Origin of the sequence: Kitasatospora sp. NPDC051702 (assembly GCF_040681575.1) — a bacterium.
Lineage (GTDB): Bacteria > Actinomycetota > Actinomycetes > Streptomycetales > Streptomycetaceae > Kitasatospora.
This window is the reverse complement of the sequence record NZ_JBFAZB010000001.1, coordinates 361,421-417,253: the sequence shown is the minus strand read 5'-3', so window position 1 is coordinate 417,253 and position 55,833 is coordinate 361,421. Positions and strand designations below refer to the sequence as shown.

At 73.2% G+C, this 55,833-nt stretch carries 52 protein-coding genes and 1 riboswitch (2 of these 53 only partly in view); of the genes, 21 read left to right on the top strand and 31 right to left on the bottom strand.

All coding sequences use genetic code 11. The features are described 5' to 3' along the window. The 5 genes from ggt to AB0N04_RS01740 form a co-directional block, all read right to left on the bottom strand. Window positions 1–371, bottom strand: partial view of a gamma-glutamyltransferase gene (ggt, locus tag AB0N04_RS01760; protein WP_360214024.1) — the start only. Its footprint begins 1,417 nt before the window's first position; the window shows 371 of its 1,788 coding nt (coding positions 1–371); it begins with the start codon at window positions 369–371; its stop codon lies off the left edge, out of view. 232 nt (window positions 372–603) lie between these two features. Beyond that, window positions 604–1,668, bottom strand: a complete 1,065-nt coding sequence (locus AB0N04_RS01755; RefSeq protein ID WP_360214044.1) for an ROK family glucokinase — start codon at window positions 1,666–1,668, stop codon at window positions 604–606. 41 nt (window positions 1,669–1,709) lie between these two features. Next, on the bottom strand, window positions 1,710–2,525 hold the full coding sequence (locus tag AB0N04_RS01750; protein ID WP_360214022.1) for an ATP-binding cassette domain-containing protein: 816 nt from the start codon (window positions 2,523–2,525) through the stop codon (window positions 1,710–1,712). Next, complete coding sequence (locus AB0N04_RS01745) at window positions 2,522–3,553, bottom strand: ABC transporter permease (protein WP_360214020.1); 1,032 nt, start codon at window positions 3,551–3,553, stop codon at window positions 2,522–2,524. The genes AB0N04_RS01750 and AB0N04_RS01745 overlap by 4 nt, the downstream gene beginning before the upstream one ends. Further along, window positions 3,550–4,569, bottom strand: coding sequence for a substrate-binding domain-containing protein (locus AB0N04_RS01740; protein ID WP_360214018.1), 1,020 nt, complete (start codon window positions 4,567–4,569; stop codon window positions 3,550–3,552). Before AB0N04_RS01740 ends, AB0N04_RS01745 begins: the two co-directional genes overlap by 4 nt. Window positions 4,570–4,879: 310 nt before the next feature. Between AB0N04_RS01740 and AB0N04_RS01735 the strand changes: the two genes are divergently transcribed. Continuing rightward, complete coding sequence (locus AB0N04_RS01735; RefSeq protein WP_360214016.1) at window positions 4,880–6,025, top strand: alpha/beta hydrolase-fold protein; 1,146 nt, start codon at window positions 4,880–4,882, stop codon at window positions 6,023–6,025. A gap of 195 nt (window positions 6,026–6,220) precedes the next feature. Here AB0N04_RS01735 and AB0N04_RS01730 read toward each other — a convergent pair whose 3' ends face one another. Beyond that, window positions 6,221–7,813 (bottom strand): helix-turn-helix domain-containing protein, encoded by a 1,593-nt coding sequence (locus tag AB0N04_RS01730; protein WP_360214014.1) that lies wholly within the window; start codon window positions 7,811–7,813, stop codon window positions 6,221–6,223. Window positions 7,814–8,238: 425 nt separating this feature from the next. On the opposite strand from AB0N04_RS01730, the gene AB0N04_RS01725 reads away from it, so the two are divergent. From AB0N04_RS01725 to AB0N04_RS01705, 5 genes are all read left to right on the top strand, one after another. Continuing rightward, window positions 8,239–9,126, top strand: a complete 888-nt coding sequence (locus tag AB0N04_RS01725; protein ID WP_360214012.1) for an FAD binding domain-containing protein — start codon at window positions 8,239–8,241, stop codon at window positions 9,124–9,126. Then, window positions 9,123–9,611 carry a (2Fe-2S)-binding protein gene (locus AB0N04_RS01720; protein ID WP_360214010.1) on the top strand — a complete coding sequence of 163 codons (489 nt, stop codon included), beginning with the start codon at window positions 9,123–9,125 and terminating at the stop codon, window positions 9,609–9,611. Before AB0N04_RS01725 ends, AB0N04_RS01720 begins: the two co-directional genes overlap by 4 nt. Beyond that, entirely contained in the window at window positions 9,608–11,974 is a 2,367-nt protein-coding gene (gene pucD / locus AB0N04_RS01715; protein ID WP_360214008.1) for a xanthine dehydrogenase subunit D, read from the top strand. Before AB0N04_RS01720 ends, pucD begins: the two co-directional genes overlap by 4 nt. Before the next feature lie 299 nt (window positions 11,975–12,273). After that, the gene (locus AB0N04_RS01710) at window positions 12,274–13,770 is read left to right on the top strand and encodes an NCS2 family permease (protein ID WP_360214042.1); all 1,497 of its coding nucleotides are present in this window, start codon (window positions 12,274–12,276) and stop codon (window positions 13,768–13,770) included. A 177-nt stretch (window positions 13,771–13,947) separates the two neighbouring features. After that, window positions 13,948–15,153, top strand: a complete 1,206-nt coding sequence (locus AB0N04_RS01705) for an XdhC/CoxI family protein (RefSeq protein ID WP_360214006.1) — start codon at window positions 13,948–13,950, stop codon at window positions 15,151–15,153. A gap of 157 nt (window positions 15,154–15,310) precedes the next feature. Here the strand turns inward: AB0N04_RS01705 and AB0N04_RS01700 are convergent, their stop codons facing one another. Beyond that, the gene (locus AB0N04_RS01700) at window positions 15,311–15,619 is read right to left on the bottom strand and encodes a hypothetical protein (RefSeq protein WP_360214004.1); all 309 of its coding nucleotides are present in this window, start codon (window positions 15,617–15,619) and stop codon (window positions 15,311–15,313) included. A gap of 159 nt (window positions 15,620–15,778) precedes the next feature. On the opposite strand from AB0N04_RS01700, the gene AB0N04_RS01695 reads away from it, so the two are divergent. Beyond that, window positions 15,779–16,072: a hypothetical protein gene (locus AB0N04_RS01695; protein ID WP_360214002.1), complete on the top strand. Its 294-nt coding sequence runs from the start codon at window positions 15,779–15,781 to the stop codon at window positions 16,070–16,072. 96 nt (window positions 16,073–16,168) lie between these two features. On the opposite strand, the gene AB0N04_RS01690 is transcribed toward AB0N04_RS01695, so the two are convergent. From AB0N04_RS01690 to AB0N04_RS01635, 12 genes are all read right to left on the bottom strand, one after another. Next, window positions 16,169–16,789, bottom strand: coding sequence for a LysE family translocator (locus tag AB0N04_RS01690; protein WP_360214000.1), 621 nt, complete (start codon window positions 16,787–16,789; stop codon window positions 16,169–16,171). A gap of 171 nt (window positions 16,790–16,960) precedes the next feature. Further along, window positions 16,961–18,718 (bottom strand): SDR family oxidoreductase, encoded by a 1,758-nt coding sequence (locus AB0N04_RS01685; protein ID WP_360213998.1) that lies wholly within the window; start codon window positions 18,716–18,718, stop codon window positions 16,961–16,963. Beyond that, window positions 18,715–19,680: a M24 family metallopeptidase gene (locus AB0N04_RS01680; RefSeq protein ID WP_360213996.1), complete on the bottom strand. Its 966-nt coding sequence runs from the start codon at window positions 19,678–19,680 to the stop codon at window positions 18,715–18,717. The genes AB0N04_RS01685 and AB0N04_RS01680 overlap by 4 nt, the downstream gene beginning before the upstream one ends. A 129-nt stretch (window positions 19,681–19,809) precedes the next feature. Next, the gene (locus AB0N04_RS01675; protein WP_360213994.1) at window positions 19,810–20,895 is read right to left on the bottom strand and encodes a PDR/VanB family oxidoreductase; all 1,086 of its coding nucleotides are present in this window, start codon (window positions 20,893–20,895) and stop codon (window positions 19,810–19,812) included. Window positions 20,896–21,100: 205 nt separating this feature from the next. After that, window positions 21,101–22,015, bottom strand: coding sequence for a metal-dependent hydrolase (locus AB0N04_RS01670; protein ID WP_360213992.1), 915 nt, complete (start codon window positions 22,013–22,015; stop codon window positions 21,101–21,103). Window positions 22,016–22,267: 252 nt separating this feature from the next. Next, window positions 22,268–23,047: an IclR family transcriptional regulator C-terminal domain-containing protein gene (locus tag AB0N04_RS01665; protein WP_360213991.1), complete on the bottom strand. Its 780-nt coding sequence runs from the start codon at window positions 23,045–23,047 to the stop codon at window positions 22,268–22,270. A gap of 405 nt (window positions 23,048–23,452) precedes the next feature. Next, window positions 23,453–24,913, bottom strand: coding sequence for a catalase (locus AB0N04_RS01660; protein WP_360213990.1), 1,461 nt, complete (start codon window positions 24,911–24,913; stop codon window positions 23,453–23,455). An 86-nt stretch (window positions 24,914–24,999) separates the two neighbouring features. Continuing rightward, window positions 25,000–26,259, bottom strand: coding sequence for an allantoicase (gene alc / locus AB0N04_RS01655; RefSeq protein ID WP_360213988.1), 1,260 nt, complete (start codon window positions 26,257–26,259; stop codon window positions 25,000–25,002). A 9-nt stretch (window positions 26,260–26,268) separates the two neighbouring features. Continuing rightward, complete coding sequence (gene allB / locus AB0N04_RS01650) at window positions 26,269–27,669, bottom strand: allantoinase AllB (protein WP_360213986.1); 1,401 nt, start codon at window positions 27,667–27,669, stop codon at window positions 26,269–26,271. A gap of 126 nt (window positions 27,670–27,795) precedes the next feature. Then, entirely contained in the window at window positions 27,796–28,938 is a 1,143-nt protein-coding gene (locus AB0N04_RS01645; RefSeq protein ID WP_360213984.1) for a glycerate kinase, read from the bottom strand. Between the two features lie 445 nt (window positions 28,939–29,383). After that, entirely contained in the window at window positions 29,384–30,271 is an 888-nt protein-coding gene (locus AB0N04_RS01640; RefSeq protein WP_360213982.1) for a 2-hydroxy-3-oxopropionate reductase, read from the bottom strand. 69 nt (window positions 30,272–30,340) lie between these two features. After that, window positions 30,341–31,186, bottom strand: a complete 846-nt coding sequence (locus AB0N04_RS01635; RefSeq protein ID WP_360213980.1) for a TIM barrel protein — start codon at window positions 31,184–31,186, stop codon at window positions 30,341–30,343. A gap of 214 nt (window positions 31,187–31,400) precedes the next feature. On the opposite strand from AB0N04_RS01635, the gene AB0N04_RS01630 reads away from it, so the two are divergent. The 7 genes from AB0N04_RS01630 to AB0N04_RS01600 all read left to right on the top strand — a co-directional run bounded on the left by AB0N04_RS01630 (window position 31,401) and on the right by AB0N04_RS01600 (window position 37,466). Then, window positions 31,401–31,646 (top strand): thiamine-binding protein, encoded by a 246-nt coding sequence (locus AB0N04_RS01630; RefSeq protein ID WP_360214040.1) that lies wholly within the window; start codon window positions 31,401–31,403, stop codon window positions 31,644–31,646. Beyond that, window positions 31,643–32,023 carry a helix-turn-helix domain-containing protein gene (locus AB0N04_RS01625; RefSeq protein ID WP_360213978.1) on the top strand — a complete coding sequence of 127 codons (381 nt, stop codon included), beginning with the start codon at window positions 31,643–31,645 and terminating at the stop codon, window positions 32,021–32,023. Before AB0N04_RS01630 ends, AB0N04_RS01625 begins: the two co-directional genes overlap by 4 nt. Before the next feature lie 240 nt (window positions 32,024–32,263). Continuing rightward, on the top strand, window positions 32,264–32,767 hold the full coding sequence (gene uraD, locus AB0N04_RS01620) for a 2-oxo-4-hydroxy-4-carboxy-5-ureidoimidazoline decarboxylase (RefSeq protein WP_360213976.1): 504 nt from the start codon (window positions 32,264–32,266) through the stop codon (window positions 32,765–32,767). 217 nt (window positions 32,768–32,984) lie between these two features. Beyond that, entirely contained in the window at window positions 32,985–33,320 is a 336-nt protein-coding gene (gene uraH, locus AB0N04_RS01615) for a hydroxyisourate hydrolase (protein ID WP_350602013.1), read from the top strand. 33 nt (window positions 33,321–33,353) lie between these two features. Further along, window positions 33,354–34,274: a factor-independent urate hydroxylase gene (pucL, locus tag AB0N04_RS01610; protein WP_360213974.1), complete on the top strand. Its 921-nt coding sequence runs from the start codon at window positions 33,354–33,356 to the stop codon at window positions 34,272–34,274. A gap of 280 nt (window positions 34,275–34,554) precedes the next feature. After that, window positions 34,555–36,012, top strand: a complete 1,458-nt coding sequence (locus tag AB0N04_RS01605) for a nucleobase:cation symporter-2 family protein (RefSeq protein ID WP_360213972.1) — start codon at window positions 34,555–34,557, stop codon at window positions 36,010–36,012. Window positions 36,013–36,080: 68 nt separating this feature from the next. Then, complete coding sequence (locus tag AB0N04_RS01600; RefSeq protein WP_360213970.1) at window positions 36,081–37,466, top strand: 8-oxoguanine deaminase; 1,386 nt, start codon at window positions 36,081–36,083, stop codon at window positions 37,464–37,466. 260 nt (window positions 37,467–37,726) lie between these two features. Here AB0N04_RS01600 and AB0N04_RS01595 read toward each other — a convergent pair whose 3' ends face one another. Continuing rightward, the gene (locus tag AB0N04_RS01595) at window positions 37,727–38,977 is read right to left on the bottom strand and encodes an MFS transporter (RefSeq protein ID WP_360213968.1); all 1,251 of its coding nucleotides are present in this window, start codon (window positions 38,975–38,977) and stop codon (window positions 37,727–37,729) included. 55 nt (window positions 38,978–39,032) lie between these two features. Here AB0N04_RS01595 and AB0N04_RS01590 point away from each other — a divergent pair, with 55 nt between their 5' ends. Next, complete coding sequence (locus tag AB0N04_RS01590; protein WP_360213966.1) at window positions 39,033–40,052, top strand: winged helix-turn-helix domain-containing protein; 1,020 nt, start codon at window positions 39,033–39,035, stop codon at window positions 40,050–40,052. 218 nt (window positions 40,053–40,270) lie between these two features. On the opposite strand, the gene AB0N04_RS01585 is transcribed toward AB0N04_RS01590, so the two are convergent. Beyond that, window positions 40,271–40,672: a gamma-glutamylcyclotransferase gene (locus AB0N04_RS01585; RefSeq protein WP_360213964.1), complete on the bottom strand. Its 402-nt coding sequence runs from the start codon at window positions 40,670–40,672 to the stop codon at window positions 40,271–40,273. A 145-nt stretch (window positions 40,673–40,817) separates the two neighbouring features. Beyond that, window positions 40,818–42,470, bottom strand: coding sequence for a malate synthase A (gene aceB / locus AB0N04_RS01580; protein ID WP_360213962.1), 1,653 nt, complete (start codon window positions 42,468–42,470; stop codon window positions 40,818–40,820). Between the two features lie 188 nt (window positions 42,471–42,658). On the opposite strand from aceB, the gene AB0N04_RS01575 reads away from it, so the two are divergent. After that, window positions 42,659–43,456 (top strand): IclR family transcriptional regulator, encoded by a 798-nt coding sequence (locus tag AB0N04_RS01575; RefSeq protein ID WP_360213960.1) that lies wholly within the window; start codon window positions 42,659–42,661, stop codon window positions 43,454–43,456. A 239-nt stretch (window positions 43,457–43,695) separates the two neighbouring features. Then, complete coding sequence (locus tag AB0N04_RS01570; RefSeq protein ID WP_360213958.1) at window positions 43,696–44,268, top strand: hypothetical protein; 573 nt, start codon at window positions 43,696–43,698, stop codon at window positions 44,266–44,268. A 131-nt stretch (window positions 44,269–44,399) separates the two neighbouring features. On the opposite strand, the gene AB0N04_RS01565 is transcribed toward AB0N04_RS01570, so the two are convergent. Continuing rightward, window positions 44,400–45,668, bottom strand: coding sequence for a glycoside hydrolase family 16 protein (locus tag AB0N04_RS01565; RefSeq protein ID WP_360213956.1), 1,269 nt, complete (start codon window positions 45,666–45,668; stop codon window positions 44,400–44,402). A gap of 8 nt (window positions 45,669–45,676) precedes the next feature. Next, a riboswitch (cyclic di-AMP (ydaO/yuaA leader) is annotated at window positions 45,677–45,835 on the bottom strand. A gap of 444 nt (window positions 45,836–46,279) precedes the next feature. Between AB0N04_RS01565 and AB0N04_RS01560 the strand changes: the two genes are divergently transcribed. Further along, a complete protein-coding gene (locus tag AB0N04_RS01560; protein ID WP_360213953.1) occupies window positions 46,280–46,609 on the top strand; it encodes a MoaF N-terminal domain-containing protein in 330 nt (109 codons plus the stop codon). A 142-nt stretch (window positions 46,610–46,751) separates the two neighbouring features. Here the strand turns inward: AB0N04_RS01560 and AB0N04_RS01555 are convergent, their stop codons facing one another. Beyond that, window positions 46,752–47,894 carry an alpha/beta hydrolase-fold protein gene (locus AB0N04_RS01555; protein ID WP_360213951.1) on the bottom strand — a complete coding sequence of 381 codons (1,143 nt, stop codon included), beginning with the start codon at window positions 47,892–47,894 and terminating at the stop codon, window positions 46,752–46,754. 391 nt (window positions 47,895–48,285) lie between these two features. On the opposite strand from AB0N04_RS01555, the gene AB0N04_RS01550 reads away from it, so the two are divergent. Further along, window positions 48,286–48,723, top strand: a complete 438-nt coding sequence (locus AB0N04_RS01550; protein WP_360213949.1) for a PPOX class F420-dependent oxidoreductase — start codon at window positions 48,286–48,288, stop codon at window positions 48,721–48,723. A gap of 70 nt (window positions 48,724–48,793) precedes the next feature. Here the strand turns inward: AB0N04_RS01550 and AB0N04_RS01545 are convergent, their stop codons facing one another. Further along, window positions 48,794–49,414 (bottom strand): TetR family transcriptional regulator, encoded by a 621-nt coding sequence (locus tag AB0N04_RS01545; protein WP_360213947.1) that lies wholly within the window; start codon window positions 49,412–49,414, stop codon window positions 48,794–48,796. A 138-nt stretch (window positions 49,415–49,552) separates the two neighbouring features. Between AB0N04_RS01545 and AB0N04_RS01540 the strand changes: the two genes are divergently transcribed. Then, window positions 49,553–50,317, top strand: coding sequence for an SDR family oxidoreductase (locus tag AB0N04_RS01540; RefSeq protein ID WP_360213945.1), 765 nt, complete (start codon window positions 49,553–49,555; stop codon window positions 50,315–50,317). A gap of 158 nt (window positions 50,318–50,475) precedes the next feature. Here AB0N04_RS01540 and AB0N04_RS01535 read toward each other — a convergent pair whose 3' ends face one another. From AB0N04_RS01535 to AB0N04_RS01515, 5 genes are all read right to left on the bottom strand, one after another. Beyond that, entirely contained in the window at window positions 50,476–51,063 is a 588-nt protein-coding gene (locus tag AB0N04_RS01535; RefSeq protein ID WP_360213943.1) for a GNAT family N-acetyltransferase, read from the bottom strand. A 100-nt stretch (window positions 51,064–51,163) separates the two neighbouring features. Continuing rightward, window positions 51,164–52,123 carry a phosphotriesterase gene (locus tag AB0N04_RS01530; RefSeq protein WP_360213941.1) on the bottom strand — a complete coding sequence of 320 codons (960 nt, stop codon included), beginning with the start codon at window positions 52,121–52,123 and terminating at the stop codon, window positions 51,164–51,166. Further along, entirely contained in the window at window positions 52,120–52,650 is a 531-nt protein-coding gene (locus tag AB0N04_RS01525; protein ID WP_360213939.1) for a carboxymuconolactone decarboxylase family protein, read from the bottom strand. Before AB0N04_RS01525 ends, AB0N04_RS01530 begins: the two co-directional genes overlap by 4 nt. A gap of 16 nt (window positions 52,651–52,666) precedes the next feature. Then, window positions 52,667–53,323: a DUF4865 family protein gene (locus AB0N04_RS01520; protein ID WP_360213937.1), complete on the bottom strand. Its 657-nt coding sequence runs from the start codon at window positions 53,321–53,323 to the stop codon at window positions 52,667–52,669. Between the two features lie 187 nt (window positions 53,324–53,510). Then, window positions 53,511–54,077, bottom strand: a complete 567-nt coding sequence (locus AB0N04_RS01515) for a TetR/AcrR family transcriptional regulator (RefSeq protein ID WP_360213935.1) — start codon at window positions 54,075–54,077, stop codon at window positions 53,511–53,513. Between the two features lie 375 nt (window positions 54,078–54,452). On the opposite strand from AB0N04_RS01515, the gene AB0N04_RS01510 reads away from it, so the two are divergent. Next, the gene (locus AB0N04_RS01510; RefSeq protein ID WP_360213933.1) at window positions 54,453–55,442 is read left to right on the top strand and encodes an aldo/keto reductase; all 990 of its coding nucleotides are present in this window, start codon (window positions 54,453–54,455) and stop codon (window positions 55,440–55,442) included. Between the two features lie 152 nt (window positions 55,443–55,594). Here the strand turns inward: AB0N04_RS01510 and AB0N04_RS01505 are convergent, their stop codons facing one another. Then, on the bottom strand, window positions 55,595–55,833 hold the end of the coding sequence (locus AB0N04_RS01505) for an LLM class flavin-dependent oxidoreductase (protein ID WP_360213931.1). The gene runs 835 nt beyond the window's last position; 239 of the gene's 1,074 nt are visible here — the last part of the coding sequence; its start codon lies beyond the right edge, outside the window — the gene reads right to left on this strand; the stop codon is at window positions 55,595–55,597.

Sequence of the window (55,833 nt, the reverse complement as noted above, 5' to 3'; positions counted from 1 at the left end):
CCGTCCTCCAGGAACAGCCCGGTGCCGGCGGTGCGGCCGGCCACCTCGCGGCCGTCGACGGTGTGCACCCGGCCGGTGGCGTGGTCGTAGTAGACGAAGTACCCGCCGCCGCCGATGCCGGAGGAGTAGGGCTCCGTCACCCCGAGCGCGGCGGCGACGGCCACCGCCGCGTCGACCGCGTTCCCGCCCTTGCGCAGCACCTCGATCCCGGCGGCGGTGGCGTCGGCGTCGACGCTCGCGACGGCGCCTCCCCAGCCGACCGCCTCCGGCACCTTCGGCGGCGGCGCGGCGGCCCCGGCCGGCCCGGTGGTGGACCAGACGAGCGCGGTGGCGAGCAGCAGTGACGGTGCGAGACGGGCCAGCGCCCTCATCCGAGTCCTCCTGAGTCGACGTCAACTCAGTTGTTCCACAGGCGACATGGATCCGACAACCACACCGCGACACTACCGGCGGGTAGCCTGCGCGTCGGGCGGGGCGAGGCAGAGAGGGGCGGAGAGGGGCGGAGAGGGAACAGATGACAGAGTTCAGATGACAGATTTCAGCGAACAGATAACGTCATCTGTTCGCTGAAATCTGTTCGCCGAAACCCGTCCGCCGGACCGGTCAGCCCGACGCGCTGCGCTCGACCCGGCGCCGCTTGATCGTGCGGAAGCGGCGGGCGACCTGGCGGGCGAGGTCGGCGGCGCCGACCAGACCCGCCTCGTTGCCGAGGGCGGCGTGCACGATGGCGGCCTCCGGGCGGAAGCCGCGCCCGGTGAGGGTGCGGCGGAAGGTGTCCCGGGCCGGGCCCAGCAGCAGGTCGCCGGCCTCGGAGACGCCGCCGCCGATGACGAAGCGGCCCGGGTCGAGCGCGGCGGCCAGGTTGGCGATGCCGACGCCCAGCCAGGTGCCGACCTCGTAGAGCAGTTCGGTGGCGGTCGGGTCCCCGGCCCGGGCGGCCTCGGTGACCAGCGGGCCGGTGATGCCCTCGACCGCGCCGCCGGCCCGGGCGAGCAGCGGCTGCACCACCGGGGACTCCTCGGCGACCAGCTCGCGGGCGTCGCGCACCAGCGCGTTGCCGGAGGAGTACTGCTCCCAGCAGCCGCGGTTGCCGCACGGGCAGCGGTGGCCGCCGGGCAGCACCTGCATGTGCCCGAACTCCCCCGCCAGGCCGTACTTTCCGCGGTCGACGTAGCCGTCGCGCACCACGGCGCCGCCGATGCCGGTGCCGAGGGTGAGCATCACCATGTGGTCCTCGCCGCGGCCGGCGCCGAAGCGCCACTCGGCCCAGGCGGCGGCGTTGGCGTCGTTCTCGACGATCACCGGGAAGCGCAGCCGCTCGCTGAGGGCCTGCTGGAGCGGTTCGCCGCGCCAGTTGAGGTGCGGGGCGAAGAGCACCGTGGAGCGCTCGGCGTCGACCCAGCCGGCCGCGCCGATGCCGACGGCGTGGACGTCGTGCCGGTCGGCGAGCTCCAGCACCAGGTCGACGATGACGTCCTCGACGACCTTGGGGCTCTTGCTCTTGTCCGGGGTGTCGGTGCGCAGCTTCTCCAGCACGTTGCCCTCGCCGTCCACCACTCCGGCGACCACCTTGGTGCCGCCGATGTCGACGCCGATGGTGGGCAGCCGCAGTATCCCGGCGGGCAGGGCACGGCGGCGGCGCTCGGCCCGCGGGCCGAGGCCGAGCAGGGTGGGCAGGACGGCCGGCCGGGTGCCGCCTTGGGGGCTGTTCACGGCTGCGGACGCTCCTCACGAGGGGTGGTGGGGTCGGGGCGGGCCAGCTCGTGCGAGAGTTCGGCGAGGTCGGAGCCGCCGGCCATCTCGGTGGTGAGCTGTTCGAGGCCGATCGCGGCACGCGGGTGGCTGCCGGCCATCCGGCCCCGCTTGAGCAGGGTGAAGTGGTCGCCGACCAGGTACGCGTGGTGCGGGTTGTGGGTGATCAGGACGACTCCGAGCCCGGCGTCGCGGGCTGCGGTGACGTACTTGAGGACCACCCCGGACTGCTTGACGCCGAGCGCGGCGGTCGGCTCGTCCAGGATGAGCACCCTGGCGCCGAAGTGCACGGCGCGGGCGATCGCCACGCACTGGCGCTGCCCGCCGGAGAGGGTGCCGATCGGGCGGTCGACGTCGTGCAGGTCGACGCCCATCCGGGCGAGCGCCTCGCGGGTGGTGGCGCGCATGCCCTCGGCGTCCAGGCGCAGCCCGCCCCAGCGGCGGTGGCCCTGCTCGGAGCCGAGGAAGAAGTTGCGCCAGACGGGCATCAGCGGGACGACGGCGAGGTCCTGGTAGACGGTGGCGATGCCGAGGTCCAGGGCCTGCCGCGGGGAGGTGAGCCGGACCTCCTCGCCGCCGACGGTGTAGGTGCCCTCGTCGTGCTGGTGCAGTCCGGCGATGATCTTGATCAGGGTGGACTTGCCGGCCCCGTTGTCGCCGAGCACGCAGCTGATCTCGCCGGCGTGCAGGGTGAGCGAGACGTCCTGGAGGGCGCGGACGGTGCCGTAGGTCTTGCCGACGCCCTCCAGCGCGAGGAGTTCTTCGCTGCTCATCGCGGCCCCCGTTCGGCCTGGCGCTTGACGTAGGCGTTCAGCAGGGCGGCGAGCAGCAGCATCGCGCCGAGGAAGAACTTGAACCAGTCCGGGTTCCACTGGGCGTAGATGATCCCCTTGCTGACCATGCCGAAGATCAGCGCGCCGAGCGCCGAGCCGACCACCGAGCCGTAGCCGCCGGTGATCAGGCAGCCGCCGATGACGGCCGCGACGATGTAGATCAGCTCGTTGCCGACGCCCTCACCGGACTGCACGGTGTCGAAGGAGAACAGCAGGTGCTGGCCGAGCACCCAGGCGCCGAAGCCGACGCCGAGGTAGAGCAGCGTCTTGGTCCGGGCGACCGGCACGCCCACCGCACGGGCGGCGGCCGCGTCACCGCCGACGGCGAAGATCCAGTTCCCGAAGCGGGTGCGCAGCAGGATCCAGGTGCCGACCGCGAGCAGGCCCAGCCACCACCAGACGGTGGCCTTGACGGTCAGTCCGCCGACGGTGACCTCGGAGGCGAACAGCCAGCGGCAGGAGGCGAAGCCCTGCATGTCGGAGATCGGCTTGGTGGAGACGGTGCCGGAGACCAGCTTGGTGACGCCCAGGTTGGCACCGGTCAGCATCAGGAAGGTGCCGAGGGTGACGATGAAGCTGGGCAGCCGGGTGCGGCCGAGCATCCAGCCGTTGAATCCGCCGACCGCCAGCGTGACGGCGAGCGAGACGGCCACCCCGACCCAGGTCACCGCGGTGAACTGGTAGGAGACCATCGAGGAGGTCAGCGCGGCGGTGGTGACCAGCACGCCGGCCGACAGGTCGAACTCGCCGCCGATCATCAGCAGCGAGACCGGGACGGCCATGATCCCGATGGTGGACGCCGCGTAGAGCACGGTGCCCAGCGAGGAGACCTGGAGGAAGGGCCCGGCCGCGGCGGCGAAGACCAGGAACACCGCGACGGCGGCGATCAGCGAGCCGAGTTCGGGGCGGGCGAGCAGGCGGCGCAGCGCGGCCGGGCGGTCCTGGGCGAGGACGTCGGTGGCGGTCACCGCGTCCCCCTCGCGACGTACTCGGCGAGCGCGTCGGCGTCGTCCCTGGTCAGGATCTGCGGTCCGGTCGCGACGGGCTTGCCGCCGCCGAGCATGTCGAGGTTGCTCCGGTAGAGCCAGAGCAGGTCGACGCCCTCGTAGCCCTGCAGGTAGGGCTGCTGGTCGACGGCGAAGCCGACGCTGCCGGACTTGAGGCCGGCGACGACCTGCTGCCCGAGGTCGAAGGTGTCCAGCTCGACGGGGCGACGGGCGTCCTGGATCGCCTGCAGCCCGGTGGCGGCCATCGGGCCGGAGAGGGTCAGGACGGTGTCGACGGACGGGTCGGCCTGGAGCTTGGCGGAGATCGCGGCGCGGGCGTCGGGCATGTTGACGCCGTCGACGTAGAGCACCTGGAAGGTGCCGCCGGCCTTGGCCTGGGCGCCGGCGCAGCGCTGCTCCTGGCCGACGTTGCCCTGCTCGTGGATGACGCAGAGCACGTTCTTGCGGCCGCGGCCGGCCAGCTCGGTGCCGGCGGCCTGGCCGGCGGTGGACTCGTCCTGGCCGATGTGGGTGAGAGCGCCGAACTTCGCGGAGAACTCCTGGCCGGAGTTGATGGTGATCACGGGGATGCCGGCGGCCCTGGCCTTGCCGAGGACGTCGGCCATCGCGTCGCCCTTGGCGAGGGTGACCAGCAGGCCGTCGACCTTCTGGTCGATGGCCGCCTGGACGAGCTGGACCTGGTTCTGGGTCTGCGCGTCGTTGGAGTACAGGAAGGTGATGTTGTCCTTGGCGGCGGCCTGCTCGGCGCCCTTGCGCACGCTGTCCCAGAAGGCGTCGCCGGCTCCGGCGTGGGTCACCATGGCGACCTTCCAGCGCGGGGTGGTGACGGCGCTGCCGGCGGCGGCCGCCGCCTTGGCGCGGGCCTCCTCGGCGCGTCTGCCTCCGGTACTGCTGCAACCGGCCGCGGTGACCGCGAGTGCCAGGACGGCGCACACGGGCCAGATGCGGCGGGACGGGCGAAAGCGGGTTGTGCTCATCCCCCTATCCTCTCTGGCCGCCCGCCGCGTGATCGCACCGCCTCGCCCGGCGGGGTGCACGGCACGGGAGGTAAGGTGCCTCGGGGGACCTTCCTGGAAGTTCGCTGGACATCTCGTCCGGACGACCGCCGTCCGGGTGGCGCCGACAACGCCGACCCACCGCAGGTTCAGCACGGAGACGTGATGTTCCTCTCAGGTTCCGCACAGATTCGGACGGCAACCGATCATCGGTTCACTGCCGTCCAATGCCATTGGAGTGCGTCCGGGCGAGTGGGGTCCGGACGGCCAGCGACCCGGATACGAGAACTCGATGCAACTGACAGGTACGCCATTCTTCGTCCTCACCGTCATCCTGGTGCCGGTGTCCATCGCGGTGGCGTTGCTCTTCTGGGGAAAGGTCCCCGGACCGAACCCGGTGCGGATCCTGTCCAGGCTCGTCATGATCATGTTCTGCCAGGTCACGGCCGTGCTGATGGTCTTCGTCATGGTCAACAACGCCAACCTCATCTACGGCAGCTGGGACGACCTCCTCGGCACCGGTGACCACGTCCGGGCCGTGCCCTCCGTCCCGCCGGCCGAGCCGGGCGCCCCCGCCGGCCAGAGCGGCGGCCAGAACAGCGGCGACGCCGCCAAGCAGCCGCCGAAGGTCGCCCAGAAGTTCGGCGGCGTCAACGACCCGGCGGTGCCCGGCGACGTCCAGAAGACCGAGCTCAAGGGCCAGGTGTCCGGCGTCGACGGCGAGGTGCTGGTCTGGCTGCCGCCGCAGTACAACGACCCGGCGTTCAAGGACAAGAAGTTCCCGGTCGTCGAGCTGATCCCCGGCTACCCCGGCTCCTCCTCCACCTGGTACGGCACCCTCAAGGTCTCCGAGCAGCTCAAGCCGCTGATGCAGCAGGGCAAGGTCGCCCCGTTCATCCTGGTCTCACCGCGCACCCTGCTGCTCGGCAACCACCAGGACGCCGGCTGCACCGACATCCCCGGCAAGGTCAACGCCGACGCCTGGCTCACCCGCGACGTGCCGCAGATGGTCCTGGACAACTTCCGCGCCGACCCGTCCGCCGACCGCTGGGCGATCGCCGGCTACTCGGCCGGCGCCCACTGCGCGGCCAAGCTGTCCCTGGCCCACCCCAACCGCTACCGCGCCGCCGTCTCGATGTCCGGCTACAACGACCCGGCCTCCGAGGGCGACTCGCTGGTGGGCAAGGACCCGAAGCTGCGCGAGGCGAACAACCCGGTCAACATCCTGAAGGCCGCCCAGACCCCGCCGAAGGTCTCCCTCTTCATCAGCGGCAAGAAGGGCGACGGCCTGGAGGACGCCCAGGCGATCCAGGCCGCGGCCAAGGAGCCGACCAAGGTCCAGATCCAGGAGACCCCGGGCCCGCACTCCACCGAGCTGTGGAAGGGCATGGTGCCCAGCGCCTTCGAGTGGCTGACCGGGGTCATCCCGGTGCAGTGACCGCCCCCTGAGCACCCGGCAGGGCCCGCCGCGAACACCGCGGCGGGCCCTGCGGCGTTCCCGGACCCGCCGGAGGCCACGGACCCGCCGGAGGCCGGACGGCGATCCGGATCCCAGGCACCGCGGACCCGCCGGACGTCACGGACCCGCCGGAGGGCACGGATGTCGTGGACGCCGCGCGGGCCCGGGGAGCCGTCAGGCCAGTTCGAGCGCCAGGTAGAAGTCCACCCGGTCCTCCAGCCGGGACAGGTCACGCCCGGTCAGCTCCTCGATCCGGCCGATCCGGTAGCGCAGGGTGTTCACGTGGACGTGCAGCTGGGCGGCGCAGCGCGTCCAGGAGCCGTCCGAACGCAGGAACGCCTCCAGGGTGCGGACCAGGTCCGCCTGGTGCTCGATGTCGTACGCGATGACCTTGTCCAGCAGCCGGCTGCGGAAGGCCCGGCGGACCTCGTCCGGAACGGCCGCCAGCAGCAGCACGTGCGAGGCCAGCTCCTCCGGGCCCGCCACGCAGACCCGGCCGACCCGGGCGGCGGCGATCCGGCGGGCGTGCCGGGCCTCCTCCAGGGCGCCGCGCAGGCCGCCGGCCTCGGCCGCGGGGGCCGAGACGCCGAGGGTGATCCGGCCCTCCGAACCGAGTCCGGCCTCCAGCGGGGCCAGCAGCTCGCGCAGGGTGTCGGCGGGCACCGCGGCGTCCAGGGCGGGCAGGACCACCACGGCGCCGGTGCCGGCCCCGGCGATCAGCGCGCGGTCGCTGGTGCCGCCGAGGGCCTCCTCCAGCACCGCGCGCACCATGCCCTCCGGCAGACCGGTGCCCTCGGCGCTGACCACCAGCCAGGAGCCGTCCTGGACCTGGGCCCTGGGCTCGGGGCTCTCGTAGCGGGCGGCCATCGCCGAGGAGGCGTACAGGGCGCGGCTGATCTCCGCCGGATCCGCGTCGCGCTGCAGCCGGTCCAGCAGTTCGTCGGCGAGCCGGCGGCGCAGCCGGCGGCCCTCGTCGCGGCGCTGGCGCTCGGCGGCGACCAGCCGGGCCAGGTTCTCGGCCAGCTGCTGGCGCTTGGTGGTCCACTCGGTGACGTCGCCGGCGACGGCGAGCATCCAGTCGGCCAGCGGCGCGTCCTGCTCGGCCGAGGCCGCAGCGGGCAGCAGCGAGTAGGAGCCGCCGGCCAGCCGGGCCCGGTGCGGGGGGCGGCGGCGCTGGCGCTGCGCGCCCAGGTGGGCGCGCACCAGCTGGTCGCGGTCCTCGGCGGACAGCCGGTCGGCGGGGCCGGCGATCACCGCGCCGGTGGGGGTGAGCACCCAGCAGTCGAGGTCGAGGTCGCCGCCGAGCAGGTCCAGCACGGCGTCCAGGCCGCCGCCGCCGGCCGCCGAGACCAGCAGGCGGTGCCGGTCGACGAGGGCCGCGAGGTCGGCGGCCCGGTCGGCCGACACCTGGCGGCCGATGAACTCGGTGACGGTGCCGAAGGCGATGTCGTCCGGTACCGCCAACAGGGGCATCCGGTGCCGTCGACAGGCCTCGACCAGGTCCTCGGGCACCGGGCCGACCTCGGCCTCGCCGGCCGCCAGGGCGACGGCGCCGCCGGCCACGATGGTGCGCACGAACCGCTCGGAGTCGGCCGGGCCGGTGCGCCAGAGCATGCCGGTGAGCACCAGCTCGCCGCCGTGCAGGTAGCGCCCGGGGTCGTGCAGGTCCGTGGTCATCACGCCGCTGACCTGCCGGTCCAGCTCGTCCTCCGCCGCGAGCAGGCGCAGTCGCGGGGCGCCGGGGGCGAGCAGGTCACGGACACGCATCCGCGGACTCCTAACGGGCTGGGGGGGTGAGGGTGGGGGCCCGGGCACGCTGCCGGGGGTCACAGTGTGCCCGAACATCCGTGCTCGGCGTTACGTACCACCGGGCCGCCGGATCACGGGCCCGTAGCTTGCGAATCACGACCGGATTACGGTCGTAGGTAGCACCCGGTGAACACCTGGGCTGCGGAATTGCGCTCCTTAGAGGAACGTACAGGATGCCGGGCTGGAGCACAGCCGGGGCTTCATGCCATCGGTGACTGCCAGTGGGCCCCGTCACAGCGGTTCACTGGGCGACACGCCGCCGGACACAACCCGGTGACCGGGGCCCGACGCGGAGGCGACGAAGCGGTTAGCGAGGTCCGAACACCGAGTTCCGGGCACTGTGCCCACCCGTTCGGCAGGCGACGACTTGAGGAGACACCCGCATGGAGTTCCTTCGGCCCGCTACCTGGGACGAGGCACTCGCGGCGAAGGCTGAGTACCCGACCGCGCTGCCCATCTCGGGCGGTACGGACGTCATGGTCGAGATGAACTTCGACGTGCACCGGCCATCCGCGATTCTCGACCTGAACCGCGTCACCGAGCTGACCGAATGGTCGAACGACGGCAGCGTCGTCAAGCTCGGCGCCTCGGTCCCCTACGCCCGGATCATCGACGAGCTGTCCGGGCCGCTGCCCGGGCTGGCGCTGGCGGCCCACACCGTCGGTTCGCCGCAGATCCGCAACCGCGGCGGCGTCGGCGGCAACCTCGGCGGCGCCTCCCCCGCCGGTGACGCGCACCCCGCGCTGCTGGCGGCCGGCCGCGACGTGTTCGTCGAGGCGGCCTCGGTGCGCGGGACCCGGATGATCCCGATCGACGAGTTCTACGTCGGGGTGAAGCGCAACAGCCTGGAGGCGGACGAGCTGATCCGGGCCGTGCACATCCCGGTCGCGGACGGCCCGCAGCAGTTCTCGAAGATCGGCACCCGCAACGCCATGGTGATCGCGGTCTGCGCCTTCGGCTTCGCCCTCCACCCCAAGAACGGCACGGTCGGCACCGGCATCGGTTCGGCCGCCCCCACGCCGCGCCGCGCCGTCGAGGCCGAGGAGTACCTGCAGGGCGTGCTCGCCGAGCGCGGCCTCTGGGAGTCCGGCGGCCTGCTGGGCACCGAGGTGATCCAGCGCTTCGGCGAGCTGGTGAAGGCCGCGGCCTCGCCGATCGACGACGTCCGCGGCACCGCCGAGTACCGGCGCCACTCCCTGGCCGTGATGGCCCGCCGCACCCTCACCTGGTGTTGGAACGACTACAGCAAGCAGATCAGGAGCGCGGCATGAGGGTCACTTTCACCGCCAACGGCAAGCCGGTCGAGGCGGACGACGTCTGGGAGGGCGAGAGCCTCCTGTACGTGCTGCGCGAGCGGGTCGGCCTGCCCGGCTCGAAGAACGCCTGCGAGCAGGGCGAGTGCGGCTCCTGCACCGTCTACCTGGACGGCGTGCCGGTCTGCTCCTGCCTGGTCGCGGCCGGCCAGGTGCAGGACCGCGAGGTGCGCACCGTCGAGGGCCTGGCCGAGGAGGACGGCGAGCTGGGCCTCGTCCAGCAGGCGTTCATCGACGCCGGCGCCGTGCAGTGCGGCTTCTGCACCCCCGGCCTGCTGGTGCAGACCGACGCACTGCTGGAGCGGGACGCCCAGCCGAGCGACAACGACATCCGCGAGGCGCTGTCGGGCAACCTCTGCCGCTGCACGGGCTACGAGAAGATCATGGACGCGGTGCGGCTGGCGTCCGCCCGCAAGTGCGCCGGGGAGGCGGAGTCCGCATGAGCACGCGCACCATCCAGGGACAGAAGAACCTCCAGAACATCGACCAGGCGTCCAAGGACGGCATCGGCGGCTCGCCGCTGCGCCCGGACGGCAACCTGAAGGTCAAGGGCGAGTTCGCGTACTCGTCCGACATGTGGCACGAGGACATGCTCTGGGGTATGGCGCTGCGCTCGCCGCACCCCCGCGCCAACATCCTCTCCGTCGACATCTCCGAGGCGCTCAAGGTGCCCGGCGTCTACGCGGTGCTCACCCACCGGGACATCCCCGGCTCGAAGTACTACGGCCTGGAGATCCAGGACCAGCCGGCGCTGGCCATCGACAAGGTCCGCTACCACGGCGAGGCGATCGCGCTGGTCGCGGCCGACCACCCTGAGACGGCCCGCCGCGCGGTGAAGAAGATCAAGGTCGAGTACGAGGTGCTCACCCCGATCGTCACCGAGGAGCAGTGCCTCGACCCCGAGACCCACGGCTACGTGCACGAGCCGCACGAGTACAAGTCGCACGGGTACGGCAACATCTGCCACGAGCAGAAGCTGGTCTCCGGCCTCGGCGTCACCGACGAGGTGCGCGCGCTCGCGGACGTCGTCGTCAGCGGCGACTACGAGGTCGGCATGCAGGACCAGGCCTTCCTCGGCCCCGAGTCCGGCCTCGCGGTGCCCGCCGAGGACGGCGGCATCGACCTGTACATCGCCACCCAGTGGCTGCACGTCGACCGCCAGCAGATGGCCCCGGTACTCGACCTGCCCGAGGAGAAGGTCCGGCTCACCCTGGCCGGCGTCGGCGGCGCCTTCGGCGGCCGCGAGGACCTGTCGATGCAGATCCACGCCTGCCTGCTGGCCCAGCACACCGGCAAGCCGGTGAAGATCGTCTACGCCCGCGACGAGTCCTTCTTCGGCCACGTGCACCGCCACCCGGCGAAGATGCACTACGAGCACGGCGCCACCCGCGACGGCAAGCTGGTCTACGCCGACTGCCGGATCGTGCTGGACGGCGGCGCGTACGCCTCCGCCTCGCCCGCCGTCGTCGGCAACGCGGCCTCGCTCGGACACGGCCCGTACGTGATCCCGAACGTCAAGATGCACGCCATCGCGCTGTACAGCAACAACCCCTCCTGCGGCGCCATGCGCGGCTTCGGCGCCGTCCAGGCCGCCTTCGGCTACGAGACGCAGATGGACAAGCTGGCCGCCGCGCTCGGCATGGACCCGGTCGAGCTCCGGCAGCTCAACGCGATGTCGGAGGGCGACCACATGCCCACCGGCCAGCAGATCGACTCGCCGGCCCCGGTCGCCGAACTGCTGCGCCGCGTCAAGGACATGCCGCTGCCGCCGCCGCTGGACACCGAGCACCTGGACGTGCGCCAGCTGCCCGGCGCGCTGTCCAACACCTCGCACGGCGAGGGCATCGTGCGCGGTGTCGGCTACTCGGTCGGCATCAAGAACGTCGGCTTCTCCGAGGGCTTCGACGACTACTCCACCGCCCGGGTGCGCCTGGAGGTCATCGGCGGCGAGCCGGTCGCCATGGTGCACACCGCGATGGCCGAGGTCGGCCAGGGCGGCGTCACCGTGCACGCGCAGATCGCCCGCACCGAGCTGGGCGTCGAGCTGGTCACCATCCACCCGGCCAACACCGAGGTCGGATCGGCCGGTTCGACCTCCGCCTCCCGCCAGACGTACATGACCGGCGGCGCGGTGAAGCTGGCCGCCGAGGCCGTCAAGCGGGCGCTGATCGAGAAGGGCCGCCGCCGCTACGGCTGGACCCACGACGACATCACGCTCAACGGCGGCAAGGTCGTCTCGGCGGGCTCCGGCGCGCTGGTCTCCATGGTCGACCTGCTCGGCGACGAGGCCATCGACCTCACCCGCGAGCACCACCACCGCCCCACCGTCCCCTTCGACAAGGAGACCGGCCAGGGCTTCGGCCACGTCCAGTACACCTTCTGCGCCAACCGCGCGGTGGTGGACGTGGACGTCGACCTCGGCCTGGTCAAGGTGGTCGAGCTCACCGCCGTCCAGGACGTCGGCAAGGCGCTCAACCCGCTCTCCGTCGTCGGCCAGATCCAGGGCGGCTGCACCCAGGCGCTCGGCCTCGCCGTGATGGAGGAGATCATTGTGCGGGACGGGAAGGTGCGCAACGCCTCCTTCACCGACTACCTGATCCCCACCATCCTCGACACCCCGCCGATCCCGGTGGAGATCCTCGAACTGCCCGACCCGCACGCCCCGTACGGGCTGCGCGGCGTCGGCGAGGCCCCGACCGTGTCGGCGACGCCGTCGATCGTGGCCGCCATCCGCAACGCCACCGGCCTCGCGCTCACCCGGATCCCCGTCCGGCCCGAGCACCTGACCACCGAACAGCCCGGCTGACCGCGGGACCACGACCTCCCCGGGGCGGCGACCGTCTTCCCCGCCGCCCCGGGGCAGCGCAACCCCACACGGCATCACCCACCACGCAGTACAGGCACCCCCATGCACCACCAGCCGACACGCGTAAGCCCCATCCCGCTGCCTCTCCCACGCCGGGGTTCTGCAGCGGTGCGCACCACCTACGCACCGCAGGCACCGCCACAGTGTGCGCCCAGTGAGTCGAACAGTCCCCCTGCGCCAACCTCGTTGACTGGCGATCAGGTCGGCTCGCCCACCCCAACCCCCTTTGACACTTGGGAGTGGACATGACCCGGATCCCCACGGAAGCCGGCACCACCGAAGAAAGACCCGCCGAGGACGACACCACAGCGCCGTCCCCGGAAGCACGCCCGAAGAACGCGCTGGACTCGTACTTCAAGATCTCGGCCCGGGGATCGACGCTCGCCAACGAGCTGCGGGGTGGCCTCACCACCTTCATGGCGATGGCGTACATCATCCTGCTCAACCCGATCCTGCTCGGCGGCGCCGACAAGACCGGCTTCAAGCTCGACCACGCGCAGCTGACCACCGCCACCGCGCTGGCCGCCGCCGTCACCACCATCCTGATGGGCGTGATCGGCAACGTGCCGCTCGCGCTCGCGGCCGGCCTCTCCGTCTCCGGCGCCGTCTCCGCGATCGTGGTCCCCAACACCACCTGGCCCCAGGCCATGGGCCTGTGCGTGGTCTACGGCCTCCTGATCGTCCTGCTGGTCGTCTCCGGCCTCCGGCAGAAGATCATGGACGCGATACCCCTGCCGCTCAAGCACGCCATCACCATCGGCATCGGCCTGTTCGTCGCCCTGATCGGCCTCGTGAAGTCCGGCTTCATCCACCACGGCCCGGACCCGTTCGGCCCGCCCGTCTCGCTCGGCCCCAAGGGCGAACTCGTCGGCTGGCCCGTCCTGGTCTTCGCGATCACCCTGCTGACCATCTTCGTGCTGCTCGCCCGCAAGGTGCGCGGCGCCATCCTGATCGGCATCGCCGGCGGCACCGTGGTGGCCTTCGTCGTCAACGCCACCGTCACGCTGCCCGAGCACACCTGGGCCAGCTCCGTCCCCGAGTGGCCCGGCAGCCCGATCGCGGCCCCCGACTTCGGACTCTTCGGCAAGGTCGACCTCTTCGGTGCCTTCGGCAGCCAGGGCATGGGCGCCATCAGCGCCTCGGTCGCGGTCTTCGCCCTCGTCCTGGCCGGCTTCTTCGACGCGATGGCGACCATCATCGGCGTCGGCACCGAGGCGGGCCTCGCGGACAAGCAGGGCCGGATGCCCGGCCTGTCCAAGGCGCTGTTCATCGACGGCGCCGGCGGCGCGGTCGGCGGTGTGGTCGGCGCGTCCGGACAGACCGTGTTCGTCGAGTCCGCCACCGGCGTCGGCGACGGCGCCCGCACCGGCCTCGCCTCCACCGTCACCGGCGCCATGTTCGCCCTGATGCTGTTCTTCTCCCCGCTCGCCGGCATCGTCCCGGTCGAGGTCGCCTCCGCCGCCCTCGTCGTGATCGGCTCGATGATGATGAGCCAGGCCCGGCACATCGACTGGTCGGACCGCGAGGTCGCCATCCCGGCCTTCCTCACCTGCGTCCTGATGCCGTTCACGTACAACATCACCGCGGGCGTCGCCGCCGGCGTCATCTCGTACGTGACCATCAAGGCCGGCACCGGCAAGTGGCGCGAGCCCAGTGCGCTGATGTGGATCCTCACCGTCGTGTTCCTGGTCTACTTCGCCCTCACCCCGGTCAAGTCCCTGCTGGGGGCCCACTAAGCGGCACCGCCGCCGTACGGGATCGTTTCCCGTACGGCGGCGTTCCGGCACCGGCCCCCGCCGCCCGTCCACGCCCTCCACGCCGTCCGCCCCGTCCGCCCCCACGAACCACGGCCCCCGACCCCGACCCCGCGGCCCGCCGGCCCGCCGGCCCCCGACCGACAAGGAGCCCCCGACATGCAGGACATCGCCGAGCAGCTGCAGGCCTGGCACGCGTCCGGGCGCTCCTTCGCCGTCGCCACCGTCGTCGGCGTCTCGGGCAGCGCGCCGCGCGACCCGGGCGCCGCACTGGCCGTGGACGCCGCCGGCGAGGCGGTCGGCAGCGTCTCCGGCGGCTGCGTCGAGGGTGCCGTCTACGAGCTGTGCCAGGCCGCCATCGAGTCCGGCGAGCCGGTGCTCGAACGCTTCGGCTACAGCGACGAGGACGCCTTCGCCGTCGGCCTGACCTGCGGCGGAATCCTCGACGTCTTCGTCCAGCCGGTCGTCCCCGGGGCCGACGCCGGACTCGACGCCGGCATCGCCTACATCGCCTCCGGCACCCCGGTGGCGCTCGCCCGGGTGATCGCCGGGCCCGGCGCACTGGCCGGCGCCACCGTCGCCGTCACCGCCGACACCCACCACGGCGCCCTCTCCCCCGCCCCCACCGTCGTCGGCGCGCTCGAGCGGGCGATCGTCACCGAGGCCCGCGCCATGCTCGACGCCGGACGCACCGGGCGCATCGTGCTCGGCCTGGACGGCCGCCCCTGCGACGAGCACGAGCAGGGCACCGTCACCTGCTTCGTCGAGTCCTACGTGCCCGCGCCGCGGATGCTCGTCTTCGGCGCCATCGACTTCGCCGCCGCCGTCGTGCGGATCGGCAAGTTCCTCGGCTACCACGTGACCGTCTGCGACGCCCGCCCCGTCTTCGCCACCCGGCGGCGCTTCCCCGACGCCGACGAGGTCGTCGTCGACTGGCCGCACCGCTACCTCGACTCCCAGCTCGACCGGATCGACGGGCGCACCGTGCTCTGCGTGCTCACCCACGACGCCAAGTTCGACATCCCGCTGCTGGAACGCGCCCTGCGGCTGCAGGTCGGCTACGTCGGCGCGATGGGCTCGCGCCGCACCCACCGGGACCGCGAGACGCGGCTGCGCGAGGTCGGCCTCACCGAGGCCGAGATCGGCCGGCTGCGCTCACCCATCGGGCTCGACCTCGGGGCCCGCACACCCGAGGAGACGGCCGTCTCCGTCGCCGCCGAGATCGTCGCCCACCGGCGCGGCGGCAGCTGCCTGCCGCTGAGCGCCGGGGACGGGCCGATCCACCACGAGGCCGCCGCGCAGGCCCCCGCCACCGACGCGCCCTCACCCGCCGCCCTCACCCGGGCCTCGTCGCACGCGGCCTGAGCGGACCGCGGTCGGGGTCTGGGTCTGGGTCTGTGTCTGTGTCACGGTCGGGGCCGCAGCCGGTGTAACGGCCGGGCCGCGGTCGGGATCGGGAGGCCGGCCCGGGGGCGGGTGCGGCGGTCGGCTGCGGACCCGGCGGCGGCGGTCGCCGGCCGGCTCAGCCCTCCGGGACGGGGGCGGTGACCACCGCGTGCGCCTCCAGGATCCGCGGCGGCACGGTCGGGATGCCCACCTCCTCGAGGATCGGCATCAGCACCTCGCTGAACCGGATGAACGCCCCGCGGGCCTCCCACACGTCCGTGACGTGCCAGCCGTCCTCCGTCGGCCCGGCCGCGTGCGAGAGGAGGCCCGGGACCGGCAGGTCCGAGGGCTGGTGGAGGCCCTTTCCGCCGGTCAGCCGGTAGATCGCGGCGTCGTACTGGGCCTGGGTGACACCGGGGATGTCGAAGAGCACGATGATCGCCATGTGTCGCTCCTGTGCGCTCGGGAATGGCGATTCCCATGCAGCCCCGGCGCCGTCACCGCGGCCAGTCCTGGGCGGCCGGCCGAGTGACGTTGCGTGCCCACCGCCGCGGCGGGACGCTGGAGTTGCGGACTCGCCCGAGCCCCGGGAAGGAGCGGCGTCATGCGCGCGCTGCTGGAGATCGAGATCGACACCGAGACGTCCAACAGGCTCATCGCCGACGGCTCGATCGGCGAGAAGTTCGAACGGCTCCTCGGGAACCTCAAGCCGGAGGCGGCCTACTTCTTCGCCCGCAACGGACGCCGCTGCCAGATCATCGTCGTGGACGTCCCCGACGAGGCGGCGCTGCCGTCCATCTGCGAACCGTTCTGGCTCGAGATGAACGCCGACATCGACGTGCACCTCTGCATGAACGCCCGGGAACTGCGCGAGGGGCTCTCCCGGCTCGGCCGCTGAGCGGGGCGTCCGGCGGGGTACGACGGGCGGGCGGCGACTGGCGGCGGGGGCGGGCAGCGAGGGACGGGCGGCGGCGGACGGGCAGCGGCGGGCGGCTCAGTCCGAGAGGGCCAGCTTCAGGCCGAAGCCCACCACCACGATCCCGGTGACCCGGTCCATCAGTCGGCGCGCGGCCGGGCGGCGCAGCCAGCCGCGCACCGCCTGCGCGAAGCCCACCAGGACCGTCGACCAGAGCAGGCCCTCCACGACGTGCACGCAGGTCAGCGCCACGCCGGCGGCGAAGTGCGGCGCCCCGGCCGGGATGAACTGCGGCAGCACCGCCACGTAGAAGACCCCCACCTTGGGGTTGAGCAGGTTGGTCAGCGCACCGCGCCGCCAGCCCTGGACGAACCCGCCGTCCGCGGGCCCCTCCTCGGCTTCCGGCTGCCCGCTCCTGCCGCGCAGCATCCCGACGCCCATCCAGACCAGGTACGCGGCCCCGCCCCAGCGCAGCGCCTCGTAGGCCAGCTGCGAGGCCGTCAGCAGCGCCGTCACCCCGGCCGAGGTGAGCGAGCCCCACACCAGGGTGCCGGTCTGGATCCCCAGCACGACCCCCCACGCCTGCCGCCGCCCGCCCAGCGCGGACGTCCGCAGGACCAGTGCCGTGTCGAGCCCGGGCGTGAGCGTGAGCAGGCCCACCACCAGCGCGAATGACCAAAGAGCCGTCGTCATCTCCATGGACCTCGATCCTGTCACACCCTCCGGGGCAGCCCACGGCCCCGCCCCCTCGCCGGGTCGTCCCGACGGTCGGTCCGGCGGTCGTGCCGTGCGGTCGTCCCGGACGGTCGTCCCGATGGTCGGTCCGGCGGTCGTGCCGGTGGGGGCGGGGTGCCGTGGCAGCGGGCCCGGTCAGGTGACGTCGAGGCGGGCGGCGAGGCGCAGCAGGGCCGGGCTGAGGCGGCTCAGGAAGCGGGCGGCCTTGGCCTCGGGGGTGACCGGGACGACCGGCCGGTTGGTGCGGACGGCGTCCAGGATCGCGGTGGCGACCTTCTCCGGGGGGAAGCCGCGGCGGGCGTAGAGCCGGGCGGCGCGGGCCTGCTTGGCGGCCTGTTCGGCGTCGGTGGTGGCCGAGAAGGTGGAGGTGCGGGTGATGTTGGTGTTGACGATGCCGGGGCAGATCGTCGAGACGCCGATGCCGTGCCCGGCGAGCTCGGCGCGCAGGCAGTCCGAGAGCATGAACACCGCGGCCTTGCTGGTCGCGTAGGCGGTGAGGGCCTTGGAGGGCAGGTAGGCGGCGGCCGAGGAGACGTTGACCAGGTGGCCGCCCCGGCCGCGGTCGGCCATCAGCGCGGCGAAGGCGCGGCAGCCGTGGATGACGCCCCAGAGGTTCACGTCCAGGACGCGCTGCCACTCCTTCTCGGTGGTCTGCAGGAACGTGCCGGAGTGGCCGATCCCGGCGTTGTTGACCACCACGTCGGGCACGCCGTGCTCGGCGGCCACCGCCTGCGCGAAGGCGTCCACGGCCGCGCCGTCGGCGACGTCCACCCGGTAGGCGTGCGCCGGCGGGCCGATCAGCGAGGCGAGTTCGGCGGTGCGCTCGGCGGCGTCGAGGTCGAGGTCGCAGACCACCACGCGGGCGCCGTCCTCGGCGAAGGCCAGCGCCGTCGCCCGGCCGATGCCGCTGCCGCCGCCCGTCACCACCACCAGCCGTCCGTCCCCCAGGGACCGTGCGGACCGCTGCGGGGCCTGCGCGCCGCCGCGCTCGATCCGGCCGGTGAACTCCCGGACCAGCCCGGCCACGGTGGCCCCCTGCTCCAGCAGCGCCGACCAGTGCCCGGCGTGCAGCGTCCGCCGGGTCAGGTTCGGCACCCAGCGCTCCAGGCCCTCGGAGAGGTAGGTGCCGACGTAGCGGTCCCGGGTGAGGGTGACCAACTGGACCGGCACCTGCGTCGGGCGCTCCCGCGGACTGCGCAGCGCGGGGCGGAAGTTGGCCCGGTACAGCTCGATGCCGCGCACCGCGTCGCGGCGCAGGCTGGGCTGCGGGTGGTCCGCCCGCGGGGTGACCCGCTCCAGGTCGCGCAGCACCCGCGGCCAGGCCCGGGCCAGGCCCAGGCGCCACACGCCCGGCGCGAGGAAGGGCAGGTGGAAGGCGGTGATGTACCAGGAGTGGACGCCCTGGTGGAGCAGTTGACCGAGATGGCGCGGAGTGGGCCGGCGCATCCGGTGGCGCAGCCAGTAGCCCATGTGGTCCAGGCAGGGGCCGGACATGGTCGTGTAGGAGGCGATCCGGTGCTCGGCGCCCGGCTCGGTGACGGCCTCCCAGGACTGCAGCGAGCCCCAGTCGTGGGCGACCACGTGCACCGGGCGGTCCGGGCTGACGGCGTCGGCGACCGCGAACAGGTCGTCGGCCAGCTGTGCCAGCCGGTAGCCGTCGCGGGTCGTCGGCACACCGGACTCGCCGGCGCCGCGCACGTCGTAGCGGACCACGTGGTGGTCGCGCGCGAGGTCGGCGGCGACGTCGTCCCAGACGGCGTGGGTGTCCGGATAGCCGTGCACCAGCAGGACGGTGGGGGCGTCCGGGTCGCCCTGCTCGAAGACGGCGAGCGCCAGACCGCCGGAGTGGACGGTGCGGCGGCGGACGGTCCCGTCGGGGGCGGGGGTGCTCATCGGGTGGCCTCCAGGGTGGCGGTCGAGGGGGTCGGCTCGTCGGTTCGCCCGGTCGTCGGCCCGGCGGGGGCGGGGGCGGGGGCGGAGGCGGAGGCGGGGGACGCCGCGGGCGCGGGGGCGGCCGCGGTGCCCGCGGCGTCCTGCCAGCGGCGGACGTGCGGCAGGTCGTCGTCGAGCCAGTGGGCGTCGTCCTCCGTCACCACCAGCAGCTCCTCGGACTTGATGCCCACGCCGCGGAAGCCGATGTGCGGCTCGACCGCCCACAGGCCCGGGGTGGGCGCGTGCCGGGACGACCGACCGTCCGCCCACAGCGGCGAGCGGCCGTGCAGCCGCTCGGTGACCAGTTCGCGGCCGAGGGTCTGCAGGGTCCGCACGCCGAAGCCGAGGACGTTGACCCCGGCCGGGCCGCGCGCGGTGGTGCGGGTGACCTGGTGGCCGATCACCCGGCCCGGGTACACCCGGTGGCGGTTGTCGTAGCCGTGCGCGGCGATCTGCGCGTCCACGGCCGCGTACACCTGGTCGAGCGGCTTGCGGGCGCGCACCTCGGCGAGGATCAGCTCCCGGTACACCTGGAGGTCCGCGGCGAGGCGGTCCCAGACCGGGTTCTCGCCGACCTTGCCCCCGTAGCCGATGTCGGCGGTGTAGCCGTCGACCACGGGCGCGCAGTCCAGCACGTACGGCATGCCCTCCTCCAGGCGGCGGTTGCCGGCGAAGAACTGCAGCGGGGTGCGGAAGTGCCGGAACGCCGTGCGGTCGCCGAACCAGGCGAAGGGGACGTGGAAGAAGTCCTGCACCCCGGCCGCGACCAGACGGCGGCGCAGCTCGGCGGTGGTCTGCCGTTCGGTGACGCCCGGTTCGATCCAGGCGGCGACCTGTTCGGCGCAGTGGTAGGCGAGCTGCTGGGTCTCCCGGAAGCGGGCGAGGTCGCGCTCGTCGTAGGGGAAGGTCGGGGGGTTCGCCATCCTTGGCTCCTTCGGCAGGTCGAGCACGAGGTCGGACACGCTGCGGGTGCGGCGCCCCGTACGCCAGGCTGCGCCGGGGCGTTGGGTGCGCCAGGGTGCGCCGGGGCGTTGGGTGCGCCAGGGCAAGCCCTACAGGTCGAGCACCAGGGTCTCGCCCTCGGCGGCCCGGGAGACGCAGGGCAACAGGGCGCCGGCGGCGCGCTGCTCGGGAGTGAGGCGGCGGTCCCGGTGCTCGGGCGTACCGGCCACCAGGCGGACCTCGCAGGTGCCGCAGAAGCCCTGGTGGCAGGAGTACGGGAGGTCCGGCCTGGCCTCGCGCAGCACGTCCAGGGCGGAGCGGTCCGCGGGGACGTCCAGCTCCGGGCCGTCGGCGCCCAGACGCAGCGTGAAGGGCGCGCCGTCGGTGACCGGGGCGGCACCGAAACGCTCGAAGTGCAGGGCCCTGGCCGGGGATCCGTCCAGGGCGCGCTGGACGGCGGTGAGCATCGGGGCCGGGCCGCAGCAGTACACGGCCGCGCCGCGCGGGGCGTGGGCGAGCAGTTCGGCGCCGCCGGGCACGCCGTGGTCGTCGTCGGTGCGCAGTACCACCCGCCGCGGGTCCAGGGCGCGCAGCTCGTCCGTGTAGGGCAGGGTGTCGGCGCTGCGGCCGGTGTGCACCAGGCGCCAGTCGAGGCCGAGCCGCTGCGCCTCCCGGGCCATCGGGAGCAACGGGGTGATACCGATGCCTCCTGCGAGCAGCAGGACGGCCGGTTCGGCGCAGAAGGCGAAGCCGTTGCGGGGCCGGCGGGCGGTCAGCCGGCTGCCGGGGTGCAGGGCCTCGTGGACCTCGACGGAACCGCCGCCGCCACCGGGGAGGCGGCGCACGGCGATCCGGTAGGCGGCGCGGTCGGCCGGGTCGCCGGTCAGCGAGTAGTGGCGCTCACGGCCGGAGGGCAGGGCGAGGCGCAGGTGGGCGCCGGGCTGCCAGGGTGGCAGCGCCCCGCCGGAGGGGTCGGCCAGGGTCAGCTCGACGACGTCGCCGGCGAGCTGTCGGCGGGCCCGGACGACCAGCTGGAGCGGTGGGGTGGGGCGGCTGAGCGGCCGGCGGGGGTTGCGGCGCAGCAGCGGGCTGCCGAGGGCCGGGGAGTAGCGGTCGCCGAAGGCGGTGAGCCGGCGCATGAAGCTGTCGGCGCGGGGGCGGCCGTAGAGGTCGGGGGGCGGGTCGAGCAGGTCCATCCGGCGGTCCTTGGCGTCAGGGCGGGGTGAGAACGGCAGGCGGGCGGGGGTCACGGCGGGCGGCGGGGTGAGCGGGGCGGGGTTGGGCGGACGGACTTCTGCGAACAGATCACAGAGTTCAGATTTCAGCGAACAGATAACAGATAACAGATAACAGATGACGTTCTCTGTTCGCTGAAATCTGTCAGCTGAAACCCGCCGCTCCTCAGCGACCCGCGGCGGCGCGGGCGGCCGGAGAGGTGGCGAGGTAGCCGAGGGCCTGGCTGGAGGACCCCTCCTGGGTCGGGTGGTAGCCGGGCCGCAGGTAGCGCAGACCGGAGCGGACCGACCGGAGCGGGTCGGGCAGCAGGCCGCGCTTGGCGATCCGCCCCGCCTCCCGCCAGGTGGGCTTGAGCCGGCCGTTCAGCGTCGGGTCGGCGGCGAGCAGGAAGCGGGCCCCGCGCACCCAGAGGTGGACCAGCAGCGGCCCGGAGACGGCCATGCCGCGGACCCTCCGCAGGTAGCCCGGGTCGAGGTGGACCATCAGGTCGAAGGCGACGCTGCGGTGCTCGACCTCCTCGGCGCCGTGCCAGCGCAGCAGGTCGAGCATCGTCGGGTCGGCCTCGGCGCGGTCCAGGCCCGGGGAGTTGAGCGCCCAGTTCCCGAGGAAGGCCGTGAAGTGCTCGATCGCCGCGATGAAGGCGACCCGCTCGATGATGTTCTCGCGCCGGCGGGCCGGGGAGAGCCCGGGCTTGTCGCCGAGGACGCGCTGGAACAGCCAGGAGATCTGCCGGACGTAGGGGCGCGGGTCGAGCCCCTGGCCGAGCAGGTGGTCGAGGACCTCCTGGTGGGCCTCGGCGTGGATGGCCTCCTGCCCGATGAACCCCAGGACCTCCTCCCGCAGTTGCTCGTCGCGGATCAGCGGCAGCGCCTCCTTGAACACCTTGACGAACCAGCGCTCGCCCTCGGGCAGCAGCAGGTGCAGGACGTTGATCACGTGGGTGGCCATCGGCTCGTCGGGGATCCAGTGCAGCGGCAGCCGGGACCAGTCGAAGCGGACGTCCCGGGGCTCCAGGACGAGGCTGTCGTGCACGCGGGCGGCGTCTGCGGCGAGGACGGGAACGGAGGTGGTTCGGGGCATGGCAGGCCCTCCTGACCTGGGGGCGGCGGCTCGGCTCAGGGAAACGTACTCGCGGGTAGTGACCGGGACAAGGGTTTCGGCGACTCTTATCGACATCGAGTCTAATAAGTGATGTGCACCGCCGGACGGCCCGCGAAACACGGCCGGGAAGGGCTGCTGCGGAACACCGCTCCGGCCACCCGGCCCCACGAACGCGCGGGGCCCCGCCGGATCACTCGGATCCGGCGGGGCCCACGGGGGCGACCGCGGCGCTCAGACCGCCATCGCCAGCATCAACGGCGCCGCCCTGGCCGCCAGCAGTTCCGCCGCGGCCCTCAGCCGGTGCACGTTGTCCACCGGCATCGAGGTCGCCAGGCAGCCCACCGTGCTGCCCGCCGTCACGGGCACGGCCGCGCAGACCGTGCCGAGCGCGTACTCCTGGATGTCCAGCACCGGCACGGTGGCCGGCTGCCGCTCCAGCCGGTGCATCAACTGGTCGGCGTCGGTGACCGTCCGGGAGGTGAGCCGGGCGACGGGGTGCCGGGAGAGGTGGTCGCGACGGCCGTCCACGTCGAGCTGACTGAGCAGGCACTTGCCGATCGCGCTGGCGTGCGCGGTGGCCCGGAAGTCCACCCACTCCTGCACCGCGGGCGCGTAGTCGGCCGCGGCGACGGCCTCGACGGTCAACTCCCCGTCGTGGTAACGGCTGAAGTAGACGGCCGCGCCCAACTCATCGCGCAGCTCAACGAGTTTGCGGTTCAGCCGGGCCTTCACCAGCTGCTCCCGGTTGTGCTGGCCGAGCAGGGCGAAGGTGCCGCCGAGCACCCAACCGCCGTCCTGGCACTGGAGATAGCCCTCGATCTCGAGGATCTCCGCCAGCTGCCGGACGGTCGGCAGGCCGAGCGAGGTCTCCCGGGCGAGGGCCACCAGGGTGGCCCCGTCGGGGTGGCGGTCGACGGCTTCCAGCAGTCTGAGGGCGTACTGCAGGGAGGTGAACGGGCTGCTCTGGCCCTGGTCCGGCGCGGCGTGGCGACCCGGGGCTGGTGTCGACATGTCGTCCCCTTCCGATGTCCCCCCACGGAGCGACCGCGGGCACCGTCCAGCCTATCGACCCGGGGGCTCCGGCAGGCGAGGTCCGTGAAACTCCGTGAACATTCCGTGGAGCCGTTCCCAGCGGATCCCCAGGAAACTCCCAGCCGCCGCCCAGTCGGCTCCCAGCTCACCCCCGGCCACCCCCGCCCCGCCGCCGTCCGCCGCCGTCCGCGCCCGACCGGCCGGGCGTACGCGAACGGGCCCCTCCCCCACTGCCCTGGGGGGAGGAGCCCGTCGTGCGGCCGCCGGGGTGCGGGCCCCGGCGACCGGTGAGGGTGCGTCAGTCAGTCAGTCAGTCGGCCGGCCCCGCGCGGGAACCGCCGTCCCACGCGGGTACCGCCGTCCCGCGCGGCCGCCGCCCGGGTGTCAGCCCTCGTCGCCCGCGCGCAGCTTGGCGACGGCCGCCTCCAGGCGGGCGCCGTACTCCTCGTCGGCGGCGTGGAAGTGGGCGAGGTTCTTCTCGACGACGTCGTCGCGGGTCACCTGGGCGAGGAAGCCCGCGATGTTGTTGATGAGGCGGGTCTTCTCGCCCGCGGACATCAGCCGGTACAGCTCGCCCGCCTGGAAGAAGTCGTCGTCCTTGGTGTGGGCGGGCGTGGTGTAGGTGCCGGTGTAGCCGTTCAGCTTGACCGGCGCGGCGAGCGCGTCGTCGGTCTGGGCCGGGCCGTCGTACGAGTTGGGCTCGTAGTTCTTGCCGCGGCCGGACTTGTTGACGGCGTGCAGGCCGTCGCGGCCGTAGTTGTTCGCCTCGGTGGCGCGCGGGGCGTTCACCGGCAGCTGGGTGTGGTTGACGCCGAGGCGGTAGCGCTGGGCGTCCGCGTAGGCGAACAGGCGGCCCTGGAGCATCTTGTCCGGGGAGGGGCCGATGCCGGGCACGAAGTTGTTCGGCGAGAACGCGGACTGCTCGACGTCGGCGAAGACGTTCTCCGGGTTCCGGTTGAGCACCAGGCGGCCGACCTTGACCAGCGGGTAGTCGGCGTGCGGCCACACCTTGGTGAGGTCGAACGGGTTGAAGCGGTAGTCGGCGGCCTCGGCGACCGGCATCAGCTGGACGTAGAGGGTCCAGGACGGGAACACGCCGCGCTCGATGGCCTGGTGCAGGTCGCGCTGGTGCGAGTCGGCGTCCGCGCCGAGCACCTCGGCGGACTGGTCGCCGTCCAGCGAGCGGATGCCCTGGTTGGTCTTGAAGTGGTACTTGACCCAGAAGGCCTCGCCCTGGGCGTTGACCCACTGGTAGGTGTGCGAGCCGTAGCCGTTCATGTGGCGGTAGGAGGCCGGGATGCCGCGGTCGCCGAAGAGCCAGGTGATCTGGTGGGTGGAGGCGGGCGAGTGGGCCCAGAAGTCCCAGACGTTGTCCGCCTCCTGCACGCCGGTGAACGGGTCGCGCTTCTGCGAGTGGATGAAGTCGGGGAACTTGATCGGGTCCTTGATGAAGAACACCGGGGTGTTGTTGCCGACCAGGTCGTAGTTGCCCTGCTCGGTGTAGAACTTCAGCGCGAAGCCGCGCGGGTCGCGCACCGCGTCGCTGGAGCCCAGGTTGCCGGCCACGGTGGAGAAGCGCAGGAAGACCTCGGTGCGCTTGCCGACCTCGGCGAGGAAGTCCGCGCGGGTGTACTGCGACACCTCGTCGGTGACCTCGAAGTAGCCGTAGGCGCCGGAGCCGCGGGCGTGCACGACGCGCTCCGGGATGCGCTCGCGGTTGAAGCGGGCCAGCTTCTCCAGCAGCTGCTGGTCCTGGATCAGCAGCGGGCCGTACTCGCCGGCCGAGGCCGAGTTCTGGTTGTCGGCGACCGGGGCGCCGGACTCCGTGGTCAGGTTCTTGGACATGGAGGGTCCTTCAGGTGTCGATAAAGGCGGTGCGGAGAGTGGTCTGACGGCCGCCGGGCGGGCGCCGGGGCCCGCCCGGGGCGCCGTCAGATGCCGAGCAGGCGCCAGAGCGCCGAGCGGCGGCGGGACGAGTGCTCGCCGTCGGGGCCGTCGGCGGGCTGGAGCGCCGCGACGGCGGCGGTGACCGCGGCCTGGTCGGCCAGCGGGCGGGCGGCGGCCAGCGCGGCGGCCTCCTCGGCGCTCAGGCCGGCCTCGGTGAGGGCCGCGGCGGCCTCGGCGGCCGGGACGGCGTCGAACCAGCGCAGCGCGAGGGCCGCACGGCCGGACTCGGTGAGGCGGCCGGTGAGACGGAGCCGGGCGAGGCCGCCGTCCGGGTAGACGTTGATGCGCACGTGGGTCACCGGGCGGCCGACGTCGAGCCGGAAGCGGTGCCGGGTGTCGGGCTGCAGGCGGGTGCGGGGCAGGATCTCGAACCACTCGCCGTCGGCCGGGTCCGCCCCGGTCGAGGCGTCGAAGCCGACGAGGTCGGCCCAGCCGGGGGCATTGGCGACGAAGTGGGTGGTGTCCACCTCGGCGGCCAGGACCTCACCGCCCCCGGCCAGGGCGATCTGCACCCAGTCGTTGGCCTTGTCGCGCCGACGCCGGGTCTCCCAGCCCTCGCCCATGACGGAGGCGCGACCGGGAGCGTTCAGGTTGTGCGGGGAGGAGAAGTAGCGGTCGGACGCCGCCTCGGCCACGCCGCCGTACTCCTGGGCGGCCAGGTCGAAGGTGAGGCCGTCCAGTTCGCGCGGGTCGGGCAGCACCTCGCCGTGCACCCGCAGCCGGGCCACGCCGCCGTCCGGGAAGATGTTGAGCCGGACGTGGGTGTAGCGGGCGGCGTCCTCGACGGCGAACTCGTGGGCGGTGTCGCCCTGGAGCGGGGTCCGCGGGACGAGGGTGGTCCACTCCGCGCCGGCCAGTTCCCCGGGCGAGGGGTGGCCGGGGACGGAGGCGGCCTCGACCGAGGCGCTCTCCGGGTAGTTGCCGGTGAAGTGCGCGGTGTCCACGACGAGGCCGCGGATCACACCGGCGGCGCCGAGCCGGACGATCGTCCAGTCGTGGTCCTGGTCGGTGGGGTGCGGCTGGTCGGCGCTGACGCCGCGGCGGCGCTTGGACTCCCAGCCGTCCATGATCTGGCCCTTGTGGCCGAAGGTGTGCGGGCGGAACTCGGCGGGCTTGGCGACCAGCAGGTTCTCGGCGTCGGCGAAGGTGTCCTCGTTGGTGGCGACGACGCCCGCACCCAGCAGCCGCGAGGCCAGGTCGACCAGCTCGGTGAAGGGAGCGCTCGGGGTGTCGGCAGGGGTCACGGAGTCTCCTCAGGACGGGCGATCGGTCGGGGTGGTGGCGGCGGCGGGCCGGGTGAGCTGGCGGCCGAAGGGCTCGGCGCCGGTGTCCACCACGCGGCCGCGCAGCCAGGTGGTGCGGACCACGCCGGTCAGCGTCCGGCCCGCGTACGGTGTCACCGGGTTGCGGTGGTGCAGTCCGGCGGCGTGGACGGCGAACTCGCCGTCGGGGTCGAAGGCGACCAGGTCGGCGTCGCGGCCCACCGCGATGGCGCCCTTGGTGGCGGTGAGGCCGGCCAGTTCGGCCGGTCCGCCGGACATCCAGCGGACCACGTCGACCAGGCCGTGGCCGCGGCGGCGGGCCTCGGTCCAGATCGCCGGCAGGCCGAGCTGCAGCGAGGCGATGCCTCCCCAGGCGGCCGCGAAGTCGCCGCTGCCGCCGTACTCGGGCAGCAGCTTGAGGTCGGGGGTGGAGGGCGAGTGGTCGGAGACGACGGCGATGAACTCGCCGTTCGCCAGGGCCTCCCAGAGCCGGTCCCGGTTGCCCTCGTCGCGGATCGGCGGGCAGCACTTGAAGGCGGTGTCGCCGTCCGGCACCTGTTCGGCGGCCAGGGTCAGGTAGTGCGGGCAGGTCTCGGCGGTGACGCGCACGCCGTCCTCGCGGGCCTGGCGCAGCAGCGGCAGCACGGCCGCGGAGGAGACGTGCAGGATGTGGACACGGGCGCCGGTGCGCCGGGCGGTGTCCAGCAGGTTGGCGACGGCGGCGGTCTCCGCGTCGGCCGGGCGGGAGGCGAGGAAGTCCCGGTAGTGGACGCCGGGTTGCTGCGGGGCGGCGGCCAGGACGGCCGGGTCCTCGGCGTGGATGATCGCCAGCGCCCCGATCCGGGCCTGCTCGGCCAGCGCGGCCTCCAGGTCGGCGGCCTCGACGTGCGGGAACTCGTCGACGCCGGAGGGCGCGAGGAAGCTCTTGAAGCCGAACACGCCCTCGCGGTGGAGGGGTTCGAGGTCCGGCACGTTGCCGGGCACGGCGCCGCCCCAGAAGCCGAGGTCGACCCAGGCCTGGCCCTCGGCGGTCTTCCGCTTGGCCACCAGTCCGTCCACCGTGGTGGTGGGCGGGATGGAGTTGAGCGGCATGTCGATGATCGTGGTGACGCCGCCGGCCGCGGCGGCCCGGGTGGCGGTGGCGAAGCCCTCCCACTCGGTGCGGCCGGGCTCGTTGACGTGCACGTGGGTGTCGACCAGGCCGGGCAGCAGGGCGGTGTCGCCGAGGTCGGTGAGGCCGCCCGCGACGTCGGGGCGGTCGCCCCCGAGGAGCGAGCCGTGGGTGGCGATCTGCTCGATCTTCCCGTCCCGGATCAGCACGTCGGCGGGGCGCTCGCCGTCGGGCAGGACCACCCGTCGGGAGCGGATCACCGCTGGCTGGCTGAAAGGCATGGGGGACCTCCGAAACCTGGGAGTTGGGGGGTGGGTGCCTGAGGGGGTCCGGGCCGGGGAACCGAGGGATTGCCGGGAGCCTAGGCCCGTCTTCAACAAAACGTCAATGGAGGAACGTACGAGTGGTCAGCCGGTCAGCAGGCGCCCGGCCAGCCGCTCCCCCGCCACCTCGGCGAGCTCGCCGGCCCTGGTCATGCTGTCCCCCGGCTGCTCGGCCAGGTCGGTGAGGGCGACGGCCTCGGCGAAGCCGGCGGCCCGCCACTCGGGCTCGGACAGTTCCAGCCGCCCTGCCACAGCGGCCACCCGAACCCCCGCCCGGGTGGCCGCCGCGGCGACGCCGGCGGGGGCCTTGCCGTGGAGCGTCTGCGCGTCCAGGCAGCCCTCGCCGGTCACGACGAGGCGTGCCCCACGCACGGCCTCGTCGAAACCCAGCAGTTCGAGCAGCAGCTCGATACCGGGTCGCATGGTGGCGCCGAGCAGGGCGAGGGCGGCGAAGCCCACCCCGCCCGCGGCCCCGGCGCCGGGGGCCTCGCGGACGTCGCGCCCGGTGGCCAGGGCGACCTCGTCGGCGAAGCGGGTCAGCCCCTCCTCGAGGACCACCAGGTCCTCGCCGTCGGCGCCCTTCTGCGGCCCGTAGACGGCGGTGGCGCCGCGCGGGCCGAGCAACGGGTTGTCCACGTCGCAGGCGACCACGATCTCGACGCCGGTCAGCGCGTCGGCCAGCGGCCCGAGGTCGATGTGCGCCAGCTTGCGCAGCGCGGCCCCGCCCGGCGGCAGTTCGGCGCCGTCCGCGTCCCGCAGGCCCACGCCGAGCGCCTGGACCATGCCCGCGCCGCCGTCGGTGCAGGCGCTGCCGCCGAGGCCGAGCACGATCCGCTTGGCGCCGAGCGCCACGGCCCGGCCGATCAGCTGGCCGACCCCGTAGGAGCCGGCCGCCAGCGGGGCGGTGCGGCCGCCGGGGAGCCTGGCGAGTCCGGAGGACTGGGCCAGCTCGACCACGGCGGTGTCGCCGCGGACGGCGAGCGCGGCGTCCACGGGCAGGCCGGTCGGACCGGCCACCTTGGCCGGGACGCGGGTGAAGCCGGCCGCGAGCGCGGCGGCCAGGGTGCCCTCGCCGCCGTCGGCGACGGGCAGTTCGCGCACCTCGACGCCGGGCGCGGCGCGCCGGATGCCGGCCGCGATCCGGGCGGCGACCTCGGCGCCCTCCAGGGTGCCCTTGAACTTGTCGGGAGCTACGACCACGTGGCCCTGGTGGGGGGTGACGGGCATGGTGTGGTCCTCACTTCCGTACGGGTGCGGCGAGGTTTCGCCGGCGTGTGCCAAGCATGTGCCCGGGTGCTGCGGGGGTGCGAGCCTCCGGGCGGAGAACGTGCGCCCGCGGTCAAGGGCGCTGCGCCCGCGGAGCCGCGGCACGCCGCCCGGCCGTCCGGACGCGGGGTGCGACCCCCTCCCCGCCGTTCCCCTCGTCCCGCTTCCGACGTACGAGGGGCTCCCCTCGGCGGGGAGGGGGCCAGGCGAAGCGCAACAGGCACGACCGAAGTGCCCCCGACAGGGAGTGTGCGCATCACCGGTTGGTTCGACCGGCGGGCGGGCGGATGAGCCCCGGTCCCGCACGCCGGTCGGGCATGGCCTCCTGGTGGCGCGGGCACGACCGGATGAGGTACACGCCACCAGGAGGAGTCGGTGGGGGGCTCGCGGGGAGCCCCCGGGGGTGTTACTTGACCTCGCGGCCCGAGAGGCGCTCGACGCCGCGCAGCAGCGCCGAGTGGTCGAGCGAGCCGTCGCCGTTGGCGCGGGCGGAGGCGACCAGCTGGGCCACCACGGCGCCGACCGGCAGCGCGGCGCCCACGGCGCGGGCGGCGTCGGTGACGATGCCCATGTCCTTGTGGTGCAGGTCGATGCGGAAGCCGGGGGCGAACTCGCGGTTGAGCATGTTCGCCTTCTTGCGGTTCAGCACGGTCGAGCCGGCCAGGCCGCCGCCGAGCACGTCCAGCGCGGCGGCGAGGTCGACGCCGGCGTTCTCGAGGAACACCACGGCCTCGGCGAGCACCTGGATGTTCACGGCGACGATCAGCTGGTTGGCGGCCTTGACGGTCTGGCCGGCGCCGGCCGGGCCGACGTGGACGACCGTGGTGCCCAGGGCGTCGAACAGGGGCTTCGCCTCGGCGAAGTCGGCGGCCTCGCCACCGACCATGATCGACAGGACGGCCTCGACGGCACCGGCCTCGCCGCCGGAGACCGGGGCGTCCAGGGTCCGGACGCCCTTCTCCTTGGCGGCCGCCTCGACCTTGATCGAGGTCTGCGGGGTGATCGAGGACATGTCGATCACCAGGGTGCCGGGCCTGGCGTTCTCCAGGACACCGCCCTCGCCCAGGATGACCTGCTCGACGTGCGGGTCGGCCGGGACCATGGTGATGACGACCTCGGCGTCCTTCACCGCGTCCGCGATGGAGGAGGCGCCGTGACCGCCGGCCGCGACCAGCGCGTCGATCTGGGGCTGGGTGAGGTTGTAGCCGGTGACGTGGTGGCCGGCCTTGACCAGGTTGGCGGCCATCGGGCTGCCCATGATGCCGAGGCCGATGAAGGCGATCTTGCGGCTCATCGCGTCGTTCCTTACGTCGTTCGTGGAGTGGGGAGGCGGGGGGCTTGCGGGGCGGCGGGCCCGGCGGCGCTACTCGGCGGCGCGGTGCTCGCGCGGCAGCCACCCGAAGCTGTCGGCGCTGACGCCGGTGGAGGGGCGGTACTCCAGGCCGATCCGGCCGGTGTACCCGGCGGCGGTGAGCCGCGTGAAGAGGTCCTCGAAGTCCAGGTCGCCGGTGCCGGGCTCGTTGCGGCCCGGGGTGTCGGCGATCTGCACGTGGCCGAAGCGGTCGGCGTAGGCGTCGATGACGGCCGGCAGGTCCTCGCCGTTCCTGGCCAGGTGGTACAGGTCGCAGAGGAACTTCGCGTTGCCCAGGCCGGTGGCGGCGTTGACCTTGTCGACCACCTCGACCGCCGCGGCGGCGGAGACCAGCGGGTAGTCGGGGGACTCGGCCTCGTTGAGCGCCTCGACGAGCAGGATCGCGCCGACCTCGTGGGCGGCCCTGGCGGCGATCACCAGGTTCTCCAGCGCGAGGGCGTCCTGCTCGGCGGGCTCGACGCCCTCGACGCGGTTGCCGTAGAGCGCGTTGAGCGCCTTGGTGCCGAGCGAGGCGGCGAGCGCCGCGGCCACCGGGACGTTGGCCCGGAAGCGGTCCTTCTCGGCCGGGACCGAGACGGTCCCGCGCACGCCGAGGGTCAGGTCGTCCAGGAAGTTGAGCCCGGTGAGCTGCACGCCCGCGTCGCCGAAGGCCTTGCGGAGCGCGTCCAGGTCGGCCTCGGCCGGGGTGGCGTCGGCCCCGAAGGGCCACCAGAGCTCGGCGGCGGTGAAGCCGGCCGCGGCGGCCGCGGCGGGGCGCTCCAGCAGCGGCAGTTCGCTGAACAGGATCGACAGGTTGACCGTGAAGCTGTGCCGGGAAGCGGCCGTCACGTCACTCACCTCTCACTCTCTTCCGAGATCCTCAACTTCCACGATCCGGAAGAGGGATTCTGCTTGGTGGAAGCATGTCCGGCCCGTCGAGCGGGTGTCAAGACCGCCGCAACATTTTGTTGAAGAAGCCCCGGGGCGGCTCACCCACCAGCACCGCGGCTGTTCGATCGACCAGCCCCTGCCCGCCCGCACCGCCGATCGCTACAGTGAGCACGTGCGATTGATGGTGGAGTTCACGACAGAACCGTTCGAACTGGACACGTTCCCCGAGCACGCCGCGGCGGCTCGCAAGGTCGTCGACGAGGCCGGCCTGGCCGTGTCGGTCGGCCCCTTCGGGACCGGCGCCGAGGGCGAGGCCCAGCAGGTCCTCGACGCGGTGACCAAGCTGCTCCGGGAGACCCTGGACGCCGGCGCGACCCGAATCTCCGTCCAGGTCAGCGTGTTGGGCCAGGAGGGCGGTGCGCCGTGACCGAGCACCTGGAACACCCGCTCGCGGCGGCGATAAAGCCACTGCTGGACGCGGTCGGCGCGACGCCCGTCCCGCTGGACGAGGCGAAGTCCGAGGACGTCGTCCTGGAGTGGGAGGGCGCCCCGGCCCTCGCCGTCCGGCTGCCGCACCTGAGCAGTGCGCTGGACCGGCTGCTGGCCGAGATGGGCCGCCAGTTCGACGGCCGCCCGCTGGCCGAGCTGGACCGCCTGGAGAAGCAGCGGGTCGTCGCCCTCCTGGAGGAGCGCGGCGCCTTCACCGTCCGGCACGGGGTCGAGACGGTCGCCTCGGCGCTCGGCGTCAGCCGCTTCACCGTGTACAACTACCTCAACCGCCAGGACGGCTCGAAGTCCTCCTGACCGCCGCCGGTCCGACGCTGTCGAATCGCCCGACCGGAGGCCCTCCGGACGGGTGAACCCCGCCGGTACGGCCAGTCTGGATCAGCCCCCGGCGGGGCACACTTGGCGAATCGCACACGAAACGGCCCGGCGACGGAGGCCGGTTCAAAACGTAACCACCAACCGTTCAACAAAGTGTTGACGGCCGGGTGGGGTGGATCTAGCTTGTGCGGGTGGCACCACTCTTCAGGAGGTCCACCTGTGACCAACCACCCCCACGCCCTTGACGCCCTGGCCGCGGCCGACGCCGCGGACCTGAAGGCGATCCTGCTGGAGATCTGCTCCAGCCCCGGCTGGGCCGACGCCGTCGCGCAGGCCGAGCCCTGGTCCGACCGCGAGAGCCTGCTCGCCGCCAACGCGGCGGCGATGGCCTCGCTCACGGTCTCCGACCTGCACGACGCGATGGCCGGCCACGCCCGGATCGGCAAGCCCAAGGCGGGCGACGCCACCTCCGAGCGGGAACAGGCCGGCATCCAGGGCGTGGACCGAGCGCTCCTCGACGAACTGCACGAGGCCAACGCGGCCTACGAGGCCAAGTTCGGCCACGTGTTCCTGATCTGCGCGACCGGCCGCACCGCGGCCACGATGCTCGCCGCCCTGCGCGAGCGCCACCCCAACGACCCCGCCGTCGAGGCGGAGATCGTCCGGGGCGAGCTGCGCAAGATCAACGACATCCGGCTCAACCGGCTGCTCGACGAGTCCTGACGGCACCGGGCGGGCCCGGCGGGCGCGGATCCGGCGATCCCGGTCCCACCTCCGACCGCACCCGACCGGACCCGCGCCCGGACCGACAGCCGGGCCCGCACCCGGGCCCGCACCCGGTCCCGCGCCCCGCGGAACACGCCCGACGGGGCACGCCTGACGTACCGTCAGGATTCACCGACGCAGCATCACCTCTGCCATCAGTAAGGTCACTTCACCCATGACTGGCATCTCCACCCACGTGCTCGACACCAGCCTCGGCCGCCCGGCCGAGGGTGTCCCCGTCGAGCTCGCACTGCACACCGAGGGTGGCTGGCAGGTGCTCGGCACCTCCGCCACGGACTCCGACGGCCGGGCCAAGGACCTGCCGGCCGTGGAGGCGGGCTCGGTCGTCCGGCTGCTCTTCGACACCGCCGCGTACTACGCGCGCAAGTCCGAGGAGACGCCGTTCTTCCCCGAGGTCTCGATCGTCTTCACGGTCGCGCCCGCGCAGCACCACTACCACGTGCCGCTGCTGCTCAACCCGTTCGGATACTCGGTCTACCGCGGAAGCTAGTAGACCGACCTGGAAGCATTTAGGAGCCACGTCATGGCCCACGTGCTCGGTCAGAACCAGTACGGCAAGGCGGAGAACCGCATCGTGCGGATCTACCGCGACTCCACCCGGCACGAGATCAAGGACCTGAACGTCTCGGTCTCCCTCCAGGGTGAGTTCGAGGACGTCCACCTCACCGGCTCGAACGCCAACTGCCTCCCCACCGACACCACCAAGAACACCGTGTACGCCTTCGCCAAGGAGTACGGGATCGAGTCGGCCGAGGCCTTCGGCATCCTCCTGGCGCGCCACTTCGTCGACGACACCGAGCGCGGCGTCGTGCACAGCGCCCGGATCCGGATCGAGGAGTACGCCTGGGACCGGATCAAGACGCCGGACAACTCGGCCCGCTTCATCGGCTCGGAGGAGGTCGGCCACTCCTTCGTCCGCAACGGCCAGGAGACCCGCACCACCGAGGTCGTCTACGACGGCGAGTCCGTCCAGGTCATCTCCGGCCTGAAGGACCTCATCGTCATGAACTCCACCAACTCGGAGTTCTGGGGCTACATCAAGGACAAGTACACCACCCTGCAGGAGGCGTACGACCGCATCCTCGCCACCCAGGTCACCGCCCGCTGGAAGTACGGGTACAGCGGCCGTGACGGCGAGGCCCAGCCCAACTGGAACCGCTCCTACACCCACGTGCGGCGCCACATGCTGGAGGCGTTCGCCGAGACCTACTCCTACTCGCTGCAGCAGACCCTGCACTCGATGGGCACCCGGGTCCTGAACAACCGCGCCGAGGTGGACGAGGTCCGCCTCGAACTGCCGAACAAGCACCACTTCCTCGTCGACCTGGAGCCGTTCGGCCTCAAGAACGACAACGAGGTCTACTACGCCGCGGACCGCATGTACGGCCTCATCGAGGGCACCGTGCACCGCGAGGGCGTCGTACCGGTCATCCCGGTCGTCTGACCTCCCCCACCCCATGGACACCGCCCGGAATCGCCGCACCCTCCGGCCCCCTACGGCCGGTCGAGTCCGGGCGGACGGCAGTACCCGCACCACCGGCACCACCAGTTTCTCCACCCCCACCCACCGGAGTTCGTGTTCGCCTCGCGGCGGCCGGCCCGGGGCACCGGAGAGGCCGGCCGAGGGACCCTTGCACCGCCGTCCCGCCCTCGGCCACCGCAGTACCGGCCAGTCTCCAGCGCCACGGGCGCGCCGGGAGTCACGAGCACAAGAGGGGCTCGACATGGCACCCAGCACCAGCAGCAAAGACGGCGGTTCCACCCCAGCGAGAACGCCCGGCCCGGGCGACGCGTCGGCCCACGCCGGCACGTCACCCGGGTCCGGCACCCACCCCGTGGACGAGGTGCTGCCCCCGGTGAAGCTCGTCTCCACCGGACTGCAGCACGTCGCCGCGATGTACGCGGGAGTCGTCGCACCCCCGCTCATCGTCGGCGCCGGCGTCGGGCTCTCCCCCGGCGAACTCGCCCTGCTCATATCGGCCAGCCTGTTCACCGCCGGACTGGCCACCCTGCTCCAGACCCTCGGCGTCTGGAAGATCGGGGCGCGACTGCCGTTCGTGAACGGCGTCTCCTTCGCGGGGGTCGCACCCATGATCGCCATCGCCCAGGAACACGGACCGAAGGACGCCCTCCCGGTGATCTTCGGAGCGGTGATCGTCGCGGGGCTCCTGTGCTTCCTCGCGGCGCCGTACTTCTGCAAGCTCATCCGGTTCTTCCCACCGGTCGTCCAGGGCACCGTGATCACCCTCATCGGGGTGTCCCTGCTCCCGGTGGCGGTCAACTGGGCGCGCGGCGGATCGCCGAGCGCCCCCGGGTACGGCTCCATGCGGGCCATCGGCCTCGCCGCGATCACCCTCGTCGCGGTGGTGCTCTTCAACCGGCTGCTGCGCGGGTTCTGGCAGCAGCTGTCCCTCCTGCTCGGCCTGGCGCTCGGCACCCTGATCGCCCTCCCGCTGGGCCTGGCGGACTTCGGCGCGGTCCGGGACGCGAAGGTCTTCGCGCTCCCCTCCCCGTTCCACTTCGGCGCACCCCAGTTCGACGCCGCCGCGATCGCCTCGCTCTGCATCGTCATGGTGGTCTCCATGACCGAGTCCACCGCCGACATGCTCGCCCTCGGCAAGATCGTCGACCGCGAGGCCGACGAACCCACCCTCGCCGCCGGCCTGCGCGCCGACGGGCTGGCCACCGCGCTCAGCCCGGTCTTCAACGGCTTCGCCGCCAGCGCCTTCGCCCAGAACATCGGGCTGGTGGCGCTGACGAAGATCCGCAGCCGCTTCGTGGTCGCGGCCGGCGGAGGCATCCTGATCCTGCTCGGGCTCTTCCCCGTGCTCGGATCGGTCGTCTCGCTGGTACCGCAGCCCGTCCTGGGCGGCGCCGGGATCGTGCTCTTCGGCACCGTCGCGGCGAGCGGTATCCGCACCCTCGCGGAGGCGGGAATGGAGTCCAGCTCGAACACCATCCTGGTGTCGGTCTCGCTCGGCGTCGGCATCATCCCGATCGCGGTGCCGACGTTCTACGACTCCTTCCCCGAGGCCGTCCGGACCCTGATGCACTCCGGGATCTCGGCCGGCTGCGTGATGGCCGTCCTGCTCAACCTGCTCTTCCACCACGTCGGGGCCGCCCGCCGGACCGGGTCCGGCCAGGCCCCCGGCGCGACGGTGCCGACGGCGACACCGTCCTGACCGGCCCGGGAGGGGCGCACGCCGCTCGACCTGCGCCCCTCCTGGCCCTCCCCCATAGGAGTAACACCATGGCAGTCCAGCCCCCGCCCGCCGACCAGCGGATCGTCATCGAGAACGTCGCGATCGCGACCGTCGACGCCAACGACACCGAGTACGCCCGCGGCCACGTGGTCATCCTCGGCAACCGGATCGAGTCGGTCGGCGACGGCCCCGCCCCCCAGTGGCTGGACAACGTGGTGCGCCGGATCAACGGCGAGGGCCACCTGATCACCCCCGGCCTGGTCAACACCCACCACCACTTCTACCAGTGGATCACCCGCGGCCTCGCCCAGGACGACATCCTCTTCGACTGGCTCGTCGCCCTCTACCCGACCTGGGCCCGGATCGACGAGAAGCTCGTCCACGCCGCCAGCCAGGGCTCCGCCGCCGCGCTCCTGAAGTCCGGCTGCACCACCGCCTCCGACCACCACTACGTGTTCCCCAAGGACGGCGGCGACGTCCTCGGCGCCTCCATCGAGGCCGTCCAGGAGCTCGGCCTGCGCTTCACCGCGCTGCGCGGCTCGATGGACCGCAGCAAGAAGGACGGCGGCCTGCCGCCGGACCACGCGGTCGAGAAGCTCGACGACATCCTGGCCGCCTCCGAGGCCGCCGTGGACCGCTACCACGACTCCTCCTTCGGCTCGATGCTGCACGTCGCCATCGCGCCCTGCTCGCCCTTCTCCGTCTCCACCGACCTGCTGCGGATGTCCGCCGAACTCGCCCGCCGCAAGGGCGTCCGGCTGCACACCCACGGCTCGGAGACCGCCGAGGAGGAGCAGTTCTGCAAGGAGCTGTTCGGCATGGGCCCGACCGACTACTTCGAGTCCGTCGGCTGGCTCGGCGAGGACGTCTGGATGGCGCACTGCGTCCACATGAACGACTCCGACATCGCCAAGTTCGCCGAGACCGGCACCGGCGTCGCCCACTGCCCGTCCTCCAACGCCCGCCTCGCCGCCGGCATCGCCCGCGTCCCCGACATGCTCAAGGCCGGTGTCCCGGTCGGCCTCGGCGTGGACGGCACCGCCTCCAACGAGTCCGGCGAGCTCGGCACCGAACTGCGCAACGCCCTGCTGATCAACCGCCTGCACGGCTACCCGACCGCCCTCACCGGCCGCCAGGCGCTGCGCCTGGGCACCATGGGCGGCGCCCGGGTGCTCGGCCGCCAGAACGAGATCGGCTCGATCGAGGCCGGCAAGCTCGCCGACCTCGCGCTGTGGAAGGTCGACGGGGTCATGCACTCCTCCATCGCCGACCCGGTCGCCGCGCTCACCCTCGGCGCCCTGCCGCCGCTGGCCGTCCTCTTCGTCAACGGCAACGCCGTCGTCGAGAAGGGCGAGCTCACCACCGTCAACGAGGACCGGATCGCCCGCGCCTGCGCCCGCGCCGCCAAGGAGCTCGCCGCCCGACCCGTGTGACACCCCACGAACTCCGGGCCGCCCAGGGACGGTGCGTGACCCGGACTCCGCGGACCGGCCCCTCGGGCCGGCGAGCGGACCGCGGCCCCGGACCCACGGCGAGGGTTCGGGGCCGCGGCGTGTCTCCGACCCGCTCCCACCCCCGTGAGGAGCGGGTCGGACGATCTGTGGGGGCCCGGGGGGCGCCCTCGCGTGCGGGGGCCGGTTCCCCTCCGGGTGCCCACTCCCCCGGGGGCCGCTTCCCCGAGGTCGCTTCCCGGTCAGTGGACGGCGGCCGGCCGCGCCGCGCGCCGGGTGACCACCGGGAGCGCGCTGCCCGCGAGGACGAACAGCCCCGCCAGGACCACCCAGCCCGCCACGCCGTGGTCGACCACGGTCAGGGCCACCACCAGCGGGCCGATCACGTGGGCTGCCGCCTGGCCGCTCATGAACACGCCCTGGTACTCGCCGTGGGCGCGCGGATCGGCCAGGTCCAGGCTCAGGGTCCAGCCGCCCGCGGAGGTGAGGAGCTCACCGAGGCTGTGCACCAGCGCCCCGGCCAGGACCACCCCCGCCGCCAGAGCGGCCGAACCGTGCCGGGCCGCCGCGTAGCACAGGCAGCCGACCGCCAGCAGCAGGGCGCCCCGGGCGCAGGCCCGGGCCGCCGAGCGGACGTCGCCCACACCACGGCTCGCCCGGACCTGGAACACCACCACCAGCAGGCAGTTGACCACGTCGACGGCCGCGACCACCGCCGCCGGCGCGTCCGTCGCGAGCACGATCCACAACGGGATCGCCACGGTGAGCACCGGCAGTTGGAGCTCCAGCACCGCGTGCAGCGCGGTGACGAGCAGGTAGCGGCGGTCGCGCAGCGCCGTCCGCCGCCGCGCCACCGGAGCCTTCAAGGACTGACTCTGACGATCCGTCAGCTGCTCGTCGGGCAGACCCGCCAGCAAGGCCGTCGCCCCCAGGAAGGTCACGGCGTCCAGGGCCATCACGGTGACGTACCCGGCGTAGCTGTCGGCCTGCAGCGCCAGCGCCGCACCACTGGAACCGATCACCAGTCCCGCGTTCATCACCGAGCGCAGCAGCGCCCGCGAGCGCACCTGGCTCTCGGCGGGCAGTGTCCGGGCGATCAGCGCGCTGCGTACCGCCGCCGCACCGCGCTCCAGCACCGTCGCCACGCAGGCCAGCGCCACGAAGGCGGCGAAGGAGTGCACGAAGGCGTAGCCGAGGACGGCGAGCGCCTCCAGCGGCCCGACCACCAGCAACAGCCGACGGCTGCCGACCCGGTCGGCCAGCCGGCCCATCGGCACCCCGGCGCACACCCCGCAGACGCCGGCCACGCTCAGCCCCAGCGCCACCCGACCGGGGGTCAGGCCCACCGAACGGGTCAGGAACAGCACGGCGACCGTGACGAACAGGCCGTTGCCGATGGTGTTCACCAGGCTCATCAGGGCGAGCCTGCGCAGCAGTGGATCGGCCGGCAGCAGCCGGCGGACGGCGGAGCGGCGCACCGCGGTGGAGGTCATGGCAGTAGGACAGCGGGCTTCCCAGCGCGGCGGAACTCTTTTACCGTTACGGTCAATGTTCGAGTTCCACTTGGGCGTCGACGACCTCGCCGCCACCTGGTTCGGCTACTCCGCCCTGCAGGAGGCGGTGTTGAGCCTGCGCGCCCGCCGCTCGCCCGGCCGCTACCCCGAGCAGCAGCCATGGATCGCCGGCTGGCAGGACCGCTACGAGACGCTGGACACCGCGCTGTTGGAGGCGATGATCGCTCCGGTCGGCTTCGTACCGGACTTCCTCACACCGCGTCCGCTCGGCCCCCGCCCCGACTTCGCCGCCGAGTTGGCGCGTCTGGCGGCCACCCCCGCGGAGGTGGTGCGGGCCGACGTGCTGGAGGCGTACCGCGGCGGCGGGAACCCCAGCCCGCTGCCGCCGGCGCTGGCCGCACTGATCGACGACCCGGTGGAGCTGGCCGGACGGACGGCCGAGGCCCTGGACGCCTATTGGACGCGGTGCCTCGCCCCGGCCTGGTGGCCGCGCGCCCGGTCGGTCCTCGAGGCGGACATCGCCTACCGGGGGCGAATGCTCTCGGAGCGCGGGGCGGAGGGGCTGTTCGCCGACCTCGACACCAGGCTGACCTGGCACGCCGGGGTACTGCGGCTCGTCGACCCGCACCCGGCGGTGAAGGCGGTGGGCACCACGGTCGACGTCGCCGGCCGGGGGCTGGTGCTGATACCGACGCTGTTCGGGCTGGGCGCGCAGACCGACGTCACCCAGGCGGGGCCACCGCTGGTCTGCTACCCGGCGCGCGGCAAGGCGACCATGGCGGAGGGGCTGGGCACCCGGCGGCCGGCCCGGGCGGACGCGGCGCTGGCGGGGCTGATCGGGGCGCCGCGGGCCCGGCTGCTGGCGATGCTGGCGACCCCGGCTAGCACCACGGAGCTGGCGCAGCGGCTCGGGGTCACCCCGGGCGCGGTCAGCCGCCACCTCGGCGCGCTCGCCTCGGCGGGTCTGCTGGACCGCACCCGGCACGGCCACCGCGTCCTGTACCGGCGCAACGGGCTGGGCGACGCGTTGGTGGAGGGCGGGGGCAGCGGGTGACGGGGGCGGCGGCGGTCGCTGCGGGGCGGGGCGGCGGCGGCGGCTGCGGGGCGGGTGACAGCGTTCGGCGAACAGATTTCAGCTGACAACTTTCATCATCTGTTATCTGTCGGCTGTCATCTGTCTGCTGTTATCCGTCGACTGTCACCTGTTCGCCGCCGGCTGCCCACCCCGCGCCCGGCACGCCCCGGACACCCGGACACCTCGGACGCCTCGCCTCAGGCCGTGCGGCCCAGCGTGGCGAGGTAGGCGCGCCAGCCGCCGTGGCGGGTGATCTCGCGGTGGACGCCCCGCTCCAGCTCCCCGCGGGCGAGCAGCATGGACAGGCACGCGGAGCCGTCCTCCAACTTGATCACGCCGAGCTCCAGCTCGCGCGGCTCGCCGGGGAGGATGACGTCGCGCAGGTGGTCCAGGGAGATGTCGTACAGCTCGCCCACGATCGCGCTGTCGACGCCGGAGTCGGCCAGCAGGCCGGGGCAGACGTCCTTCTCCCCGTCGACGTCGATGGCGAAGAACCGGTAGCCGGGGGCGGTGCGGGCCGGGCCGACCAGCGCGTCGGCGACCTTGGCGTGGAAGGGGCCGCCGACCATGGCCTGGCCGTTGAAGAAGATGCGTGCCACGGGTGAACTCCTCACCGGGAAGGGCCGTCCCGTACGACGACGAGAGGACAGGTGGATTCGTCGCCGTACGGAACGGAGCAATGGGCCGGCGGGACTGCTACAGCCTGGCAGGCGGCAGCGGTGGCGTCGGCGGATAGATTGAGGCTCAGCCCAGCAGGGGGAGCGCGGGGAGGGTCAGGAAGTCCGCGAACTCCTCGGCCAGGGCGACCTGTTCGAAGAGCTGGGCGGCCTCGCGCCAGCGGCCGCCGGCGTAGGCGTCCTCGCCCAGTTCGGCCCGGAGCTCGGCCAGCTCGGTGGCGACCAGGGTGCGGACCAGCTCTGCGGTGGCCTTCTCGCCGGTGTCGGTCAGGACGACGCCGTTGTGGATCCACTGCCAGATCTGCGAGCGGGAGATCTCGGCGGTGGCCGCGTCCTCCATCATGTTGAAGATGCCGACCGCGCCGAGGCCGCGCAGCCAGGCCTCGATGTAGCGGACGCCGACCTGGACGGCGTTGTGCAGGCCGGCACGGGTGCAGGTGCCGCCGGCGCCGGCGATGTCGAGCAGCTGGGCGGCGGTGACGGGCTCGGCCGGGCCGGGGTCGTCCTTCTGGTTGGGACGCTCGCCGAGCACCGCGTCGAAGCAGGCGCGGGCGACCGGCACCAGGTCGGGGTGGGCGACCCAGGAGCCGTCGAACCCGTTGCCGGCCTCGCGGTCCTTGTCCGCCTTGACCTTCTCCAGGGCGGCGGCGTTGACCTCGGGGTCCTTGCGGCTGGGGATGAACGCGGCCATGCCGCCGATCGCGTGGGCGCCGCGGCGGTGGCAGGTCTGCACCAGCAGCCGGGTGTAGGCCGCCATGAACGGCGAGGCCATGGTGACGGTGTTGCGGTCCGGCAGGATGTAGTGCTCGCCGGCGTCGCGGAAGTTCTTGACGATCGAGAACAGGTAGTCCCAGCGTCCGGCGTTGAGGCCGGCGGCGTGGTCGCGCAGTTCGTGGAGGATCTCGTCCATCTCGAACGCGGCGGTGATGGTCTCGATCAGGACGGTGGCCCGGATGGTGCCGTGCGGGATGCCGAGCCGCTCCTGGGCATGGGTGAAGACGTCGTTCCAGAGCCGGGCCTCGAGGTGGCTCTCGGTCTTCGGCAGGTAGAAGTACGGGCCGGAGTTCGGGTCCTCGGCGCCCTTGGCGATCAGCCGCGCGGCGTTGTGGAAGAAGTACAGGCCGAAGTCGAGGAAGGCGCCGGCCACCGGGGTGCCGTCAACGAGGAGGTGCGTCTCGTCGAGGTGCCAGCCGCGCGGGCGGACCACGACGGTGGCGAGTTCGGCGGCGGGCTTGAGCGCGTAGGACTTGCCGGCCGGGGTGGTGAAGTCGATCCGGCCCTCGAAGGCGTCGATCAGGTTGATCTGGCCGCTGACCACGTTCTCCCAGGTCGGGGAGGTGGCGTCCTCGAAGTCGGCGAGCCAGATCCGCGCCCCGGAGTTGAGGGCGTTGATGACCATCTTGCGGTCGGTGGGACCGGTGATCTCGACCCGGCGGTCCTGGAGGGCGCGGGGCGCCTCGGCGACCTTCCAGTCGCCGGCCCGGACGTCGGCGGTCTCGGGGAGGAAGTCCAGCGTGCCGGCCTGCGCGATCTCCGCCCGGCGCGCCTTCCGTCGGGCCAGGAGTTCCTGTCGGCGCGCCTCGAACGTGCGGTGGAGGCCCACGACGAAGGCGACGGCCTCCGGGGTGAGCACCTCCTCCGCCCGGTGGACGCGCGGACCGGCGACAGTGACGACCGGAGCGGCGGGAGAGGCGCCGACGGGTCCCTGATCTGTAGCCATGGGCAGGACACTCCTAAGCGGTTGAGCCTGGCGAAGGGAGCTCCGGTGGGAACTTCCTTGATCGGAACCCACCTGTCGGCGGGTTCGATTCTGTAAGGTGGAGACTAGTTTCCGCGATACAGAATTTCAACGGTTTGTTGATGTGATCGCCGGGACTCTACTCCTCCCCGACAGCGAAGGGAACGCCGGTGGTTGCGACCCCCGACACAGCATCGACGACGGGCACCGACCGCGCGAGCGGCGGCGTGCAGTCCGTCGAGCGCGCCTTCCAGCTCCTGGAGGCGCTGGCCGACTCCGGTGGTGTCGCCACGCTCAGCGAGCTCTCCACCAGCTCCGGCCTGCCGATGCCGACCATCCACCGCCTGGTTCGTACCCTCGTCCAGCAGGGCTATGTGCGCCAGGACACCGCGCGCCGCTACACCCTCGGCCCCCGGCTGATCCGCCTCGGCGAGACGGCCGGCCGCCTGCTCGGCAGCTGGGCCCGTCCCTACCTGGCCGAACTCATGGAGGCCACCGGCGAGACCGCCAACCTGGCGGTGCTGGAGGGCGGCGAGGTGGTCTACGTCGGGCAGGTGCAGTCGCGGCGCTCGATGCGGATGTTCACCGAGGTCGGCCGGCGGGTGCAGCCGCACTGCACCGGCGTCGGCAAGGCGTTGCTCGCCCAGCTGCCCGAGGAGGAGGCGCGCGCGGTGCTCGGCCCCAACCCGCTGCCCGCGCACACCGAGTACACCGTCACCGACCCGCAGGAGCTGCTGGAGCAGCTCGCCGAGGCGCGCGAGCGCGGCTACGTGGTCGACGACCAGGAGCAGGAGATCGGCGTGCGCTGCATCGCGCTCGCCGTACCGGGCGCGCCCACGCCCACCGCGCTCTCCGTCTCCGGCCCCGAGGCCCGGATCCGCGCGCTGGAGGAGCAGGCCGGCGCCTCCGCGCTCGTCCCGGTGATGCACCACATCGCGGCCCGGCTGGGGCAGGTCCTGGCTCCCTGAACGGGCTCAGCCCCTCTCCCGGTGCGCCGGAGGCCGGCCTGACCCCGGATGCGCCGCAGGCCGGACGGCCCCCGGTGCGCCGGAGGTCCGACGAGCCGACTTCCGGTGCACCGGTGCGCCCGTCCAGGCGAACGGCTGGCGGGTTGTCCGGGCCCCCGGCGGCCGCCCCGCCACCCTGGGTGCGGGCGCGGCGCGCGACGGCGCGGGCCGCCGGAGCGCAAGGGCACGGGTGAGTCGCGATGGAACGCAGGAGCACGGGGCGTCGGGGATCCGGCGGGGTCGGTGGGGCCGGGCTGGTCGCCGTGGTGGCGGCGGGTTGCGCGGTGGCGGTGCTGGCCGCCGGGCCGTCCTGGGCGCTGCGCCGCCCCGAGCCGCGGCCGGTGGTGGACGTCGGCGCGGCCCTGGTCAAGCCCTCGAACTCCGACCTGGAGGTGGTCCGGATCGACCCGGACCCCGCTCCGCCCGGTGGCAGCACGACGATCCACGCATTCGTCGGGAACGGCGGCCCCGACACCACCGCCTCGCCGTTCACCGTCGTGGTCACCCTGCCGGAGGGGGTCACCCCCGAGGAGCCGTTCTTCCCCGAGGACTGCGAGGTGTTCCAGAACGGCCACCGGGTGCGCTGCGTCTTCCCCGCGGGGCTGAAGTCGGGGCGCAGCGCGACCGCGCTCGTCCCGGTCCGCCTCTCCCCCGACCTCCCGCTCGGCACCCTCCAGGGCGGCTGGGTCGCGGTGCGCGGCGCGGACGACAAGGACGAGACCAACAACCGGAAGCCGTTCGAGATCAGGGTGGTCGAGACGACCAACGACTGAGCCGGTACGCCCGAGCGCCCGGGGCCGAGTGGTCGGCCCCGGGCGCTCGGGCGTCAGCAGCCGGGAACGGGCTGCCGGCGGTGATCACGTGAGCCGTCGGGCCCGAGCGGCTGGACCCGACGGCTCACGCGTCAGCGGTAGACCCGGACGTAGTCCGCGGCCATGCTGAGCGGCGTGGTCCCCTGCGGCGCCGGGTGGTACTGCCCCGCGCACACCGAGAGGTTGAGGATCAGGTACGCCGACCAGTTGGCGCCGACGCCCTTGCCGTCCGAGAAGACCTTGACGCCGTTGACGTACCAGTCGACCGAGTTGGCGCCGTAGTAGGTGCCGATCGTCACCCACTGGTCCTTCGCGACGGCACCGGCGTCGGTGTAGTACTTGGCGTTGCCGGGGTTGACGTGGTTGGTCAGCTCCAGCAGGTTCGGGTTGTCGGGGTGGTACTCGAAGGAGTCGATCTCCCCGTTGCCGTTCTTCCAGGTCCACAGGGCCGGCCAGGCACCGGAACCGGACGGCAGCTTGACCCGGGTCTCGGCGTAGTCGCCGGTCTTGACCCGGAAGCCCTCGCTGGAGCCCTCGGTGGTCAGGAAGCCCGCGTTCCAGGCCTGCTTGCCGTTCTCCAGGGTGGTGCCGCTCGGCGCGGCCGTGAAGGTGGCGACCCCGTTGGCGACGCTGACGTTGTTCTTGTTCAGCAGGTCGAGCTTGTTGTCGTCCGGGTTGTGGTTCCCGTACCTGTAGGCGGTGCTCTTGTCACCGACCCAGCGCGAGCCCCAGGTGATCGAGCTGTTGAACTCGTCGGACCAGGTCAGCGCCTTGCCCGCGACCGGGGAGGCCGGGGTGCCCGCCGAGGGGCTCGCCGTGGCACCGGGGGTGCCGGTGGGGGACGGCGTCGGGGTGGCGGTGGGGGTCGCGGTGGGAGCCGGGGTCGGGGTCGCCGTGCCGGAGACCACCAGCTGCTGCGAGGGCAGGTTGTGCCAGGCGCCGCCGAGGTCCTGCCAGAAGCCGAACTGGCTGTACGTCCCGGCCGGCAGCGCGCGGGCACCGCTGGTGAAGGACAGCCCGCTCGGGCAGATCTGCACGTTGGAGAGGTTGCCGGGGAAGTCCAGGTTGGTGCCGCGCGCGTCGCGCACGCCCACACCCACCGTCTTCGCGGTGACGCAGGCCGAGGAGTGGACGGTCAGCGAGGCGGTGGCGGCCTTGTTGGCGACCATCGTCGCGGGGGCCAGCCGGTCCTGGGTGACGGTCGGGGTGGTGGCGGCGTGGGCGGCGACGGTCGCCGGGAGGCCCAGCAGACCGGCACCGCTGACGGCGACCGCCCCGGTGGCGGCGAGGGCGGCGAAGCGGCCCCGGTGGGCCGGGCGGGCGTGGCGCGGCGTGCGGCGCCGGAGGGCAGGCTGGTGCATGGGGTGTCCTCTGCGACGCCTGCGAGGTGAGCTGTCGGGTTCGGGCTGCAGTTGCCCGGCCGCCGGTGGGAGCGGCTTCACCCCTAGCCGCGACCCGCACGCGGGAGAGCGTGCGGGCCGGGCGCTGACCTTGGTTCCCCCGCTCCCGTCCACTGTGGTCCTCGGTTGCCCGCCGGCGGGTGGACGGGACTCGGCGTCCCGGCGGCGGGGTCCGCGTGGCGGACGGCCGTTGCAGGCTAGGCAGACCGTCCGTGAACGGACAACTCTGCCGGGCGGGTTGTCACGCAGCTCACAGTGGTGTCGATCAACGACGCTGCGTGGCGGTCGAGTTGATCATCCCCTCGGCCGAGCCGGGCGTCCACCCGGCTCCCGGCCTGCGCCGCCGGCGCCCGGCGACCGGAGGACGGCTCGCCGGTGCCGCCGAGGGACGTCCGGCGGGCGCCCGCCCGGTGCGCCCTCCGGCGCGGCCGACTCCCCCGGCCGCGCCCGGCACAACTGCACCCGCCGGGCTCGCCCGGTCGGATAAATTGGAGGTCCGACATCTTCCGCAGTGCACAAGACCCCACGGACCACCCGTGCGCACCCCACCGGGAACGAGGTACCGCCCCACCATGACCGCGCCCCTGCCCGCCTTCGCCGGCCGCACCTACCTCTTCCGGGCCGACAACGGCGCGGCCTTCCGCAACGCCTACTCGGCCGACGGCACGCGGCTGCGCTGGGAGGGCCTCGGCGAGTCCGCGGGCCAGTGGGAGGACGTGCGGCTGCACGTCGCCGAGGTGGCGCCGGAGATCTACTTCGTCAGCTGGACGGAGCAGAGCGGGATCACCGTCAGCCACGTGATGGACCTCGGCAGGCTGACGGTCCGCGCCTTCTGGACATTCGAGGGCGAGGGCGGCCGGGTGGGCGAGCTGCACACCGGGACCCTGGAGCGGGTGGCCTGACCGATCGGTCCGGGCGGTCCGGCCGGGGGCCGCTGCGGTCCGGGGCCGTTGCGGTCCGGAGCCGTTACGGTCAGGGGTCGGTCGGGCCTGGGCCGGGCTCGGGCCTGGGCCGGGCTCGGGCCTGGGCCGGTCGGACCGGGGCTCAGACGGTCTGGTTGGGCACCTTGAGGTGCTGGGACAGCCACTCGAGCGAGGAGGGCAGCAGCGCGCTCCACGTCTCGAAGTTGTGGCCGCCGTTCTCCAGCATGCTGTAGGACACCTTCATCGGGTCCTTCACCGCGTCGACGAAGGCCTCGGTCTCGCGCCGGTAGTCGCCGTCGCCCTTCTTGGTGCCGGCGAGGAGCACGGACACCTTCGGCTGCGGCAGGTTCTTCAGCCGCCACAACAGGTTCGCCTCGTTTCGGCGCTGGCTGCTGCCGCCGAACAGGTCCCCCGTGGTCGGGTCGTCCGCCGCGTCGTAGTAGGCGGAGAGCGCGACGGCCGTCGGGAAGACGTCGGGGTGGCGCATGGCCAGCTTGAGCGCGCAGTAGCCACCGGTGGAGTTGCCCATGAAGGCCCAGGCCTGCGGGTCCGCGGAGACCCGGTAGCTCGCCTGGATCGCCGAGGGGACGTCCTTGGTGAAGTAGGTGTCGGACTGCGCGCCGCCCGGGATGTCCTCGCACTCGGTGTCCTGCGGCAGGGCGGGCGAGGGGCGCACCAGGACCATGACGGTCGGCTGCATCCGGCCCTCCTGGAGCAGCTTGAGCGCCGCGCCGGGGTAGTTGAAGCGCGTGATCAGGTTCTCGGCGATCCCCGGGAACCCGGTGCTCACGATCACCGCCGGGAACTGCTTCTGCGCGTACTCCGGCTGGAAGTACTGCGGCGGCAGGTAGACGTAGCCCTCGGTGGAGAGGCGACTGACCGCGCCGTCGATCCGCACCTTGCGGATCTCCCCCGACTGGGCGGGCTCGCGGCCCATCGCGCCGCCGCCCTTGACGGAGGCGTGGCCGATCGTCTCCACGAGCAGGCGCCCGGAGGCGTCCGCCTTGTTGTGGATGACCACCGGTCCGGTGTCGCCGGTGCCCAGCAGGTCGTCCCAACTGCTGTAGAAAGCGAAGTAGTTGTTGGCCACCAGGCCGAGCGCGGCGAGCACCGCGAGCTGGGTCGCGAGCAGTGCGCCGATCCTCCCCAGGACCGCCTGCCAGGTCGCTCTCGCGAGTCTGGGCCAGAGCCAGACCGTGCCGGCCATCATCACGACGGCGATCAATACGGTCAGCGCCAACACCTTGTGGCTCGTCAGACCCATGTCCTGCTTGCTCCCACGCCTCGAACTCCAGTCCCCTCCGCTGGGGACATCCGAGGAGGTCACCCCGGTTCCCCCCGCCGGGGCGCGAGGATCAACCCTAGCGTCCGGCTGGGAGAAGGCTGACGACGGCTGGGAGGTCACGGGGAGTCTGCTGGTCGTTTCCGGGTAACGGATAACAGGTGACAGAGTTTGAAATCTGTTATCTGTTATCTGTCGTCTGAAATCTGTCAGCTGTCAGCTGTTGTCACCACGCGGGCGGACCGGGCCGGCGGGATGGCGGACGACGGCCACGGCCCGGCGCCGACCGTCGCCGCCCTACCGACACGCCGGCCACGCACCCCCTACCCTGAGCGTGCATCAGGTCGAGACGGACCGACACGGAAGGCGACCCATGGGCGGCTGGACGGACGACATCCGGGCACGGGTGCGGGAGCCCCGGATCTGGTACGTGGCGACCACCGGGGCGGACGGGGCCCCGCACGTCACGCCGATGTGGGTGGACCTGGCGGGCGACCGGGTGTTCTTCAACACCACCGTCGGGCGGGTCAAGGAGCTCAACCTCCGCCACGACCCCCGGCTCTGCCTCTCCCACGCCGATCCGGACGACCCGTACGACCGCGTCCAGATCCACGGCCGGGCCGTGGAGTTCGTGACCGGCGAGGAGGCGGACCGCCAGCTGGACCGCCTGGCCCGGAAGTACCTCGGCTCGGACCGCTACGAGTGGGGCGTGCCGGGCGAACGGCGCGTCACCGTGTTCGTCGAGCCCACCCGGATCCGCCGGGTCGTGGGGGTCGAACCACTGCCGGCCGCCGCCCGCCGGAGCGACTGACACGCCGGAGCCGGCGGGGGGTTCGAGGGCGTAGCGGCGCCGGGGGCGGAGCCACGCCCCCGGGGGGGCTTCAGGACACCCGTTCCCAGAGCCGCAAACCGGCCGTGAGCTCCCGCATGCAGCGCGCGCCGAGGTCCTGCGGGGAGTCCGGGCCGGTGGCGGGCGCGTCGGAGGAGGCCCACTGCTCCAGGGCCACCCGGATCGCCGCGGTCGCGGCGGCGGCGGCCAGCCGGATCTCCAGCGGATCGGTGCCCGCCGGGCAGCGCTCGGCGAGGACGGCGCGCAGCCGCGCCTCGGAGTCGGCGTGGACGCGCTGCCAGGTGCCGTCCAGGCGCGGGTCGCGCAGCAGGCTGCGGGTCCACCGCATCATCTCGGCGCCCGCCTCGTCGACCGGCGTCAGCGACACCGCCGCCGCACTCTCCAGCGCCTCGCGCAGCGGCAGTCCGGCCGGGCTCTCGGCGAGCCGGTCGACCCACTGCCGTCCGCCCGCCGCGAGCAGCGGGGCCACGGCGTCCTCCTTGACCGAGAAGTACCGGTAGAAGGTGCGCAGCGAGATCCCCGCGGCGAGGGCGATCTCCTCGGCGGTGGTGGCCTCCGCCCCCTTGTCGGCGAAGAGCGCAGCGGCGGTGCGGGCGATGTCGAGCCGGGTGGCGTCACGGCGGCGCTGGGTGAGGGTCGGGCGTCCGGTCACGAGGGTCAGCCTACGCGGGACTGCGCCAGGTCGGCACGCCCTGGCCACATGGCTCGACAAGCCTTATTGGCACGTTATGCCACCTAGGCGTACCGTGTCTCTTGAGGTCGAGAGACCACGAACGAACGGAGTACCACCATGGAGCGCTTCAGCGGACGGAACGTCCTGATCACCGGCGGCGGCTCAGGCATCGGCCAGGCGACCGTGCACCGGATCCTCGCCGAGGGCGGACGGGTCGTCGCCGTCGACGTCGACGAGGACGGCCTGAAGAGGACCCTGGACCGCGCCACCACCGACGGAGTCGCGGACCGGCTGACCATCCAGGTCCTGGACATCTCGGACGAGCCGGCCGTCGTCACCGGCGTGGCCGCGGCGGTCGCCGGCCTCGGCGGGCTGGACGTCCTGGTGAACGCGGCGGGCATCCTCCGCTCCTCGCACACCCACGAGACCACCCTGGACTTCTGGAACGGGCTCCTCGCGGTCAACCTCACCGGCACCTTCCTGATGACCCGCGAGGCGCTCCCCGCCCTGCTCGCGGGCGGCAAGGGCGTGGTGGTCAACTTCAGCTCCACCTCGGCGAGCTTCGCCCACCCCTACATGGCCGCGTACGCCGCCACCAAGGGCGGCATCCAGTCCTTCACGCACGCCATCGCCGCCGAGTACGCCAAGCAGGGGCTGCGGGCGGTCTGCGTCGCACCGGGCAGCATCGACAGCGGCATGACCAACGACCCCGGCCTGCCCTCCGACGCCGACTTCAGCCTGCTGGCCAAGCTCTCCCCCGCCCTCGGTCAGGGCTTCGCCGGCCCGGAGACGGTGGCCGGGGTGATCGCGATGCTGGCCTCCGAGGACGGCGCCTTCGTCACCGGCACCGAGCTCCGCATCGACGGCGGCACGCACATGTGACACGCCGGGCCGCCGGTTCCCCGCCGCGCGGAACGGACGCGCCGGGCCCGCGTCGCTCCCCCGAGGGGGCGGCGCGGGCCCGGCGGCGCGTGCTGGCGGGGGTGGCTGGCGAGGGTGGCTGGCAGGGGGCGCGTGAGGTCGCCGGGGTGGCTCGGCGGTCAGGTCAGGGGCTTGGCCATGACGATCTCGCGCACGCCCGTGACCGCGTCGGCGCCGGTGTCCGGGGCCGTGTGGGCGTCGGTGCCCGCGGCCGGGGCCGTGCCGGCGTCCGCGGCAGCGTCCGCACCGGCGCACACGATGAAGCCGTGCCGGCGGTACAGGGCGAGCGCGGGCTCGTTCCCGGCCAGCACGGCGAGACGCAGCACGGTGCCCCCGGACGCCCGGGCCCAGCGCTCGACCTCCGCGATGAGCAGGTCGGCGACGCCCCGTCCGCGTGCCTGCGGCCCGACCCACACCGAGCGCAGCTCCCGCACGCCGTCCGGCCCCGGGACACCGTCCGCCAGGCCGATCGGGGTGCCGTTCGGGCCGCCCGGGCGCTCCGGACCGTCAGCGCCACCACCGGTCAGCAGGGCCGCCACGTGGTGCGCTCCCGGCAGGTGCAGTCGGGCCCGCCACCGCTCCTCGCCGCCGTGCCGCCAGTCCGCCAGGCGGGGCCGGAAGGCCTGCGGCGCGTCGGTGAGGGCGGCGAGGCGGAGGTCCCGCCACAGCGGCCAGTCGTCGGTCGTGAGGATCCGCAAGGTCACCATGGCGGTCACGGTAGTTCGCCGGGCGACGGGTGGACGGCCGCACCGCTTGGTGCCCGTCCGCGCCGGGGCGCGTGGTCAGGCATGCGGTCAGGGCGTGCGGTCAGGGCGTGCGCCAGTCGGCGGCGAAGGCTGCGGCCGGGTTGGTGACGAGGAGGAGTTCGGGCAGCTCGGGGCCGAACTCCCGGGCCAGCCTGGGTGCGAGGGCGGTCAGCAGGTGGGTGGGACCGGGAGCGTGCCGGGCGGACCTGGTGGTGGTGTCCCCGCCGAGCAGGAGCTGTCCGGCGTGGCCCGCCTCGGCGAGGGCGGCGATGGTGTCGAAGAGGTGGTGGTCGGTCGCGTGGTTGGCCCGTGAGGGGCCGTCCAGCGCGATGTAGGCGCCGGTGGCGGCGAGTTCGCGGTGCAGCCGCAGGTCGGGGAAGCGGTTGAGGTGGCCGAGCAGGACGTGTCGCGGCGCTACGCCGTGCCGGTCGCAGAGCAGGTCCACCACGTCCGGTGCGGCGGTGCCCAGTTCGTGGTGGACGGCGATCGGGGCGCCGGTCGCGTGGTGGGCCTGCGCCGCCGCCGCCAGGACCCGCCGGGTGTGTTCGGCCAGGCCGTGGTACTCGCCCGCAACCTTGATCAGCCCCGCCCGGACCCCCACGGGTGCTCCCGGCAAGCCGGTGGTGAGCTCTCTGGTGAAGCGCTCGGCGAGCCCGTCGTAGCGGGCGCCCAGGGTGTCCGGGTCGTAGTGGGCCGCCTGGTGCATGCCGGTGGCGGCGACCACGTGGACGCCGGTCGTCCGGGAGAGCCCGGCGAGGGAGTCCGCCCCGCGGCCCATGCCGTGCGGGGTCCACTGGACGAGGGAGCGGCCGCCGGCCGCGGCGAAGGCTCGCAGGACCTCCTCGGCGGCTGCCGGGTCGTCCAGTTCCTGCCCGGGCAGCAGCGGACTGCGCAGGAAGAGGTGGTCGTGGGAGTCGGTGACGCCGAGTTCGGCGGGGTCGAGGTCGCCGAGAACGGTGCGGACGGTGCGGACGGTTCGGGCGGTGCGGGCCGTCCGGTCGGTACCGACGGACGGGCTCATGCGGGCGCCCCTTCCGGCGTCGCGGCCTCGGCGAAGGTCGCGGTGGCGACGCGCAGTCCGGCCAGGGCCTTGGGGACGCCGACGTACGGGGCCAGGTGGACGATGACCTCGACGACCTCCTCCCTGGTCATGCCGATCCGCAGGCTGTTGCGGACGTGGTCGGCGAGCTGGGGCTCCACGCCGCCGAGGGCGGTGAGGGCGGCGAGGTTGGCCACCTGGCGGTCGCGCAGGGCGAGGCCGGGGCGCTGGTAGGTGCCACCGAACAGGCTGGTGACGATCCAGTCGGGGAAGCCGGGGGCGAGGCCGTCCAGACCGCCCAGGGTGGCTGCGGCGACCGGGCCCGCGAGTTCGGCGAGGAGGGCGTAGCCGGCCTCGCGGTCCAGCGGGGCCGGGGTGAGGTCGGCGGGCGTCATCGTCGCGGGGGTGGTCGGGGGGCCGGCCGTGGGACCGGTCCCGGGGGCGGTCGGGGGTGTGGTCGGGGGCGTGGCGGCGGGACCGGTCGGGGCGGTGCTCGGGGAGGTGGTCACGGGTTGAGGAAACCTTTCACCAGTGGCGGCCGCTGGGCAGCCGGTCGAGTTCGGGGCGGGACAGGTGCAGCACCCGGTAGCGGATGCCGGGGGCGTCGTCCGGGGCCGGGCCGTGCCGGAGGGTGAACCGCACCAGCTCCCAGCGGCTCGGGTCCACGGCGACGGCGGCGGTGTGCAGGGCCGACCAGCCGGCGGAACCGCCGTATCGGGCGGGGTCCGCGACGTCGGCCAGGGCCTGCCGGACCGCCTCGGCCGGGTCGGCGGACTCCGGCAGCCGGACGGTGTGGAGGGTCGCGCTGGTCGGAGGCGTGGCGTTCGTGACCGGCACGGTCGCGCCGCCCGGCGTCGGGGCCGCGCCGGTGGTGGCCGCCGGGCCGTGCACCAGACCGGCGCCGAGCCAGTGCCGCACGACGGGGCGGCCGAAGTCCGCGCTCAGACCGCGGAAGCCCGGGCCCCAGAGGAAGCCGTTCATCCCCTCGGCGGTGCGCCAGAGGTAGAACGGCGCGTAGGCGTTGACCGGCGAACCGTCCTGTCCGCGCTCGCGGACCAGGTACGCCTTGAGGCCGAGGCCGGGGTGGTCGTCGAGCAGGTGGCCCTTGTCGGCGACGCGCTTGTGGATGATCCCCATGTCGTAGTCGGCGGGGAGGGTGATCTCGTACTGCATGGCGTGCACGGCGAGCTCCTCGGGTCGGTGGGCTGGCGGCGACCGGGTCTCCGGGCCGGGTCCGCACGCCGGGTCTCCGCGCCGTACGGAGGCGGCGGGACGACGCGGCGGACGGACGCGCGGGAGGGGCGTGCTGGAGGGGCCGGACGGGCGGTGCCACCGGCCCGCCCACAGGGTCCGTCCGGACGCCCGCGGATCAGGCCGTGCGCCGTGCGGCGAGCAGGCCGAGCGCCCCGCGGACGGCCTGCTCGAAGGGCTCGGCACTGCCGGCCGCGCGCGCCAGCACGTAGCCGCCCTGGACGACGGCGACCACGGCGGCGGCGGTGTCGGCCGGGTCGAGGCCGGGTGTGAGCTCGCCGGCGGCCTGCCCCTCGGCGACCAGGCCGGCGATCCGCCCGCGCAGCCAGTCGAAGGTCTCCTCGACGGGTCCGCGCAGCTCGGGATCCGCGATGACGTCCGGGTCCTGGGCCATCCGGCCGATCCGGCAGCCGCGCAGCACGTCGCGGTCGCGCCGCAGGTAGGCGGCGATGCGGTCGTACGCGCTGCCCGGCGAGGCGAGGTCCGCCTCGGCGACGCCGCGCATCTGCTCGGCACTGCGGCGCAGGGCGGCGGCGGCGAGGTCGGGTTTGCCGGTGAAGTGGTGGTACATGCTGCCCTGGCCGACGCCGGCGCGCTGCTGGATCGCCTTGGGGCTGGTGCCGACGTAGCCGCGCTCCCAGAGGAGCGACTGGGTGCTCTCGATGAGACGGTCCTGGGTGCTCATGCGGATCACTGTACATACCAGTAGGTACAGAATCCAGGGTTTGCCCGATCTCCACCGTCGACCGCGCCGGGGACGGGCCCCACGCCCCGGCCACCCGGACCGCCCGGACCGAGCCGGGGAGCGCCCGGGAAGCGCCCGGGAAGCGCCCGAGGACCGTGCGCCGCCCCCCGGCGGCCACGGCCCCTCGACGGTCCGTCTCCCCCTCCCCTCCGAGCGGCATTCCGTCGCGACCGGTGGCGCGCGTCACGCCACCTCCCCCGAGGCGACCCTGACGCCCCGCCAGGGCCGCTCGCCCGGGCCGCCGCGAGAACGAGCGCCGGCCGAACACGAGGCAAGGGGCTTGATCCACCGCGGACGGCTGGCAGGATGTCCGGCATGAGCTACCTCGCGGCGGATGACCGCTATGCCTCGATGACGTACCGCAAGGCCGGCCGCAGCGGGGTCCGGCTGCCGGCCGTCTCGCTCGGCCTCTGGCACAACTTCGGCGACGCCCAGCCGCTGGAGGTCCAGCGGGCGGTGCTGCGCCGGGCCTTCGACCGGGGCGTCACCCACTTCGACCTCGCGAACAACTACGGCCCGCCGTACGGCAGTGCGGAGCGCAACTTCGGCTACCTGTTCGCCCAGGACTTCCGCCCGTACCGGGACGAGCTCTTCATCGCGAGCAAGGCCGGCTGGGACATGTGGCCCGGCCCGTACGGCGACGGCGGCAGCCGCAAGTACCTGCTGGCCAGCCTGGACCAGTCGCTGGACCGGATGGGGCTCGACTACGTCGACGTCTTCTACTCGCACCGCTACGACCCGGACACCCCGCTCGAGGAGACGATGGGCGCGCTCGACAGCGCGGTGCGCTCGGGCAAGGCGCTGTACGCCGCGATCTCCAACTACCCGGCCGAGAAGCACCGGGAGGCCGTGGCGATCCTGCGCGAGCTGGGCACGCCGGCCCTGCTGAACCAGTCGGCCTACTCGATCCTCAACCGCTCCGTGGAGGAGGGCGTGCTGGACGCGGTGGGCGACACCCAGACCAGCCTGATCGCCTACTCGCCGCTGGCCCAGGGGCTGCTGACCGACCGCTATCTGTCGGGAGAGGTGCCGACGGGATCGCGGATGTCGGTCGGGAAGTTCCTGACCGAAGAGGCGCTCAGCGGGCCGAAGCTGGAGCGGCTGCGGGCGCTCGCCAAGGTCGCCGAGCGGCGCGGTCAGACGCTGGCCCAGCTGGCCCTGTGCTGGGTGCTGCGCGATCCGCGGGTGGCCTCGGTCATCATCGGCGCGAGCAGCGTGGCCCAACTGGACCAGAACATCGACGCGCTGGCCGGCGGTCCGCTGACGACGGAGGAGCTGGCGGAGATCGACCGGCTGAGTCTCTGAGTGCGGGAACGACTGACAACTGACAGCTGACAGCTTTCATCAGCTGTCAGCTGTCAGTTGTCATCTGTTCGCCGTCATCTGTTCGCTGCCACCTGTCACCTGTCGGCTGTCGGCTGTCGACTTCCAGGCGTCAAGCGGCCGTCCGTCAGCACTCAGCGGCGGATCCCCAGGACAGGCAGAACCGTTTCTGCAACTCGGTGGGCCTCCTCCAGCAACGGGTTGCCGGAGAGGATGAAGGTGTCGACACCCAGCGACTCGAACTCCTGCAGCCGCTCGACCACCTGGGCCGTCGAGCCGACCACCGCGGTGCCGGGGCCCGGGCGGAACAGGCTCATTCCCGGCCACAGGTTCGGATGGGTCTCCAGCTCCCGGGCCCGCGCGGGAACCCTGC

Coding starts and splice junctions, on each gene's coding strand:
- AB0N04_RS01750 (WP_360214022.1), bottom strand. CDS start 2,525: ATGAGCAGCGAAGAACTCCTCGCGCTGGAGGGCGTCGGCAAGACCTAC.
- AB0N04_RS01740 (WP_360214018.1), bottom strand. CDS start 4,569: ATGAGCACAACCCGCTTTCGCCCGTCCCGCCGCATCTGGCCCGTGTGC.
- AB0N04_RS01735 (WP_360214016.1), top strand. CDS start 4,880: ATGCAACTGACAGGTACGCCATTCTTCGTCCTCACCGTCATCCTGGTG.
- AB0N04_RS01730 (WP_360214014.1), bottom strand. CDS start 7,813: ATGCGTGTCCGTGACCTGCTCGCCCCCGGCGCCCCGCGACTGCGCCTG.
- AB0N04_RS01725 (WP_360214012.1), top strand. CDS start 8,239: ATGGAGTTCCTTCGGCCCGCTACCTGGGACGAGGCACTCGCGGCGAAG.
- AB0N04_RS01720 (WP_360214010.1), top strand. CDS start 9,123: ATGAGGGTCACTTTCACCGCCAACGGCAAGCCGGTCGAGGCGGACGAC.
- pucD (WP_360214008.1), top strand. CDS start 9,608: ATGAGCACGCGCACCATCCAGGGACAGAAGAACCTCCAGAACATCGAC.
- AB0N04_RS01705 (WP_360214006.1), top strand. CDS start 13,948: ATGCAGGACATCGCCGAGCAGCTGCAGGCCTGGCACGCGTCCGGGCGC.
- AB0N04_RS01700 (WP_360214004.1), bottom strand. CDS start 15,619: ATGGCGATCATCGTGCTCTTCGACATCCCCGGTGTCACCCAGGCCCAG.
- AB0N04_RS01695 (WP_360214002.1), top strand. CDS start 15,779: ATGCGCGCGCTGCTGGAGATCGAGATCGACACCGAGACGTCCAACAGG.
- AB0N04_RS01690 (WP_360214000.1), bottom strand. CDS start 16,789: ATGGAGATGACGACGGCTCTTTGGTCATTCGCGCTGGTGGTGGGCCTG.
- AB0N04_RS01685 (WP_360213998.1), bottom strand. CDS start 18,718: ATGAGCACCCCCGCCCCCGACGGGACCGTCCGCCGCCGCACCGTCCAC.
- AB0N04_RS01680 (WP_360213996.1), bottom strand. CDS start 19,680: ATGGCGAACCCCCCGACCTTCCCCTACGACGAGCGCGACCTCGCCCGC.
- AB0N04_RS01675 (WP_360213994.1), bottom strand. CDS start 20,895: ATGGACCTGCTCGACCCGCCCCCCGACCTCTACGGCCGCCCCCGCGCC.
- AB0N04_RS01670 (WP_360213992.1), bottom strand. CDS start 22,015: ATGCCCCGAACCACCTCCGTTCCCGTCCTCGCCGCAGACGCCGCCCGC.
- AB0N04_RS01665 (WP_360213991.1), bottom strand. CDS start 23,047: ATGTCGACACCAGCCCCGGGTCGCCACGCCGCGCCGGACCAGGGCCAG.
- AB0N04_RS01660 (WP_360213990.1), bottom strand. CDS start 24,913: ATGTCCAAGAACCTGACCACGGAGTCCGGCGCCCCGGTCGCCGACAAC.
- allB (WP_360213986.1), bottom strand. CDS start 27,669: ATGCCTTTCAGCCAGCCAGCGGTGATCCGCTCCCGACGGGTGGTCCTG.
- AB0N04_RS01645 (WP_360213984.1), bottom strand. CDS start 28,938: ATGCCCGTCACCCCCCACCAGGGCCACGTGGTCGTAGCTCCCGACAAG.
- AB0N04_RS01640 (WP_360213982.1), bottom strand. CDS start 30,271: ATGAGCCGCAAGATCGCCTTCATCGGCCTCGGCATCATGGGCAGCCCG.
- AB0N04_RS01630 (WP_360214040.1), top strand. CDS start 31,401: ATGGTGGAGTTCACGACAGAACCGTTCGAACTGGACACGTTCCCCGAG.
- uraH (WP_350602013.1), top strand. CDS start 32,985: ATGACTGGCATCTCCACCCACGTGCTCGACACCAGCCTCGGCCGCCCG.
- pucL (WP_360213974.1), top strand. CDS start 33,354: ATGGCCCACGTGCTCGGTCAGAACCAGTACGGCAAGGCGGAGAACCGC.
- AB0N04_RS01605 (WP_360213972.1), top strand. CDS start 34,555: ATGGCACCCAGCACCAGCAGCAAAGACGGCGGTTCCACCCCAGCGAGA.
- AB0N04_RS01600 (WP_360213970.1), top strand. CDS start 36,081: ATGGCAGTCCAGCCCCCGCCCGCCGACCAGCGGATCGTCATCGAGAAC.
- AB0N04_RS01595 (WP_360213968.1), bottom strand. CDS start 38,977: ATGACCTCCACCGCGGTGCGCCGCTCCGCCGTCCGCCGGCTGCTGCCG.
- AB0N04_RS01590 (WP_360213966.1), top strand. CDS start 39,033: ATGTTCGAGTTCCACTTGGGCGTCGACGACCTCGCCGCCACCTGGTTC.
- aceB (WP_360213962.1), bottom strand. CDS start 42,470: ATGGCTACAGATCAGGGACCCGTCGGCGCCTCTCCCGCCGCTCCGGTC.
- AB0N04_RS01570 (WP_360213958.1), top strand. CDS start 43,696: ATGGAACGCAGGAGCACGGGGCGTCGGGGATCCGGCGGGGTCGGTGGG.
- AB0N04_RS01565 (WP_360213956.1), bottom strand. CDS start 45,668: ATGCACCAGCCTGCCCTCCGGCGCCGCACGCCGCGCCACGCCCGCCCG.
- AB0N04_RS01560 (WP_360213953.1), top strand. CDS start 46,280: ATGACCGCGCCCCTGCCCGCCTTCGCCGGCCGCACCTACCTCTTCCGG.
- AB0N04_RS01555 (WP_360213951.1), bottom strand. CDS start 47,894: ATGGGTCTGACGAGCCACAAGGTGTTGGCGCTGACCGTATTGATCGCC.
- AB0N04_RS01550 (WP_360213949.1), top strand. CDS start 48,286: ATGGGCGGCTGGACGGACGACATCCGGGCACGGGTGCGGGAGCCCCGG.
- AB0N04_RS01540 (WP_360213945.1), top strand. CDS start 49,553: ATGGAGCGCTTCAGCGGACGGAACGTCCTGATCACCGGCGGCGGCTCA.
- AB0N04_RS01535 (WP_360213943.1), bottom strand. CDS start 51,063: ATGGTGACCTTGCGGATCCTCACGACCGACGACTGGCCGCTGTGGCGG.
- AB0N04_RS01530 (WP_360213941.1), bottom strand. CDS start 52,123: ATGAGCCCGTCCGTCGGTACCGACCGGACGGCCCGCACCGCCCGAACC.
- AB0N04_RS01515 (WP_360213935.1), bottom strand. CDS start 54,077: ATGAGCACCCAGGACCGTCTCATCGAGAGCACCCAGTCGCTCCTCTGG.
- AB0N04_RS01510 (WP_360213933.1), top strand. CDS start 54,453: ATGAGCTACCTCGCGGCGGATGACCGCTATGCCTCGATGACGTACCGC.